The organism is Streptomyces sp. NPDC085900 (assembly GCF_044540925.1).
GTDB classification, from domain to species: domain Bacteria; phylum Actinomycetota; class Actinomycetes; order Streptomycetales; family Streptomycetaceae; genus Streptomyces; species Streptomyces gilvifuscus.
Map to the genome: position 1 here is coordinate 929,524 of NZ_JBITSP010000004.1, position 56,242 is coordinate 985,765.

The 56,242-nt window shown below is 72.5% G+C and carries 50 protein-coding genes (2 of these 50 running past the window's edge); 23 read left to right on the forward strand and 27 right to left on the reverse strand.

Translation table 11 applies throughout. The annotated features are described in order from the left end of the window. The 4 genes from ACIGDI_RS18255 to ACIGDI_RS18270 form a co-directional block, all read right to left on the reverse strand. Positions 1-686, reverse strand: the beginning of a protein-coding gene (locus ACIGDI_RS18255; protein WP_272178812.1) for an NCS2 family permease. Its footprint begins 772 nt before the window's first position; only the first 686 of its 1,458 coding nucleotides appear in the window; the start codon lies at positions 684-686; its stop codon lies beyond the left edge, outside the window. A gap of 171 nt (positions 687-857) precedes the next feature. Continuing rightward, positions 858-3,242, reverse strand: a complete 2,385-nt coding sequence (locus ACIGDI_RS18260) for a xanthine dehydrogenase family protein molybdopterin-binding subunit (RefSeq protein ID WP_399897435.1) — start codon at positions 3,240-3,242, stop codon at positions 858-860. 5 nt (positions 3,243-3,247) lie between these two features. Continuing rightward, positions 3,248-3,817, reverse strand: a complete 570-nt coding sequence (locus tag ACIGDI_RS18265) for a (2Fe-2S)-binding protein (RefSeq protein WP_399897439.1) — start codon at positions 3,815-3,817, stop codon at positions 3,248-3,250. Next, a complete protein-coding gene (locus tag ACIGDI_RS18270; protein WP_200704277.1) occupies positions 3,817-4,707 on the reverse strand; it encodes a xanthine dehydrogenase family protein subunit M in 891 nt (296 codons plus the stop codon). The genes ACIGDI_RS18265 and ACIGDI_RS18270 overlap by 1 nt, the downstream gene beginning before the upstream one ends. 345 nt (positions 4,708-5,052) lie before the next feature. Here ACIGDI_RS18270 and ACIGDI_RS18275 point away from each other — a divergent pair, with 345 nt between their 5' ends. From ACIGDI_RS18275 to ACIGDI_RS18285, 3 genes are all read left to right on the forward strand, one after another. Continuing rightward, positions 5,053-6,726: a PucR family transcriptional regulator gene (locus ACIGDI_RS18275; protein WP_399897442.1), complete on the forward strand. Its 1,674-nt coding sequence runs from the start codon at positions 5,053-5,055 to the stop codon at positions 6,724-6,726. Between the two features lie 152 nt (positions 6,727-6,878). After that, on the forward strand, positions 6,879-7,661 hold the full coding sequence (locus ACIGDI_RS18280) for a hypothetical protein (RefSeq protein WP_399897445.1): 783 nt from the start codon (positions 6,879-6,881) through the stop codon (positions 7,659-7,661). A gap of 97 nt (positions 7,662-7,758) precedes the next feature. Then, positions 7,759-8,262, forward strand: a complete 504-nt coding sequence (locus ACIGDI_RS18285; RefSeq protein ID WP_399897448.1) for a DUF2231 domain-containing protein — start codon at positions 7,759-7,761, stop codon at positions 8,260-8,262. A gap of 71 nt (positions 8,263-8,333) precedes the next feature. Here ACIGDI_RS18285 and ACIGDI_RS18290 read toward each other — a convergent pair whose 3' ends face one another. Further along, entirely contained in the window at positions 8,334-9,143 is an 810-nt protein-coding gene (locus ACIGDI_RS18290) for a GntR family transcriptional regulator (RefSeq protein ID WP_399897450.1), read from the reverse strand. 529 nt (positions 9,144-9,672) lie between these two features. Between ACIGDI_RS18290 and ACIGDI_RS18295 the strand changes: the two genes are divergently transcribed. Then, positions 9,673-10,710, forward strand: coding sequence for a DUF2637 domain-containing protein (locus ACIGDI_RS18295; protein ID WP_200704282.1), 1,038 nt, complete (start codon positions 9,673-9,675; stop codon positions 10,708-10,710). Positions 10,711-10,763: 53 nt separating this feature from the next. Here the strand turns inward: ACIGDI_RS18295 and ACIGDI_RS18300 are convergent, their stop codons facing one another. The 3 genes from ACIGDI_RS18300 to ACIGDI_RS18310 form a co-directional block, all read right to left on the reverse strand. Then, positions 10,764-11,216: an ATP-binding protein gene (locus ACIGDI_RS18300; RefSeq protein WP_399897453.1), complete on the reverse strand. Its 453-nt coding sequence runs from the start codon at positions 11,214-11,216 to the stop codon at positions 10,764-10,766. A 905-nt stretch (positions 11,217-12,121) separates the two neighbouring features. Then, positions 12,122-12,583: a hypothetical protein gene (locus ACIGDI_RS18305; protein ID WP_399897456.1), complete on the reverse strand. Its 462-nt coding sequence runs from the start codon at positions 12,581-12,583 to the stop codon at positions 12,122-12,124. A gap of 97 nt (positions 12,584-12,680) precedes the next feature. Then, complete coding sequence (locus tag ACIGDI_RS18310) at positions 12,681-13,301, reverse strand: hypothetical protein (protein ID WP_399897459.1); 621 nt, start codon at positions 13,299-13,301, stop codon at positions 12,681-12,683. A gap of 220 nt (positions 13,302-13,521) precedes the next feature. On the opposite strand from ACIGDI_RS18310, the gene ACIGDI_RS18315 reads away from it, so the two are divergent. Further along, positions 13,522-14,925, forward strand: a complete 1,404-nt coding sequence (locus ACIGDI_RS18315; protein WP_399897461.1) for a helix-turn-helix domain-containing protein — start codon at positions 13,522-13,524, stop codon at positions 14,923-14,925. Here ACIGDI_RS18315 and ACIGDI_RS18320 read toward each other — a convergent pair. Both ACIGDI_RS18320 and ACIGDI_RS18325 read right to left on the reverse strand, forming a co-directional pair. Next, positions 14,922-16,664 carry a pyruvate dehydrogenase gene (locus ACIGDI_RS18320; RefSeq protein ID WP_399897464.1) on the reverse strand — a complete coding sequence of 581 codons (1,743 nt, stop codon included), beginning with the start codon at positions 16,662-16,664 and terminating at the stop codon, positions 14,922-14,924. The genes ACIGDI_RS18315 and ACIGDI_RS18320 overlap by 4 nt on opposite strands. Positions 16,665-16,730: 66 nt before the next feature. Then, on the reverse strand, positions 16,731-18,122 hold the full coding sequence (locus ACIGDI_RS18325; RefSeq protein WP_399897468.1) for a protein phosphatase 2C domain-containing protein: 1,392 nt from the start codon (positions 18,120-18,122) through the stop codon (positions 16,731-16,733). Positions 18,123-18,602: 480 nt separating this feature from the next. On the opposite strand from ACIGDI_RS18325, the gene ACIGDI_RS18330 reads away from it, so the two are divergent. Next, positions 18,603-19,589 (forward strand): helix-turn-helix domain-containing protein, encoded by a 987-nt coding sequence (locus ACIGDI_RS18330; RefSeq protein WP_399897471.1) that lies wholly within the window; start codon positions 18,603-18,605, stop codon positions 19,587-19,589. A gap of 36 nt (positions 19,590-19,625) precedes the next feature. After that, complete coding sequence (locus tag ACIGDI_RS18335) at positions 19,626-20,108, forward strand: DUF456 domain-containing protein (RefSeq protein WP_399897474.1); 483 nt, start codon at positions 19,626-19,628, stop codon at positions 20,106-20,108. Positions 20,109-20,144: 36 nt separating this feature from the next. On the opposite strand, the gene ACIGDI_RS18340 is transcribed toward ACIGDI_RS18335, so the two are convergent. The 7 genes from ACIGDI_RS18340 to ACIGDI_RS18370 form a co-directional block, all read right to left on the reverse strand. Continuing rightward, complete coding sequence (locus ACIGDI_RS18340; protein ID WP_399897477.1) at positions 20,145-20,627, reverse strand: methylated-DNA--[protein]-cysteine S-methyltransferase; 483 nt, start codon at positions 20,625-20,627, stop codon at positions 20,145-20,147. 6 nt (positions 20,628-20,633) lie between these two features. Beyond that, positions 20,634-22,016, reverse strand: a complete 1,383-nt coding sequence (locus ACIGDI_RS18345) for a bifunctional transcriptional activator/DNA repair enzyme AdaA (RefSeq protein WP_399897480.1) — start codon at positions 22,014-22,016, stop codon at positions 20,634-20,636. A gap of 808 nt (positions 22,017-22,824) precedes the next feature. Then, positions 22,825-23,916: a ribosome small subunit-dependent GTPase A gene (gene rsgA, locus ACIGDI_RS18350; RefSeq protein ID WP_399897483.1), complete on the reverse strand. Its 1,092-nt coding sequence runs from the start codon at positions 23,914-23,916 to the stop codon at positions 22,825-22,827. 195 nt (positions 23,917-24,111) lie between these two features. Continuing rightward, positions 24,112-25,599, reverse strand: coding sequence for a cellulose binding domain-containing protein (locus tag ACIGDI_RS18355; RefSeq protein WP_399897486.1), 1,488 nt, complete (start codon positions 25,597-25,599; stop codon positions 24,112-24,114). Between the two features lie 217 nt (positions 25,600-25,816). Beyond that, on the reverse strand, positions 25,817-27,160 hold the full coding sequence (locus ACIGDI_RS18360; RefSeq protein ID WP_399897489.1) for a radical SAM protein: 1,344 nt from the start codon (positions 27,158-27,160) through the stop codon (positions 25,817-25,819). Positions 27,161-27,215: 55 nt separating this feature from the next. Next, positions 27,216-27,878 carry a pyridoxamine 5'-phosphate oxidase family protein gene (locus ACIGDI_RS18365; protein ID WP_399897492.1) on the reverse strand — a complete coding sequence of 221 codons (663 nt, stop codon included), beginning with the start codon at positions 27,876-27,878 and terminating at the stop codon, positions 27,216-27,218. 97 nt (positions 27,879-27,975) lie between these two features. After that, positions 27,976-28,986, reverse strand: coding sequence for a hydroxyacid dehydrogenase (locus tag ACIGDI_RS18370; RefSeq protein ID WP_399897495.1), 1,011 nt, complete (start codon positions 28,984-28,986; stop codon positions 27,976-27,978). A gap of 110 nt (positions 28,987-29,096) precedes the next feature. Here ACIGDI_RS18370 and ACIGDI_RS18375 point away from each other — a divergent pair, with 110 nt between their 5' ends. From ACIGDI_RS18375 to ACIGDI_RS18410, 8 genes are all read left to right on the forward strand, one after another. Beyond that, the gene (locus tag ACIGDI_RS18375; RefSeq protein WP_399897498.1) at positions 29,097-30,347 is read left to right on the forward strand and encodes a D-arabinono-1,4-lactone oxidase; all 1,251 of its coding nucleotides are present in this window, start codon (positions 29,097-29,099) and stop codon (positions 30,345-30,347) included. A 102-nt stretch (positions 30,348-30,449) separates the two neighbouring features. Then, positions 30,450-31,613 carry an MFS transporter gene (locus ACIGDI_RS18380; RefSeq protein WP_399897501.1) on the forward strand — a complete coding sequence of 388 codons (1,164 nt, stop codon included), beginning with the start codon at positions 30,450-30,452 and terminating at the stop codon, positions 31,611-31,613. Continuing rightward, positions 31,610-32,617, forward strand: coding sequence for an ATP-binding cassette domain-containing protein (locus ACIGDI_RS18385; RefSeq protein WP_399897504.1), 1,008 nt, complete (start codon positions 31,610-31,612; stop codon positions 32,615-32,617). The genes ACIGDI_RS18380 and ACIGDI_RS18385 overlap by 4 nt, the downstream gene beginning before the upstream one ends. 1 nt (position 32,618) lies before the next feature. Next, complete coding sequence (locus ACIGDI_RS18390; RefSeq protein ID WP_399897507.1) at positions 32,619-33,422, forward strand: ABC-2 family transporter protein; 804 nt, start codon at positions 32,619-32,621, stop codon at positions 33,420-33,422. A gap of 4 nt (positions 33,423-33,426) precedes the next feature. Then, entirely contained in the window at positions 33,427-34,227 is an 801-nt protein-coding gene (locus ACIGDI_RS18395; protein WP_399897509.1) for an ABC transporter permease, read from the forward strand. 108 nt (positions 34,228-34,335) lie between these two features. Then, positions 34,336-35,802 carry a phytoene desaturase family protein gene (locus ACIGDI_RS18400; protein ID WP_399897512.1) on the forward strand — a complete coding sequence of 489 codons (1,467 nt, stop codon included), beginning with the start codon at positions 34,336-34,338 and terminating at the stop codon, positions 35,800-35,802. Between the two features lie 68 nt (positions 35,803-35,870). Continuing rightward, positions 35,871-36,458, forward strand: coding sequence for a TetR/AcrR family transcriptional regulator (locus tag ACIGDI_RS18405; protein WP_399897515.1), 588 nt, complete (start codon positions 35,871-35,873; stop codon positions 36,456-36,458). After that, positions 36,451-37,281, forward strand: a complete 831-nt coding sequence (locus tag ACIGDI_RS18410) for an alpha/beta fold hydrolase (RefSeq protein WP_399897518.1) — start codon at positions 36,451-36,453, stop codon at positions 37,279-37,281. Before ACIGDI_RS18405 ends, ACIGDI_RS18410 begins: the two co-directional genes overlap by 8 nt. 4 nt (positions 37,282-37,285) lie before the next feature. Here ACIGDI_RS18410 and ACIGDI_RS18415 read toward each other — a convergent pair whose 3' ends face one another. The 4 genes from ACIGDI_RS18415 to ACIGDI_RS18430 form a co-directional block, all read right to left on the reverse strand. After that, the gene (locus ACIGDI_RS18415) at positions 37,286-38,065 is read right to left on the reverse strand and encodes an isocitrate lyase/phosphoenolpyruvate mutase family protein (RefSeq protein WP_399897521.1); all 780 of its coding nucleotides are present in this window, start codon (positions 38,063-38,065) and stop codon (positions 37,286-37,288) included. Between the two features lie 135 nt (positions 38,066-38,200). Then, a complete protein-coding gene (locus ACIGDI_RS18420; protein ID WP_399897524.1) occupies positions 38,201-38,569 on the reverse strand; it encodes a VOC family protein in 369 nt (122 codons plus the stop codon). A 103-nt stretch (positions 38,570-38,672) separates the two neighbouring features. Next, a complete protein-coding gene (locus ACIGDI_RS18425; protein WP_399897527.1) occupies positions 38,673-40,364 on the reverse strand; it encodes a DUF2264 domain-containing protein in 1,692 nt (563 codons plus the stop codon). A gap of 206 nt (positions 40,365-40,570) precedes the next feature. Next, a complete protein-coding gene (locus ACIGDI_RS18430) occupies positions 40,571-41,617 on the reverse strand; it encodes a rhamnogalacturonan acetylesterase (RefSeq protein ID WP_399897530.1) in 1,047 nt (348 codons plus the stop codon). Positions 41,618-41,820: 203 nt separating this feature from the next. Between ACIGDI_RS18430 and ACIGDI_RS18435 the strand changes: the two genes are divergently transcribed. Continuing rightward, entirely contained in the window at positions 41,821-43,497 is a 1,677-nt protein-coding gene (locus tag ACIGDI_RS18435; protein WP_399897533.1) for a rhamnogalacturonan lyase B N-terminal domain-containing protein, read from the forward strand. Positions 43,498-43,509: 12 nt separating this feature from the next. Here ACIGDI_RS18435 and ACIGDI_RS18440 read toward each other — a convergent pair whose 3' ends face one another. Both ACIGDI_RS18440 and ACIGDI_RS18445 read right to left on the reverse strand, forming a co-directional pair. Then, complete coding sequence (locus ACIGDI_RS18440) at positions 43,510-44,919, reverse strand: RICIN domain-containing protein (RefSeq protein ID WP_399897536.1); 1,410 nt, start codon at positions 44,917-44,919, stop codon at positions 43,510-43,512. A 1-nt stretch (position 44,920) separates the two neighbouring features. Next, complete coding sequence (locus ACIGDI_RS18445; RefSeq protein ID WP_399897539.1) at positions 44,921-46,018, reverse strand: family 43 glycosylhydrolase; 1,098 nt, start codon at positions 46,016-46,018, stop codon at positions 44,921-44,923. Positions 46,019-46,206: 188 nt separating this feature from the next. Here ACIGDI_RS18445 and ACIGDI_RS18450 point away from each other — a divergent pair, with 188 nt between their 5' ends. Together ACIGDI_RS18450 and mmuM are read left to right on the forward strand one after the other, a co-directional pair. After that, positions 46,207-48,318, forward strand: coding sequence for an autotransporter (locus ACIGDI_RS18450; RefSeq protein WP_399897542.1), 2,112 nt, complete (start codon positions 46,207-46,209; stop codon positions 48,316-48,318). Between the two features lie 101 nt (positions 48,319-48,419). After that, on the forward strand, positions 48,420-49,337 hold the full coding sequence (gene mmuM, locus ACIGDI_RS18455; RefSeq protein ID WP_399897545.1) for a homocysteine S-methyltransferase: 918 nt from the start codon (positions 48,420-48,422) through the stop codon (positions 49,335-49,337). Positions 49,338-49,386: 49 nt separating this feature from the next. On the opposite strand, the gene ACIGDI_RS18460 is transcribed toward mmuM, so the two are convergent. Continuing rightward, complete coding sequence (locus tag ACIGDI_RS18460) at positions 49,387-50,970, reverse strand: carboxylesterase/lipase family protein (RefSeq protein ID WP_399897548.1); 1,584 nt, start codon at positions 50,968-50,970, stop codon at positions 49,387-49,389. Positions 50,971-51,337: 367 nt separating this feature from the next. Between ACIGDI_RS18460 and ACIGDI_RS18465 the strand changes: the two genes are divergently transcribed. Together ACIGDI_RS18465 and ACIGDI_RS18470 are read left to right on the forward strand one after the other, a co-directional pair. Continuing rightward, on the forward strand, positions 51,338-52,390 hold the full coding sequence (locus ACIGDI_RS18465) for a LacI family DNA-binding transcriptional regulator (RefSeq protein WP_399897552.1): 1,053 nt from the start codon (positions 51,338-51,340) through the stop codon (positions 52,388-52,390). A gap of 75 nt (positions 52,391-52,465) precedes the next feature. Next, entirely contained in the window at positions 52,466-53,032 is a 567-nt protein-coding gene (locus ACIGDI_RS18470; RefSeq protein WP_399897555.1) for a GNAT family N-acetyltransferase, read from the forward strand. Here the strand turns inward: ACIGDI_RS18470 and ACIGDI_RS18475 are convergent. Next, entirely contained in the window at positions 53,019-53,675 is a 657-nt protein-coding gene (locus ACIGDI_RS18475) for a ThuA domain-containing protein (protein ID WP_399897558.1), read from the reverse strand. The genes ACIGDI_RS18470 and ACIGDI_RS18475 overlap by 14 nt on opposite strands. A gap of 39 nt (positions 53,676-53,714) precedes the next feature. On the opposite strand from ACIGDI_RS18475, the gene ACIGDI_RS18480 reads away from it, so the two are divergent. From ACIGDI_RS18480 to ACIGDI_RS18490, 3 genes are all read left to right on the forward strand, one after another. Next, a complete protein-coding gene (locus ACIGDI_RS18480; RefSeq protein WP_399897561.1) occupies positions 53,715-54,227 on the forward strand; it encodes a hypothetical protein in 513 nt (170 codons plus the stop codon). A gap of 54 nt (positions 54,228-54,281) precedes the next feature. Next, positions 54,282-54,914, forward strand: coding sequence for a VOC family protein (locus ACIGDI_RS18485; protein WP_399897564.1), 633 nt, complete (start codon positions 54,282-54,284; stop codon positions 54,912-54,914). Between the two features lie 64 nt (positions 54,915-54,978). Further along, entirely contained in the window at positions 54,979-55,377 is a 399-nt protein-coding gene (locus ACIGDI_RS18490) for a VOC family protein (protein ID WP_399897567.1), read from the forward strand. On the opposite strand, the gene ACIGDI_RS18495 is transcribed toward ACIGDI_RS18490, so the two are convergent. Beyond that, positions 55,363-56,046: a DUF6597 domain-containing transcriptional factor gene (locus ACIGDI_RS18495; RefSeq protein WP_399897570.1), complete on the reverse strand. Its 684-nt coding sequence runs from the start codon at positions 56,044-56,046 to the stop codon at positions 55,363-55,365. The two genes, ACIGDI_RS18490 and ACIGDI_RS18495, sit on opposite strands and share 15 nt — an antisense overlap. 10 nt (positions 56,047-56,056) lie before the next feature. After that, on the reverse strand, positions 56,057-56,242 hold the end of the coding sequence (locus ACIGDI_RS18500) for an AraC family transcriptional regulator (protein ID WP_399897573.1). 762 nt of this gene lie beyond the right edge of the window; 186 of the gene's 948 nt are visible here — the last part of the coding sequence; its start codon lies off the right edge, out of view — the gene reads right to left on this strand; the stop codon is at positions 56,057-56,059.

A 56,242-nucleotide genomic window follows, 5' to 3' on the forward strand; every position in this document is an offset into this window, starting at 1 on the left:
CCGACGAGGATGGCGCCGGGGAAGTTGCGGGCCTGCAGCATGAAGATCAGCAGCAGGGTGCCGGCGAACAACAGCACCGGCCAGCCCGCGAGTTCGCCCGCCGGGCCGAGGGTGACCGGGGTGGCCTTGCCCTGGTGCACGAAGCCGGACTTGTAGAAGCCGATGAGGGCGATGAACAGGCCGATGCCCATCGTGATGCCGTGCTTGAGCGCGAGCGGGATCGCGTTCATGATCATCTCGCGCAGTCCGGTGACGACCAGCAGCATGATGACGACGCCGTACATCACGCACATGCCCATGGCCTGCGGCCAGGTCATCTGCGGGGCGACCTGCGAGGACAGCACGCCGGAGACGGACAGGCCGGCGGCGAGGGCCAGCGGGACCTTGCCGAAGAAGCCCATCAGCAGCGTGGTGAAGGCCGCCGCGAACGCGGTGGCGGTGATCAGGGCCTTCTGGCCGAGCGTGTCCCCCGCCGCGTCCTTCCCGGACAGGATCAGGGGGTTGAGCAGGAGGATGTACGCCATCGCCATGAAGGTGGTGACGCCGCCGCGGACCTCGCGCGCGACCGTGGATCCTCGCCGGGATATGTGGAAGTACCGGTCGAGCCACGACCGTCCGGCGGGGACGCGGGATCCTGCGCCCGCGTCGTCCGAGACGGTCTGCGGCTCCAGTGACTGCTGGGTCATGTGGGCCTACTCCCAAGGTTCAAAGGGGCACCCGCGAACTGCTTTGAGTGGTGCGGGATTTGGGAAGGTGCTGCGGCCGCACGACCCGGGGGACGGCCCGAGACGAACGAACTGGTTGCTCCGGGCGGCACGTCGGAATGTGACGTTCCCGCACCGCCCGGAGGGACTTGCCTACGCCGTGCCGGTGAGGTGTTCGGGCCGTACCGGCGTCCTGTTCAGCTCCAGCCCCGTCGCGTTCCGGATCGCCGCGAGGACGGCCGGGGTGGACGACAGGGTGGGAGCCTCGCCGATGCCGCGCAGCCCGTACGGGGCGTGGTCGTCGGCGAGTTCGAGCACGTCGACGGGGATCGTCGGCGTGTCGAGGATGGTGGGGATCAGGTAGTCCGTGAAGGAGGGGTTCCTGACCTTCGCCGTCTTCGGGTCGACGATGATCTCCTCCATCACCGCGACTCCGAGACCCTGGGTGGTGCCGCCCTGGATCTGGCCGATGACGGACAGCGGGTTGAGCGCCTTGCCGACGTCCTGGGCGCAGGCCAGCTCGATCACCTTGACGAGCCCGAGCTCGGTGTCGACCTCGACGACGGCGCGGTGCGCGGCGAAGGAGTACTGGACGTGGCCGTTGCCCTGGCCGGTGCGCAGGTCGAAGGGCTCGGTCGGCCGGTGCCGCCACTCCTCCTCCAGCTCGACGGCCTCGTCCTCCAGGACGTCCACCAGGTCGGCGAGGACCTCGCCGCCGTCGGTGACGACCTTGCCGCCCTCCAGCACCAGTTCGGCGGTCGCCCACGCGGGGTGGTACGTGCCGAACTTGCGGCGCCCGATCTCCAGCACCCGCTCGCGCACCAGCTCGCAGGCGTTCTTCACGGCGCCGCCGGTGACGTACGTCTGCCGGGAGGCCGACGTCGAGCCGGCGCTGCCGACCTGGGTGTCCGCCGGGTGGATGGTGACCTGGGCGACGCCCAGCTCGGTGCGGGCGATCTGCGCGTGGACGGTGACCCCGCCCTGGCCGACCTCGGCCATCGCGGTGTGCACGGTGGCGACGGGCTCGCCGCCGACGACCTCCATGCGGACCTTGGCGGTGGAGTAGTCGTCGAAGCCCTCGGAGAAGCCGACGTTCTTGATGCCGACCGCGTAGCCGACCCCGCGTACGACGCCTTCGCCGTGGGTGGTGTTGGACAGGCCGCCGGGCAGCTGCCGTACGTCCGCGCCCTCGCTGGACTCCCACTGGCGCTCCGGCGGCATGGGCATCGCCTTGACGCGGCGCAGGAGTTCGGCGACGGGCGCCGGGGAGTCGACCGGCTGCCCGGTCGGCATGATCGTGCCCTGCTCCATGGCGTTGAGCCGACGGAACTCCACCGGGTCCATGCCCAGTTCCTTCGCCAGCTTGTCCATCTGCGCCTCGTAGGCGAAGCACGCCTGGACCGCGCCGAAGCCGCGCATGGCGCCGCAGGGCGGGTTGTTGGTGTAGAGGGCGATGGCCTCGATGTCGACGTCGTCGACGACGTACGGGCCGACGGAGAGGGAGGAGGCGTTGCCGACGACGGCCGGGGAGGCGGAGGCGTAGGCGCCGCCGTCCAGGACGATCCGGCACTTCAGGTGCGTGAGCTTGCCGTCGCGCGTGGCCCCGTGCTCGTAGTACAGCTTGGCCGGGTGGCGGTGGACGTGCCCGAAGAACGACTCGAAGCGGTTGTAGACGATCTTGACGGGCTTGCCGGTGCGCAGGGCCAGCAGACAGGCGTGGATCTGCATCGACAGGTCCTCGCGGCCGCCGAACGCGCCGCCGACGCCGGCCAGCGTCATCCGCACCTTGTCCTCGGGCAGGCCGAGGACGGGCGCCATCTGGCGCAGGTCGGAGTGGAGCCACTGGGTGGCGATGTAGAGGTGGACGCCGCCGTCCTCCTCCGGTACCGCGAGCCCGGACTCGGGGCCGAGGAAGGCCTGGTCCTGCATGCCGAAGGTGTACTCGCCCTCGACGATCACGTCCGCCCGCCTGCGGGCCGCCTCCACGTCGCCGCGGACGATCGGCTGGCGGTGGACGATGTTCGGGTGCGGGACGTGCCCGGCGTGGTGGTCGTCGCGGCCCTCGTGGACGAGGATCGCGTCGGGCGCGGTCGCCGAGGCCTCGTCGGTGATGACGGGCAGTTCGCGGTACTCGACCCTGATCTTGGCGGCGGCGCGGCGGGCGGTCTCCGGGTGGTCGGCGGCGACGAGCGCGACCGGCTCGCCGTGGTGGCGTACCTTGCCGTGCGCGAGGACCGGGGTGTCCTGGATCTCCAGGCCGTAGTTGCGCACCTCGGTCGGCAGGTCGTCGTAGGTGAGGACCGCGTAGACGCCCGGGGTGGCGAGCGCCTCCGCGGTGTCGATGGAGACGATCTCGGCGTGCGCGACCGTGGAGCGCAGGATCTGGCCCCAGAGCATGTCCTCGTGCCACATGTCGGAGGAGTACGCGAACTCGCCGGTGACCTTGAGGGTGCCGTCCGGGCGGAGCGTGGACTCGCCGACGCCGCCCTTGGTCTGCGAACCCTGGGTGATCTTGGTGGGAGCGCCGTTGGTGGGCATCGGGCTCAGACCGCCTCTCCCTGCCGGGCGGCCGCGAGGCGGACCGCGTCCATGATCTTCTCGTAGCCCGTGCAGCGGCACAGGTTGCCCGACAGCGCCTCGCGGATGTCCGCGTCGGTCGGGTTCGGGTTGTGCTCCAGCATCTCGTCGGCCGCGACCAGCAGGCCCGGCGTGCAGAAGCCGCACTGGACGGCGCCGGCGTCGATGAACGCCTGCTGGATCGGGGAGAGCCCGGCGCCCTCGCCGGTCTGCGAGTCGGTCCCCTTGCCCTGCCAGCCCTTGGCCTCGTCCAGCGAGGTGCCGCACGAGGAACCGCAGGACCTCTGCCGGGCGTAGTCCGCGAGCCCCTCGACGGTCACGACGTCACGGCCCTCGACCTGTCCGGCCGCGACCAGGCACGAGCACACGGGCACGCCGTCCAGGCGGACCGTGCAGGAGCCGCACTCGCCCTGCTCGCAGGCGTTCTTGGAACCGGGAAGGCCCAGACGCTCGCGCAGCACGTACAGCAGGGACTCGCCCTCCCACACGTCGTCGGCCTCCTGCGGGCGTCCGTTGACGGTGAAGTTGACGCGCATCACGCAGCTCCCTCGGTGGTGCGGCGGGCGCCGCGGTACGACTCCCAGGTCCAGGTCAGCGTGCGGCGGGCCATGACGCCCACCGCGTGGCGGCGGTAGCTCGCGGTGCCGCGTACGTCGTCGATCGGGTTGCAGGCGCCGGAGCACAGCTCCGCGAACTGCTTGGCGACCGACGGGGTGATGATCTTCCCGTTGTCCCAGAAGCCGCCCTCTTCGAGCGCCGCGTTCAGGAACTCCTCCGCGGCCTTGGCCCGGACGGGGGTGGGCGCCGCGGAACCGATGCCCGTACGGACGGTGCGCGACGACGGGTGCAGGGCGAGACCGAAGGCGCACACGGCGATCACCATCGCGTTGCGCGTACCGACCTTGGAGTACTGCTGCGGGCCGTCGGCCTTCTTGATGTGCACGCTCTTGATGAGCTCGTCGGCGGCAAGGGCGTTCCGCTTCACGCCGGTGTAGAACTCGTCGATCGGGACGAGACGGGTGCCGCGCACCGACTCGACCTCGACCTCTGCGCCGGCCGCGAGCAGGGCGGGGTGGGCGTCGCCGGCCGGGGAGGCGGTGCCGAGGTTGCCGCCGACGCCGCCGCGGTTGCGGATCTGCGGGGAGGCCACGGTGTGCGAGGCGAGGGCGAGACCCGGCAGCTCGGCGCGCAGGTGCTCCATGATCTTCGTGTACGGGACGGAGGCCCCGAGGCGCACCGTGTCCTCGCCGACCTCCCACTCGGTGAGGTCGGTGACGCGGTTCAGGTCGAGCAGGTACTCGGGCCGCCGATGGTCGAAGTTGATCTCGACCATCACATCGGTGCCGCCCGCAATGGGCACAGCGGTGGGGTGCTCGGCCTTGGCGGCGAGCGCCTCCTCCCAGCTGGCGGGGCGAAGGAAGTCCATGACCGGCTCTCTTCTTCGTCTCGTTGGTGGTACGGATTTGAGCCACTTCCGGTGCGGCGGGACCGGCTCGTTCATGTGCTGTTCACGCGGAGTGGGGTCAGTACACAGCGCCGTACTCCATGGGGGTCAGTCACGGAAACCATGAAGGAGTTGGCTGGCCAGGGCGGGCATCTTGTAGATTCGTATGAACGGAGGCACTCAGTTACCTCCCTGTTTTCCTGTAGAAACGCAGGAGACAGCCCGGCGACCGAAGGGTGCGGCTTCCGCGCCGTCCGGCGGACTTCTCTCCCCGCCCACCCTCTGGATTCATCGTAGATTTCGAGACATAGAACGGCGGCGACGAGAATGCGGCTGCGCGCACTTCTGGACACCGATGCGCTGGGCCTGAGGCTGCTCGGTGGCGAGGACGAGCTGGACCGCACCGTACGGGGCGTCATGACCACCGACCTGCGGGACCCGAGCCGCTATCTGTCGGGCGGCGAGCTGGTGCTCACGGGCCTGGCCTGGCGGCGCGACGCCGACGACTCGGAGCCTTTCGTACGGATCCTGGTGCAGGCCGGTGTGGCCGCCCTGGCGGCCGGTGAGGCGGAGCTGGGGGACGTGCCGGACGACCTGGTGCTGGCCTGCGCCCGCAACCGGCTGCCGCTGTTCGCGGTGCACGAGTCGGTGGCGTTCGCGACGATCACCGAGCACGTGGTGCGGCAGGTCAGCGGTGAGCGCGCCGGGGACCTCGCGGCCGTGGTCGACCGGCACCGCCGGATGATGACCTCCGGTCCGGCCGGCGGCGGCCCGGACGTGGTCCTGGACCTGCTCGGCTCCGACCTGGACCTCAGAGCCTGGGTGCTGTCCCCCACCGGCCGGCTCATCGCGGGCTCCAAGGTGGGCGGGCCCGCCCTGCCCCCCGAGGTCTGCGCCGAGCTGGCCGCCGAGCACCTCGCCGCCACCCGCACCGGCCGCCGCGGACCGCACCGGCTGAGCGTCGGCCAGGCGACGTACTCGCTCTTCCCCATCCGCAGCAGCGGCCGCTCCCCGCAGGCCGCCCGGGACGTGAGGGAGACGGTCCTGTCGGACTGGCTGCTGGCCGTCGAGGCGGACGCGGGCGACTGGCCCGCCGAGCGCCTCGACCTCCTGCAGGGCGTCACCCAGCTGATCTCCGTCGAGCGCGACCGCCGGGACGCCGCCCGCACGGTCCGGCGCCGCCTCGCCCAGGAGGTGCTGGAGCTGGTGCAGACGGGCGCGGCGCCGGCCGAGATCGCCGCCCGCCTCCGGGTGGCCGCCCCGGTCCTGCTGCCCGGTCTCGGGGCCGCCCCGCACTGGCAGGTGGTCGTGGCCCGCGTCGAGTGGCAGGACGCGGGCGTCGAGGCCGGCCCGGTCGCCCAGTCGCTGCTGGAGGAGATCCTGGTCGACCCGCTGGCGACGGGCCCGGAGCCCTCCGACCGGATCGCCGTCGCGCACACCGGCGAGGAGGCCGTCGCCCTCGTACCGCTCCCGGCGGTCTCCGCCGAGCACGACGGCTCGGAGACCGGGATCGTCGCCGACGCGCTCCTGCAGTCCGTACGGGAGCCGCTGTCGGCCGGCCTCGACGACGACGGGCAGGTCACGCTCGGGGTGAGCGCGGCCGTGCACTCGGCGGAGGGACTGCGCGGGGCGCTGGAGGAGGCCCGGCACGCGCGCAGGGTCGCCGCCGCGCGGCCGGGGCGGGTGTGCGCGGCGGGGCACCAGGAGCTGGCCTCGCACGTGCTGCTGCTCCCGTTCGTGCCGGACGACGTGCGGCGGGCCTTCACCGCGCGCCTGCTCGACCCGCTGCGCGACTACGACCGCCGGCACCGCGCCGAGCTGATCCCCACCCTGGAGGCGTTCCTGGACTGCGACGGCTCCTGGACACGGTGTGCGACCCGGCTGCACCTGCACGTCAACACGCTGCGCTACCGGGTCGGGCGGATCGAGCAGTTGACGGGCCGCGACCTGTCCCGACTGGAGGACAAGCTCGATTTCTTCCTGGCGTTGCGGATGAGCTGAGGCCGTCCGAGAGGGGCACCGGATGGCACCAAGTGCCGCGCGGGTCCCACGACTTTGTGAAATCCTTCACCCAGCCCCTTGGCCGAGCGCCCGGATTCGTGCTGAGATGCGGCCACCAACCAAGGCTCGATGGCGTGCTCGGGGAGGGCAACGTGGCGCATACCGCCATGTCTGGTACCGGAACGACCGCAGGTGACGATCCCCTCCAGACCGCGGTATGGCGGCTGCGCTCACGGGCCTGCTGGGTCGACGCGGCCGCACTGCTGGAGCCGGTCACCGCCGACTCCGCGCTGCAGAGAGCCGCGCTCCTCGTGGAGAAGTGCCTGTACACGGAGCAGGGCTGGGAGGCGGCCGAGGACGCGCTGCGCACGGCGGAGGCCCTCGCCCACACCGACGACGAGCGGGGCGCGGCCGCTTGTGAACGCGGGTACTTGGCGTACGCGGCGACCCTGCACTCCGTGCGCGACCGGGCCGACGAGGCGCGGGCCGCGCTCGGGCGGGCGGCGGCGCTGATCGCGCCGGGCGCGGCGGGGCGGCCGTTGCTGGACTTCCGGCGTGGGCTGCTCGCCGAGAACCTGACCGGCTCCCCGCAGGCCGCGCGGGCCGCGTACCGCCGTGCGCACGCGGGCGCCACCGCCCACTCCGACCCCCTGCTGCTGTCCTTCACCTGGCGCCATCTCGCGGGACTGGCCCTGCGGGAGGGGGAGTTGGCGGAGGCTCGGCACGGTTTCGCCGAGTCGCTGCGCATCCGGGAGGAGCTGGGCTATCTCGTCGGCACGGCGCCCGCACTGGCGTCACTGGCGGACGCGGAGGCGGAGCCCGAGGCGTCGCGGCTGCGGGAGGAGGCCCGGCGGCTGTTCCGACTGCTGGGCGGCGTACCGACATGGCTGGCACGCCAGCTGGCGCCACCCGCGGCGGACGCGGCGACGGCCTGAAAGGCGCGCGGCAGCCTTGGCCTAGAGGTCACTGAGAGGAAGCTGAGAAGTTGCTGTGCCAGTGTGGCGCGCCCAACCCCCTCATAGGAGCGCCTCGATGAGCCTCGTCAATGGCTTGCCCGCACATGTCCTTTTGGTGCACTTCGTCGTCGTCCTCGTACCGCTGACCGCGCTGGCGCTCGTGGCGAGCGCCGTGTGGCCCGCGGTCGCGCGCCGCATGGGCGTGGTGCTGCCGGTGCTCGCGCTGGTCACCCTGGCCAGCGTGCCGCTGACCACGAGCGCCGGCGAATGGCTGGAGGAGCACGTCGGCAGCGACGCCCTGGTACGGCGGCACGCGGAACTCGGCGACGGACTGCTGCCCTGGGCACTGGGCCTGTTCGTGCTGGCGGCGGCGGTGTGGTGGACCACCCGGCGGACGCCGTCCGAGCAGACGGGCAACCGGTCGGCGTCGGTGATACGGATCGCGGCCGCGGTGCTGTCGGTCGTCGTGGCGGCGGGCGCGATCGTGGACGTGTACCGCATCGGCGACTCCGGCGCGAAGGCCGCCTGGCACGACGGCTACTCGAAGACGGCCACCGGATCGGGCGACGGGGACGACTGACCCCCGGCCGCGGCGGAACGGGACGTGCGGGGGGTCCGGTCGGTGGGAACTCCCGCACGGACCATGCCGGTTCAGTGCGGGCGGGCCGCCCCCGCGAAGTGCTCCCCCACCAGCCCCCGCACCACGTCCAGGTCCCGGGCGATCAGGGCGTCGAGCAGTGCCGTGTGCTCCGCCGCGTCGGCCACCAGGTCGGCACGCCCGCGCGACGCCGGAGCCCCGACCAGCGGCCACTGCGCGCGGCGGTGCAGGTCGTCGGCGATGCGGACGAGCTGCTCGTTGCCGGACAGGGCCAGCATGGCCCGGTGAAAGGTGCGGTCCGACTCCCCGTACGTCGCCCGGCAGCCCGAGGACGCGGCGCGGACCGTCGCCTCGGCGAGCGGGCGCAGCTCCGCCCAGCGCTCCACCGGGACCGTACGGGCCAGGCGCAGCATCACCGGTACCTCGATCAGCGCCCGCACCTCGGCCAGTTCGGCCAGTTCACGGGTCCCGCGCTCCACCACCCGGAAGCCGCGGTTGGGCACCACCTCGACGGCGCCCTCCAGCGCCAGCTGCTGCATCGCCTCGCGCACCGGTGTCGCGGAGACGCCGAAGCGCTCGCCCAGGGCCGGCGCCGAGTACACCTCGCCGGGCCGCAGCTCGCCCGTCACCAGCGCCGTGCGCAGCGCGGTGAGGATCTGCCCCCGCACCGAGGCCCGCTGGACCGGACGCGGCGCGGTGAGCGGCTGCTCACTGTGCGTGTGCTCGCCGCGTGTGCCCCCGCCCGCGGCGAGGCCCCGTTCCCGGTCGACGTCGGCCGCGGCCGGCTGCGGCGGCACCCTGGGCACGTCCGTGCCGGCCTGCGGGATCCCCGTCCGCGCCGAGCCCTGTGCGCTCTGCCTCACGGGTCCTCCTCCGGACGTGTCGGTACTTGGGGTCATTACGGCGGGTTGTTACTCGTCCGTCAAGCACCATAAGCGCACAAGCCGTCAGTTCAAATCCCGATTGTCTCGAATGAGGCAAGCCTTGCCTTGCTCCGAGCTCGATCCGGAGGGCGCCACCCCGCACAGGGCACGCCGGACCACCTGCCTCGCTCCCGGCGACCAAGCCGTCGGGAGCGGACGCCAGTTGAGGACCCCGGAGGCGCAACCTCCGCGCCGGTCCCGTAAGATCACCGCGACGAGACCGCTCCTTCGGTTACAGGTGATTCACAACTTCCTCACTTGTCGCAGGAACTTTCCGAAGAACCATCCGTACGGGTAGTCTTATTCGAACTCAACTCCCGCCCCTCAAGCGGCAGTTCGAGCAGAACGCCGCCCTGGGCATCCCCTTGCACTTCCTTGGCGGCCTCTTGCCCCGAAACCCCCTGAGGGCCGGTGGGATTGGGCCACTATGGCGGGCGTTACGCCCTATCCCAATGCAAGGGACCCCTAGATGAGACTGACCGACATATCGCTGAACTGGCTGCTTCCGGGCGCCGTACTGCTCCTGGGCATGCTGGCGGCGGTGGCGGTGCTCGCGCGCAGCAAGCGGTCCGGCGGGGAGCACGCGAAGGACGACTCGTGGGAGCGCAGCGAGGAGCGCCGCAGGCGCAAGGAGGCCTTGTACGCCACCGCCTCCTACGTGCTGCTGTTCTGCTGTGCGGCGGTCGCCGCGGCGCTCTCCTTCCACGGCCTGGTCGGCTTCGGCCAGCAGAACCTCGGCCTCACCGACGGCTGGGAGTACCTGGTGCCGTTCGGCCTGGACGGCGCGGCCATGTTCTGTTCCGTGCTCGCGGTGCGCGAGGCCAGCCACGGTGACGCGGCCCTCGGCTCCCGGATACTGGTGTGGACGTTCGCGGGCGCCGCGGCCTGGTTCAACTGGGTGCACGCGCCCAGGGGCATCGACCACGCGGGCGCGCCGCAGTTCTTCTCCGGCATGTCCCTTTCGGCTGCCGTCCTGTTCGACCGCGCGCTGAAGCAGACCCGTCGCGCCGCCCTGCGCGAGCAGGGTCTGGTGCCGCGTCCGCTGCCGCAGATCCGCATCGTCCGCTGGCTGCGGGCCCCCCGTGAGACCTACAGGGCCTGGTCGCTCATGCTCCTGGAGGGTGTGCGCAGCCTGGACGAGGCGGTCGAGGAGGTCCGCGAGGACAAGCGGCAGAAGGAGGAGAACCGCCTGCGCCGCCGCGAGGCGGACCGCCTGGAGCGCGCGCAGCTCAAGGCGATCAGCCGCGGGCACCGCGGGTTCATCGGCCGTGGCGGCCGGCCCGAGCCGCAGGCCCTGGAGCGGGCCTCCGCCCAGGCCACCGCGGAGCCTGCCATATCCGCGCCGGAGCCGCTGCCCGTACGCCACCGTCCCTCGTTGCAGCCCGTCCGCAAGGGCGGTTCTGACCCGGTGACCGTCGACCTCACCGCGGAGGACGACACAATGGCCCTGCCGCGCCTCGACTCCCTGGAGCGCAAGCTCAAGGACCTCGAGCAGCAGTTCGGCTAGAGACGGCCGTCATGGGGAGGGGGCGTGGCCTGCGGGCCACGCCCCCTCCCCGTTCAGGCGGCCTCCGCGTCGAGTTCGAACCACACGGCCTTCCCCACGCCGTGTGACCGCACTCCCCACGCGTCCGCGAGGGACTGCACCAGTACCAGGCCCCTGCCGTGCGTACCGTCGTCGGCCACCGGCACGCGCAGCCGCGGCCTGCGGGCCACGAAGTCCCGTACCTCCACCCGTAGTCCGTGGGATCCCACGGTGGCGGTGAGCACCGCCTCCCGGTCGGTGTGGATGAGCGCGTTGGTGACGAGTTCGCTGGTGAGCAACTCCGCTATCTCCGACCGTCCGGGCCTGCCCCAGTGCCGCAACAGCTCGCGCAGCGCCCTGCGCGCCTCGGGCACCGCCTTCAGGTCCGCCCGTCCGAGTCTCTGCCGTAGCTGCGACGGCTGCTCCGGTGCCGGGACGCCGTCCGTCCTTTCCTCCACCGTCTGAGCCGAGGAGGCCCCGATCGCCATGGGACCGCCCCCTCGTGCCTGCCTCTTCATGACCCCCGCCCGCGTGCCGATGTCGGTTCCCCTCCTTGTCGAACACGTTCACGGGATCCATGCCCCATGCCACACGCGCCAGTCATGTCGAATCCTCGATGACCAGGTGTTCGGCCAAGGTTGAGGCCCTCCCGGCCGGGTGGAGGGGCGCTTGGGAGGAAGCCGGGGGGGGACTGTGCGGGCCACGAGCGGACCGCCGCGCACGGTGACCGCACACGCGGGGAAGCGCGTCCGGAACTTGCCATGAGCCATTTCGCGCGGCCCGTGCACCGCGGCAGGCGCGCGTCGCCGGCCGCCTCGGTGTCCCGGGGAGAGCGGACACCGCCGTGCCGCCCGCGAGTCCTTCGCCAGCGGCACGGCCTGCGGAAAGCCCTGGTCGCACCGTTGGTCCCGAGGTCCTGTTCGACGGGCCGGACGCCCAGGTCCAGGGCCTGCCGTACGACGTCGCGGACGGCCTCCTCAGGGGCGTTCCCCGCGCGATCGACGCCTCGCCGTCCCCTCCACGGCGAGCGGAGACGAACCGTTCCGTCCGTTCCACGAAGGGGCGCCGGTACGTCCTTGTCGTCCGGCTCCGCGACTACGCGCCCGGGCGGCATCCTGACCGCCGAGGATCGCCCCAACTACCGATTCCCGTCTGCCGAGCCCGCCGTACCCGACGAAACCGTGTGGCAGCCGGTTCCGGGCGGTGCGCGCACCGCTTCGGCGGCGCGGCCGTCCTCCCGCGGCTCTTGAAAGTGGCCGGAATCCGCTGGTCCCCGACCCGGTGACCGAGCCGGGACCGGACGGACACGCCGGAACGGCCGCGGTCCGAAGGTCGGTTCGCCTTCGGGCCGCGGCCGATCCGCATCGTCATGTCGCGGTCGCCACCGGAGTGACTACTTCGCTCCCAGGGCCTTCGCACCGATGCGGTAGATCTGGTGGGTGTCGCGGGTCACGTCGACGTACACCTTGGTGGTGCTGTTGCGGCTCCAGGTGAGGGTCACGACGGCCTCCGTGTGGTTCTTCGCGGTGCCGTTGTCGGTGACCTTCCAGGCGAGCGGGACGTTCTGGGCGCGCAGGACGCCGTCGGCGTGCTCCCTTTCCTCCCAGGCGGCCAGCTGCTTCTGGAAGGCGGGCGTGAGGTAGTGGGCGCGCAGGGCCTGGCCGAGGTTGCCGCTGTCCTCGTCGGTCACCGCGTCGATGTAGGCGCCGTAGAAGTCGGCGACGCGGGTGAGGTTGTCCGACGGCTTGCCGCTGACGCTGCGCGGGGCGCCGGCGGAGGCCTGGGCGGTGGCGCCGAGACCGAGGGCGACGGCGAGGACGCCGGCGGACAGGGCGGTGCGGGTCTTGCTGTTCATGTGAGTTCCCCGTTTTTCGAAGTGTGCGTTGCGTGTCGGGTGGTCGGTGGGCCGCCCTCTTGACCCCCGTGGCAGGAGGGCGGCCCCGGTCGTGCGGTCAGTGGAGCTTGTCGACGGCCTTGGTGGCCGTCTTCTTGAAGGCCTTCACCGGGGCGTCCTTGAAGCCGCCCATCCGTCCCCAGTCGACGACCGTCACGGTCCGGCCGTCCCGGCCGACCGCGAGGAGGCGGATGTCGGTCGCACCCCAGGAGCTCTGCGTGTGCAGGCCGTAGAGGTGGGCGCCCTCCTCCACGGGCAGGGTGCCGTAGTCCTTGAACGTGACCTTCAGGTCCGGGTCGGCCTTCTCGGTCCGTGCCGCGCAGGACGCGATGTCCTTGGTCAGCCGCGTGAACCGCCCCTTGGCCGCGCCGGTGGTCGACGACACGACGCCGACCTGGACGGCGTGCGCGTCGAGGTCGGTGTGGAACTCCCGGTACCAGGAGCCCCGGTCGTCGTTCAGCACCAGGCCCAGGCAGCGGTCCACCTCCACCGCCTCCGGCAGGCCGCCGGTGACCTTGCCGGCCGTCCAGGACGACGTGGCGTACGGCGGAAGGTCGGCGGCCGCCAGGAAGCCGGGTGCCTTGGTGGCGGCGCCCGCCGGCTGGGCGAGTGCGGTGCCTGCGGCGAGGCCCGCGGCGGCCAGTGCGACGAGCACACCTGCTCGGGTGCGCTTGGGCATGGGTGTCCCCCGTGAGTGAGTGCATGGGTGTGGGCTGTCGCCGCGACGCCGGAAGGTCGGTCCGGCCCGGTCGGTGCGACACCAAGAGCATCGGCGGTCGGCGCGGTCCGGCGCAACGGCCACCGCCCGTTCGGCGACGGTGGAACCATCCCAGCCCATCTGACGTGCAGGTATATGGAGTGCCTGGGATACGGGGACGCGACGCGACGACGGGGGAACGGTGTCGGCTGGGGACGAGGTCGAGGAGTTCGCGGCGCTGCTGCGCCGGCTGAAGGACCGCACGGACCGGAGCTACGGCTCCCTGGCCCGGCGCCTGCACATGAACACCTCCACGCTGCACCGCTACTGCGCGGGGGAGGCGGTACCGCTGGAGTACGCGCCGGTGGAGCGCCTCGCGGCGTTCTGCGCGGCGACACCGGAGGAACGCCTGGAACTGCACCGCCTGTGGCTGCGGGCCGTGGCGGCGCGCCAGCGCCCGCGGTCGACCGGGCCCGGCGCGCCGGAGGACCCGGCTGCGGCGACCGAGCCGGGAGCGCCGGGGGCGACGCCTGCGGCGGCCGAGCCGACGCCGAGGCCGACGGACGAGGCACCCGCAGCCAGGGACGCCGTTCCGGCTGAGGAGGCGGCTTCGGCGGAGGGCGCACCCGAACCCGCGTCCGAGCCCGCACCCGACCCCGCTCCGGGGCCGCGTTCCTGGTATCGGCGTCGGCGGGTGCTGGTGTCCGTCGGTGTGGCGTGTGCGCTGCTCGCCTCCCTGGGCAGCCTGCGCGCCCTCTCGGACGACCGTGCCCCGCAGGCACGGGCGCCGCACGACAGCACGGCGCCCCGGACCACGGCGCCGGGCGCGCCGTGGCGCCCGTCGAAGCCGTCGGCCGGTTCCTCCCCCACCACCGCCCCGAACTCGTCCTCACCCGAGGCGGGGAAGAAGCCCACCGCCTCGGCATCGCCCGGCGGCGGTTCCGGCGGGACCGGCGGTACTGGCGGGCGGGCCGCCGGACTTCCCCTCGCCTGGACGGTGGACTCCCAGGTGTGGCAGGGAGGCTGCGGTCACGACTACGTCATCGACAAGCCGCCCGCCCAGGTGCCCCCGCCCCCGGTCCAGCAGGACGCCGGGACCTGGGCGGCGACGCAGGGCGCGGTGCACGGGCGGCAGACCCTGGTGCAGGTCTCCGTGCAGGGGCGCTCGTCGACGGCCGTCGTCCTGGAGGCCCTGCGGGTGCGGATCGTCGGCCGGGGGCAGCCCCTGACCGGCAACGCCTACGCCATGGACCAGGGCTGCGGCGGCGAACTCACGCCCCGCAGCTTCACCGTGAACCTCGACGCCGACCGGCCCATCGCCCGGCCGAAGGACGGCGCCGACAGCGAACACACCATCCCTGCCGTGCACTTCCCCTACCGCGTCTCAGCCCAGGACCCCGAGGTGCTGCTCGTGGACGCGACGACACGGGCCCACGACGCCCGCTGGTACCTCGAACTCGACTGGTCCTCCCAGGGCCGCAAGGGCACGATCCGCATCGACGACCACGGCCGCCCGTTCCACACGAGCGGCATCACGGACATGCCGCGCTACTGGTACGGCACGAACGACTCCGGCGACCGCGCCTGGGTCCCCTACGACAGCTAGCGGCGTGGCACGTTGCGAAGGTTGGAGCGGGCCATCTGGAGCATCCGGCCCACACCGCCGTCCAGGACGATCTTCGACGCCGACAGGGCGAAGCCCGTCACCATCTCGGCGCTGATCTTCGGTGGGATGGACAGGGCGTTGGGGTCGGTGACGATGTCGACCAGGGCGGGCCCCTTGTGCTTGAAGGCGGACTTCAGGGCCCCGGCGAGGTCCTTGGGCTTCTCCACCCGCACTCCGTAGGCGCCGCACGCGCGGGCCACGGCCGCGAAGTCGGGGTTCTTGTTGGTGGTGCCGTAGGAGGGCAGCCCGGCGACCAGCATCTCCAACTCGACCATGCCGAGCGAGGAGTTGTTGAACAGGACGACCTTGACCGGCAGGTCGTACTGCACGAGCGTCAGGAAGTCGCCCATCAGCATGGAGAATCCGCCGTCGCCCGACATCGACACCACCTGCCGGCCGCGGTCGGTGAGCTGCGCGCCGATCGCCATCGGCAGGGCGTTCGCCATGGAGCCGTGCGAGAACGAACCGATGACCCGGCGGCGGCCGTTGGGCGAGATGTAGCGGGCGGCCCAGACGTTGCACATGCCGGTGTCGACGGTGAACACCGCGTCGTCGTCGGCGAGTTCGTCGAGGACGGAGGCCACGTACTCCGGGTGGATGGGGACGTGCTTGTCGACCTTGCGGGTGTATGCCTTGACCACGCCCTCCAGGGCGCCGGCGTGCTTCTTCAGCATGCGGTCCAGGAAGCGGCGGTCGGTCTTCTCCTTGACCCGCGGGATCAGGCAGCGCAGGGTCTCGCGCACATCGCCCCAGACGGCCAGGTCGAGTTTCGAGCGGCGGCCCAGGTGCTCGGGCCGGACGTCGACCTGGACGATCGTCACGTCGTCGGGCAGGAAGGCGTTGTAGGGGAAGTCGGTGCCGAGCAGGATCAGCAGGTCGCACTCGTGGGTGGCCTCGTAGGCGGCGCCGTAGCCGAGCAGGCCGCTCATGCCGACGTCGTACGGGTTGTCGTACTGGATCCACTCCTTGCCGCGCAGGGCGTGGCCGACGGGTGACTTGATCTTCCCGGCGAACTCCATGACCTCGGCGTGGGCGCCGGCCGTGCCGCTGCCGCAGAACAGAGTGACCTTCTCGGCGCGGTCGATCATGTCGGCGAGCTTGTCGATCTCGGTGTCGCCCGGCCGGACGGTGGGCCGGGAGGTGACCAGCGCGCTCTCGGCGGCCCGTTCGGGGGCGGGCTGGTCGGCGATGTCACCGGGGAGGGAGACGACGGCGACGCCCGACCGCCCGACGGCGTTCTGGATGGCGGTCTGCAGCAGGCGCGGCATCTGCTTGGGGCTGGAGATGAGCTCGCTGTAGTGGCTGCACTCGCGGAACAGCTGGTCGGGGTGGGTCTCCTGGAAGTAGCCGAGGCCGATCTCGCTGGAGGGGATGTGCGAGGCGAGGGCCAGCACGGGGGCCATGGACCGGTGGGCGTCGTACAGGCCGTTGATGAGGTGCAGGTTGCCAGGGCCGCAGGAGCCGGCGCACGCGGTGAGCTTCCCGGTGATCTGGGCCTCGGCGCCGGCCGCGAAGGCGGCGGTCTCCTCGTGGCGGACGTGCACCCAGTCGATGGCTGCGTTGCGGCGCACGGCGTCCACGACCGGGTTGAGGCTGTCGCCGACGACGCCGTAGAGGCGCTTGACTCCGGCTCGGACGAGGATGTCGACGAACTGTTCGGCGACGTTCTGCTTGGCCATGGCGCTCTCATGCCCCTTCGGTCTCCGGAGTTCCCTACGGGTTACATGAATTCACAACGCGCCGCGTCACGCCTCCCAAACGGCGGCGGCCGTGCGGTCGTCCGCGTATCCCTTGACCCGCACCTGGGTGTCGGCCAGGAACGCGGCGAGCCCCGGCGGGGTGGGGCCGGACCACCGGCCGGTCAGGTGGCGGCACAGGTCCGGCTCGCCGCGCAGCGGTTCCGCGAGGCCGCTGGTGCACATCAGGAGCGTGTCACCCGGGTGGGCGATGGAGGCGCGGAAGCGGAAGGGTTCCCGGGGTGGTTCCGGGGCGGGTTCGTAGGGGCTCGGGGGTGTCGGGATGCCCAGGTCCATCGTCAGGCGGTCGCCCTCGGGGGTCTCGGCCGGCAGTGAGCCGAAGCCGACGACCGGTTCGCCGGTGACGTCGGCGACGCGGGGTTCGATGTCCTGCCAGTCGCCGTCTCTGAGGCGGAACAGTCCGCCGTCCCCGACGCCGAAGAAGACGCGCGTACGGCACTCCGGGTCGGCGGGCAGCAGCAGGCAGCGCAGGGTGGCCGCGTACTCCTCCGGGTCGATGCCCTGCTCGGCGGCGCTGGCGCGCAGTTTGCCGAGGCTGCGGTCGGTGAGGCGGTGCAGGCCGGACTTGAGGTCGCCGCGCCTGCCCGCACGGATGTCCTCGGCGAGCCGTGCGTGGCTGCGGCCCACGGCCCGGCCGATCCAGTGGCAGGCCTCGGCGGCGGCGCGGTGGGCGCCGGGGGTGGCCCGGGCGCCGGTGGCCATCGCGACGAGCACCAGGGCGTGCTCGGCGGTGCCGAAGCGGGCGGTGAGGAGGGAGTCGCGGCGGGGTTCGCCCCGGTAGCGGGCGGAGTCGCCGCGGACGGAGGCGGCGCGCAGGGTGCAGGCGCCGTACCGGGCGCCGTCGAGGACGGTGTCGGCGACGAGGTCGTCCAGGTCGTCGGGGTCGGCGGGCGGGAGGGCGGTGGGTTCGGCGTCGTAGGTCGGGGGGCCGGAGCCGACGTAGTCGACGGGGGGTGGCGGGAAGGCGGGGAGGTCGAGGTGGGTGGCCGTGTGGGGCGTGGGCGATGGCTCGGGGGTCGGTGGCGATGGCGGTGGCGGGGTGTCGTCCGTCCGCGGGACGGACGGCGGCGCGGGGGGCTCGGCCGGAGCCGTGACCGCCGTGCCGGGCGGCTCCGTCGGCGTCCTGCTGGACGGAGGCTGTTCGGGGGGCGGTGTCTCGGTGCTCCTGGAGCGCTGTTGCGGAACCCCCCGTCCCGTCCCGGGATCGGTGTCCTCGCCCCGCTCCCCCGCCCCGGTGTGCACCGCTCCCGCCGCGGAGGCGAACCGGTCGTCCAGAGTGTCGGCCGCGGGGGTGGGCCCCGTGTCCTCGGTGGAGTCGTCGTACAGCTGTCCCCACCAGTCGTCGTCGTGCCCGGTGGGCCTTCCCCCCTGCTGACTCATGCCCCTGATTGTCCACCGCGGGGGCCGGATGAAAACGGGGCATCGGGAAAATCCCGCACGGCACGCCGTGTCGAACGGCGTGTCGAGTGAGTCGTCGAACAGGGGTGCGGAGGAAGTCACCGGGCGGCTCCACCCCCCACGGGAGAGCCGCCCGGCGACCGCCGGGGTGACCCGGGCCCGGATCCCCTGCGTGCCGACGGTGCGCCGACGGCACGCTCACGGGCCCGGATCACGCTGTGGATGACCGGATCACGTCCCGACCCGGTCGGACCGGTCCCGAGTGTGACCCGGTTCCCTGGAGATGAGCTGTGAGACGGCCCGGGATTCCGCCGCAGGCGGGCGGGGCCGACAGGGTCGTGCCGTCACCTTGGCAGAGAGACGGGCGGTACGGCGATGATGTTCCGAGGCGGGTTTGCGCCGTGGCCGGTTTCCGCCACCGCGCGGCCCGGTGGGCTTGGGTCCGGGGAGGGACGACACCGCATGCTGGCAGTGCTGGGGCTGGACGAGACGCACGAGTCGGCGTACCGGGCGCTGGTCTCGGTGGGCGCCGCCGACGTACCGGATCTGGCCCGGCGGCTGACGCTCGGCGAGGACGACACCGAGCTGGCGCTGCGGCGGCTGGAGCGGCACGGGCTGGCCGCCCAGTCGTCGGCGCGGCCGGGACGGTGGGTCGCGGCGCCGCCCGGGGTGGCGCTGGGCGCGCTGCTCACCCAGCAGCGGCACGAGCTGGAGAGGGCGGAACTGGCGGCCGCGCTGCTCGCCGAGGAGTACCGGGCGGCCGCCGCCGAACCGGCCGTGCAGGACCTGGTCGAGGTGGTGGTCGGTGCCGGCGCGGTCGCCCAGCGGTTCCTGCAGTTGCAGCTGGGGGCGGCCGACGAGGTGTGCGCGCTGGTCACCGGCAGCCCCTCCGTCGTCTCCGGCATGGAGAACCACGCCGAGGAGCAGGCCGCCGGCCGCGGAGTGCGCTACCGGGTGGTGGTCGAGCGGTCGGTGCTGGACCTGCCGGACGGGATGACCGAGCTGTCCGCCGCGCTGGGCCGGGGCGAGGAGGTGCGGGTGGTGGACCGGGTGCCGACCAAGCTGGTGGTGGCCGACGGTTCGCTGGCCCTGGTGCCGCTGACCACGCACACCGCGGAGCCGGCCGCGCTGGTGGTGCACGCGAGCGGGCTGCTTCAGCTGCTGTCCGGGCTGTTCGAGTCGGTGTGGCGGGACGCGCTGCCGCTGCGGTTCGGGGCGGCCGGGGTCACCGAGCAGGAGCCGGACGGCCCCGACGCCACGGATCTGGAGGTGCTGTCCCTGCTGCTGGCCGGGCTGACCGACGCGAGCGTGGCAAAACAGCTGGACCTGGGGCTGCGAACGGTGCAGCGCCGCGTCGCGCGGCTGATGGAGCTGACCGGCGCGACGACCCGGCTGCAGCTGGGATGGCATGCGTACGAACGGGGCTGGGTGACTCGGGAGCGACCCTGACCTGCACATTCGGCTCCGCTCGGGCACCCTGGGCTCATGGGAGTGTGGGACCTCGTGCTCGTCGGCCTGGTCCTCCTGCTCGGCCTGTGCGGGGTGCTGGTGCCCGGGGTGCCGGGGTCGTGGCTGGTGTGGGCCGCGATCCTGTGGTGGGCGCTGAAGGACCCTCGGCCGGCCGCCTGGTGGGTGCTGGTCGGCGCGACGGTCGCGCTGTTCCTCTCCCAGGTCGTGCGCTGGGCGCTGCCGCCCCGACGGCTGCGGGGCAGCGGGGCGACCCCACGGATGGGCGTGTACGCGGGTGCCGGGGCGTTCCTCGGCTTCCTGCTGTTTCCCGTCCTGGGCGCGATCCCCGGCTTCATCGGCGGCATCTATCTCAGTGAACGCCTGCGTCTGGGCGGGCACGGCCCGGCGATGGCGGCCCTGCGCACCGCGATGCGCTCGGGCGGCTCCAGCGTGCTGGCGGAGCTGTTCACCTGTCTGCTGATCGCCGGGGCATGGCTGGGCGTGGTGTTCCTGGGCTGACGCCCCGGCGAACCGACGACCCGGCGAACAGGCGGGCTACAGGCAGCCCTCCAGGGTGAGCAGGTGCACCTTCCGTTCCAGGCCGCCCGCGTAGCCCGTCAGCGCGCCGTTCGCGCCGATCACCCGGTGGCAGGGCCGCACGATGAGCAGCGGGTTGGCGCCGATCGCGCCTCCGACGGCCCGTACGGCCGCCCGGGGCGCCCCGATCCGCGCGGCGATCTCGCCATAGGTCGTGGTGGCGCCGTAGGGGACGGAGTCCAGAGCGGCCCACACCCGCTCCCGGAACTCGCTGCCCGCGGTGCTGAACGGCAGCCGGAAGTCCTTCAGTTCACCGGCGAAGTAGGCGTCCAGCTGTTCCTCGGCGGCACGGAAGAGCGCCGGCTCGTACCGCCAACTCGCATCCACCTCACGCCCGTTGCGCTGCCCGGGCACGGAGACCGAGGTCAGGGCGCCGGTGGCGTCGGCGGTGATCAGCAGGGCGCCGACGGGGCTGTCGACACGGGTCCACAGGGTGGTCATCGCGGTTCAGTCCAACTCTCCCGCTGCACGCAGGTGTCGTAGGGCGTACGAGCGCCAGGGGCGCCAGGCGTCGGGGACGTCCAGGCCGGGCGGGGCGACGTCGGGGTCGCCCAGGGCGCGGGTGCGGATCTCGGCGACGGTGCCGGCGTCCATGCCGGGCACCGCGAGCAGTGCGGCCTGCGCCTCGTCGCGGTCGACGCCCGGGTCGAGACGCAGGGCGCCGTCGGCGAGGGCGGCGGTGAGGGCGCCGAGGGTGCCGTCGGGTTCGGCCTCGGCGAGGACCGCCGGTTCGGGGAAGAGGTGGGTGAGGCTGCCGGAGGGCGAGTCCAGCGCCTTGCCGTAGCGCCGCACCAGCCGTTCGCTCGCCCGCGGCCCCAGCAGGGCCCGTACCGCCGCCTCGTCCGCGTCGGCGGCGCCCGGCGAGCGCAGGCCCCGGCGGGCGGCGACGAGGGGTGCGAGCCGTGGGTCCGCGCCGAGCCGCTCGTCCACCGCGTAGGGGTCGGCGTCGAGGTCGAACAGCCTGCGCAGCCGGCCGACGGCGGTGGTGAGGTCGCGCGGGTCGGTCAGCTGCAGCCGGGCCTCCAGCCAGCCGCCGGGATGCGCCGCGGACGCCGCCCCGGACGCGCCCGCCCGTTCGTCGACGGCGACGACACCGGTGCCGTGCGGGAGGCGGAGGGTACGGCGGTAGGTGCGGCGGCCGGGCTCCCCGAGCACCTCCTCCACGCCGGGCACGGCCTCCTCGGCGAGCAGGTCGAAGACGGCACCGGCCTGGTACGGCCCCCGGTACGCGAGCCGCAACGGGATCCCCGCCGCGGGGCGCCGGCCCCGCTGCCGGGGCGCGGCGGCCCGCAGCTCGCTCGGTGTGGAGGCGTACACCTCGCGGACGGTGTCGTTGAACTGGCGGACACTGGCGAACCCGGAGGCGAACGCGATCTCCGTGATCGGCAGATCGGTCGTCTGCACCAGCACCCGCGCGGTGTGCGCCCGCTGGGCCCGGGCCAGGGCCACGGGCCCGGCCCCGAGCTCGGCGGTCAGCTGCCGCTGCACCTGCCGGGCGCTGTAGCCGAGCCGCCCGGCGAGCCCGGCGACGCCCTCGCGGTCGACGACGCCGTCCGCGATCAGCCGCATGGCGCGCCCCACCACGTCGGCGCGAGCGTTCCACTCGGCCGACCCCGGCACGGCGTCCGGACGGCAGCGGCGGCACGCCCGGAAGCCCGCGCCCTGGGCCGCGGCGGCCGTAGCGAAGAAGCGGACGTTACGGCGCCTCGGGGTCACGGCCGGACAGCTGGGCCGGCAGTAGATGCCGGTGGTCTCGACGGCGAAGAAGAACTCCCCGTCGAAACGAGCGTCCCGACTCCGCACGGCCTCATACCTGGTGTCCTCGTCCATCACCCCTCCAGTCTGCGCCGCGCGCCGACCCGGGGCTGGCGGAAATCGGACACGGCGGCCGGGGGTGCCTCTCTGGAGCGACGGCCCCGGCCGACCGGCGGGCGCAAACGGCACCCCCGGCTGGCCGTCGACCCGTCGACGGGCCCGCCCGGGAACGGCACCCCCCACCCGCCGACCATCGGCCCATCGGCGGGCGGAAACGGCATCCCCGGGCCGGCCGTCGGCCGTCGGCAGGCCCGGGAACGGCACCCCGACCGACCATCGGCCCTTCGGCGGGCCTGCCCGGGAACGGCACCCCGACCGACCATCGGCCCTTCCGCGGGCCTGCCCGGGAACAGCACCCCGACCGACCATCGGCCCTTCGGGAGGCGGAAACGGCACCCCCGACCAGTCATCGGCCCGTCGGCGGCCCCGCACGGGAACGGCACTCCCGCCACCATCGGCCCGTCGGCTTGGCCCGCGGGCGCCGCGCCTCCGAAGGCCACTGGTCCGCCTACGCGCGCCTCGGGGGCAGCCCCCGAACAGCCCACCGACCGACCGGTGGTGCCTTTCAGGAGCGGCGCGCCCCCGACCGGCCATCGGCCCATCGGGAGAACCCCTACGTGCGGCGACACCGACCCCCGCCGACTCCCCAGAGCGCGATCCCGGGAGAGGCACCCTGGGCCTCCCAGAAGCGCCGCGCCCCCCCGACCGGCCACCGGCCCATCGGGGGACCCCGACGCGCGGCGCCGCCGGCTACCTGCCGGCGTCGCCCAGACCCGTCTCAGGAGCCGGGCCCTGGGCCCCCGCCCACCGCCCCCGGGGGCTCTCAGCCGCGGCGCCCCCTCTTCAGTTCCATTGCCGCCCTGCCCTCCGCGCCCTTGCGCTTCCAGTCGCGGCGTAGTTCTGCGCGGGCGCGGGCGTCGGTCTTGGCGACGATCCACTGGTTCTCGCGGACCAGTTTGCGGTAGCTCTCCAGTCGTCGTACCTGGAGTTCTCCGGCGTCCACGGCGGCCAGGACCGCGCAGCCCGGTTCGGCGTTGTGGGCGCAGTCGTGGAAGCGGCAGCGTTGCGCCAGTTCCTCGATCTCGGAGAAGACCTGTCCGACACCGCTCTCGGCGTCCCACAGGCCGACGCCGCGCAGTCCGGGCGTGTCGATGAGGACTCCCCCGCCGGGCAGGGCGAGCAGGTTGCGGGTGGTGGTCGTGTGACGTCCCTTGCCGTCGACGTCCCGGGTGGCCCGTACGTCCATCACGTCGGCGCCGACGAGCGCGTTCGCGAGGGTCGACTTGCCCGCGCCGGACTGGCCGAGGAGCACGGAGGTGCCGTCGCCGACGGCGGCGCGCAGGACGTCGAGGCCGCCACCGTCCACGGCGCTGACGGGCAGCACGGCGACGCCGGGCGCCGACAGTTCCACGTCCTGGACCAGGTAGGCCCGCGTCACGGGGTCCGGCACGAGGTCGGCCTTGGTGAGGACGACGAGCGGCTGGGCGCCGGACTCCCAGGCCAGGGCGAGGAACCGCTCGATGCGGCCGAGGTCGAGTTCGGCCGCCAGCGACACCGCGACGATGGCGTGGTCGACGTTGGCGGCGAGGATCTGCCCCTCGGACCGCTTGGAGGAGGTGGAGCGCACGAAGGCGGTGCGGCGCGGCAGATACGCGCGCACATAGCGGGGGTTGCCGCCGGGTTCGACGGCGACCCAGTCGCCGGTGCACACGACCCGCAACGGGTCGTTAGGGGTGACGAACGCGGTGTCGGCCCGCAGCACCCCGCCGGCGGTGACCACGTCGCACTGACCGCGGTCGACCCGGAGCACGCGCCCGGGCAGCAGGCCTTCGGTGTCGTACGGGGCGAACGTGTCCGCCCATGCCTCGTCCCAGCCGTAGGGAGCGAGCGCGGTGAAGACAGAACTGGAAGTCAAGGGTGACCCTTCACAAGGGCGGCCCCGGCGACGGGTTCGGTGTGGTCAGCCGGCGGCCACGGAGGTGGACTTGATGATCTGGATGCGGGCAGCGCTCGTCGCAAAGACAGCCATCGGTCGACACCTCCTTCTTTCCTCTGCTCGGGACTTCCTTGTGGACCCGGCGCAACAGTAGCCCGCCGCGCCGGTGTTCCGTCAACCGGTTTTCTCGCAGGGCTGCCCGTTGAGCGTGAAGTCGTAGGGCGGCGAGTTCTTGGTCTTCCAGGAGGCGAGGAAACCGAAGGAGAGAGTGCCGTGCGCGGGGACGGCCTTGTTGTAGTCGGCGGCGGTGGCGGTGACGCGGGAGCCGCTCTGGGCGACGGTCGCGTCCCACATCTGACCGACCTGCTGGCCGTCCTTGAAGGACCAGCCGACGCTCCAGTTGGTCAGGGCCCGGGTCGTGGTGACGGAGACGGTGGCCTGGAAGCCGTCGGGCCACTCGTTGACCAGGTCGTAGCCGACCGTGCAGGTGGCCGCTTCCTTCACCGTGGCACCACTGCCGCCGCCGGCGGCGGACGACGAGGTGCCCTGGGGTTCGGGGTCGGGTTTCTTCTCGTCGCCGGTCCGTGTCCTGGAGACGGTCGTGGTCGGGGACGGGGAGGTGCCGCGCGGGGACGAGGTGACGGGCGGCGGGGAGGGGCGGGGGGCGGCCACGGGACTGCTGTCGGACGGGGTGTCGCCCGCCGTGATGTCGCCGTCCGCGCCGCCGAACGGCATCAGGGACACGGCCAGCGCGAGGAGCGAGACCAGGACGGCGGCGACGAGGAGGCCGTTGCGCACCGTCCGCGCCCGGTCCGCGCCGGACTTGGGCTCGCCGTGCTCGCCCTCGGCCGGGTCGGGGCGCCCGGCGCCGAGCCGCACCTCGGCGGCCCGCCTGCGGCGCTCCAGGTAGGCGAGGCCGCCCCAGCCGATCACGCCGCCGGCGAGGGCCGTGGGGAGTCCGCCGCCGTGCGGGCGCAGACAGGCGGCGGCCTCGGCGCACTCCACGCAGGTGGCGAGGTGGCGCGAGAGGTCGGCGGGGATGTCGGCGCCGGGCGAGCGGGTGACGGCGTCGAGGAGGCGGGCGTAGCTGCGGCAGTTCGCGTCCAGCGGCATGTCGAGGTGGGCGCGGTGGCAGCGGTCGCGGAACAGGCGGCGCACCTCGGTGAGTTCCTCGCCGACGAGCGCCGGGTCGAGGCCGAGCCTGCGGGCCACCACGGAGTACGGCAGCGCCTCCACCTCGGCGAGCCACAGCAGTGTCGCGTCCGCGTCCTGCAGGTCGCGCAGGGCACGCAGGGCGAGCGGGCGTTGCAGCGGCGGGCCGGTGTAGCGCGTGGCCTTCTCGGAGTTGAGCCACAGGCGCAGGTCGGGGTCGAGGTCGTCGCCCTGTCCGCCCTCCTCCCAGTCGGCCGCCGTGCTGCGCACGGCGGTCAACAGCAGCGGGATCATGGGCAGTCGGGGTGAGCGGCGGCCGGTGCCTCGGGCGGCGGGTCCGGTCTCGGTGGCGCGGACCTCGCGTATTCCGAGCGCGAACGCCTCGGAGGCGAGTTGCGTGGCCGCGGTGGCGCCGGCGGTGCACAGGTCGGCGTAGGAAAGCACCGCGTCCCAGCACTCGGAGAACAGCGCGGCCTCGGCGGCGTCCTTCGGGGTCGGCAGGTCGGGCATGGGTCTCCTGCATTGAAAGCGAGGTCAACTCACCATGACGGCAAAGGAGTTGGGGGGAACCTCGCGGCAGGGCAGGAGCCTTTCACGTTTTTCTCACAACTGACAAGCGCTGTGTTCAGTTGTCCTGACAGACCCCTGTGGAACCGCCGCCGGGCAACAACTCCGGCCTCATGTACGCAAGGAGACCACGCTTCGACTCACCGTGCACAGAGGTCGCTCACACCTCCGCCGTCTCCTCCGCGTTCTCGTCCTCCGTCTCCCGCGCCGGAAGGCTGTCCATGAAGGAGCTGACGGAGAAGACGGCGCGGCCGGGGCCGGGCGGGCCGTAACCGGGGGGCGAGGACAGGCCGAAGTCGTCCATCGTCTGCCGGTAGGCCTGCAGCAGCCGGATGTGGTACTCCAACGGGGCGCCGTGCGGGTTGGCCTTGCCGAGCGGGGTCGTGGGCTCGGGGCACCAGGTGGTGAAGCGGGGCGTGATGCCGTTCGACATGAAGAAGCGCAGGCCCTCGGTGGTCGAGGCGATGGCCTCGTCGACCGTCTTGAAGCCGAAGGGCTCGGCCATCTCCACGCCCGCGACGAAGTTGGGGATGACGTTGCGCGCGCCGAAGACGTCCGCCGAGTCCAGGATGCGCTTGTGCCACTCGTCCCGGCCGACGTACCGCTCCTTGCCCGGGCAGTACATCTTGAACAGGTACTCGTCCCACACCTCGTAGTTGGGGTGGTAGATCTGCACGCCGTAGTCCTTGAACCGCTGCACGTCGTCCTTGGGCAGCGCCTGCGCGACGACCTTGCCGATCCAGCGGCCCGGGAAGCGCTCCTCGATGGCCTTGGCGTAGTGGCCGTAGAAGTCGGCCTCGTCCCGCCCGGAGACCGTCTTGGTGATCGCGCCGCCGGTGAGCGTGTAGGCGGTGGAGGCCTTGGCGGTGTCGTACCGGTCGATGATCTCGAGGGCTTCCAGCACCTCCTCGACGTCCTTCACACCCGTGTACGGGCGCCCGGCCGCCTTGTGCTGGCGCCAGTTGTGGTTGATGTCGCAGTACTGGCACTCCTCCTTGGCGCCGAAGTACTGGCAGACGCGGAAGACGGTGAGGTAGATCAGGTAGCCCCACTGGATGGTCGGGGCGACCTCCATGACCGACTTCCCGTTGGACAGGGTGTGCCGGTAGTACTCGGGCATGGGCGGCACGCCGACGTCGGCGATGCGCCTGCCGTCGAGGTAGAGGCCGAGCACCCCTTCGTCGTTCGCGGCGACGCGGTACGGCGAGGCCGGGTTCACGCGCACGGAGACGACGGTGCGGCGCAGGTCGTAGGGGCCGCCGGTGAGGATGATCTCCTCCGGGGGCCGGCGCAGGGCGGCCTCGCCGAGCTCGGGCAGGGTCCCGTGGTCGAAGGAGAAGATGAAGTACGACTTCGGCTTGACCTCGCCGCCCTCGTTGTCGCTCAGCGCGGAGGGGTCGAAGGCCACACCACCACGCAGCAGGTCCTCTTTGAAGACGGCCTCCCGCGGTACCTGCGGAAAGCGCTCCATCAAATCCTCGACCAGTGCGGTACGGCTGCCCATCCCGACTCTCCTCCCGGCTGCGTTCGACTCCCCACCGTATGCCTCCGCCCGGCGCTCAGCCGTGCCGGGTCCCCTCACGGCGCGCGATGTGTCCTGGTATCGGCAGGCCGGGCGGCAGCAGCGGGTCGGGCTCGGGGGTGCCCCAGGACCAGGTCAGCGGCAGGGTCCCGGCCCACAGGCCCAGCTCGGCGTCAGGGCCGTCACCGTCGTCGGGGGCCCCGGTGCGGATCTTCACGGAGGCCTGTTCGAGGGAGAGGGCGAGCAGGGTGGTGGCGGCGAGCTCCCTGCGGTTGGGGCCGCGGGCGTAGGACCACTGGCCGGGTGCCGCGTGCTCGGTGAGCAGGCGCAGCCCGGCCAGCTTCTCCTCGGGGTCGGTGATCTTCCGGGCCTCGCCGTGAATCATGGCGCTGCGGTAGTTGACGCCGTGCTCGAAAACGGAGCGGGCGAGGACCAGTCCGTCCACGTGCGTGACGGTGACGCACACCGGGGTGGAGCCCGCGAGACTGCGGCTGGCCACCGAACCGTGCAGGTAGAGCTGCCGCTCGTCGCGCCCGTAGACCGTCGGCACGACCAGTGGCCGGCCGTCGACCACCACGCCCAGGTGACACACGAATCCGGCGTCGAGGACGGCGTCGAGGTCGGCGCGGTCGAGGCTGCCCTGTTCGCGCAGGCGGCGGTGGCGGGTGAGGTCGTTCTCCGGGAGCGGTTCGAGCGTCATACGGCAGGACGCTACCGATATCGCACCTATGACGCCAGATATTTGCGGATTGCTCTGGCCAGCGACTCATTCACCGCGAAATCCGCAGCCGATCCGCTCAGGCTTCCCGCTCCAGCACCGCCGGATCCACCGGATGGGCGAGTTCTTCGCCCGCCAGCAGACGGGCGGCTTCCTCGGCGACCGTCGCGCCGAGGCGGGCGAGCTCGTTGCCCTGGGAACCGGCGAGGTGCGGGGTGACGAAGGCGCCCGGGAGGTCGTAGAGGGGCGAGTCCGCCGGGAGCGGCTCGGGATCGGTGACGTCGAGGACGGCGTTCAGCCGCCCGGCGCGCACTTCCTCGACGAGGGCGTCGTGGTCGACCAGAGCGCCGCGGGCGGTGTTGATCAGGGTCGCCCCGTCGGGCATCAGGGCGAGTTCCCGGCGGCCGACGAGGTGGCGGGTGCTCGGGGTGTCGGGGGCGTGGACCGTGACGATGTCCGAGGTGCGCAGCAGATCGTCCAGCGGCAGCAGCGGCACGCCGAGTTCGGCCGCCCGGCGTTCGGTGACGTACGGGTCGGTGAGGCTCACGCGCAGGTCGAAGGGAGCGAGCAGGGCGATCACGCGGCGGCCGATGCGGGAGGCGCCGATCACGCCGACGCGGCGGCCGTGGTTGCCGATGCCGGGGACAACGCCCCATCCGCCGGGGTGGACCCGTTCGGCGCGCAGGCGTTCCCGGGCGGCGAGGACGTCCTTCCCGGCCAGCAGGATCATCGCGAGGGTGTACTCGGCGACCGGGACGGCGTTGGCGTCGGCCGCCGACGAGACCACGATGCCCCGCCGCCACACCTCGGGCGTGGTGAAGCCCTTGACCGAGCCGGCCGAGTGCATGACGGCACGCAGCCGGGGCGCCGCGTCGAGGACGGCCGCGTCCAGCCGGGGGCAGCCCCAGCCGGTGAGCAGGATCTCGGTGCGGGCGAGCGCTTCGCGCACGCGTGCCTCGGTGAAGTCCTCGGCGATCAGCTCCGGGTCGACGTCCACCGCCTCGCGCAGCCGGGCCAGCACCTCCGGAGGGAAGACGAGCGGCAGGTTGCCGGCGGTCATGGCGAACAGAGCCCGGGGACGCTCGGACAAGGGAGTGGCCCTCCGGCTTCGCGAGAAAGTTGTAGAAAACGCTCTCCACGGTAGGCGGCGGCGAGTGAGAGGGTCAACGTGCACACACTTCCTCGAAGGGGACGGCAGGGATGACGGAGACGGTCACCAACTGGGCGGGCAACATCACCTACACCGCGAAGGAGCTGCACCGCCCCCACTCGCTCGACGCGCTCGGCGCGCTCGTGGCCGGCAGTCCGAAGGTGCGCGTGCTGGGCAGCGGGCACTCCTTCAACGAGATCGCCGAGCCGGGCGCGGAGGGCGTCCTGCTGTCGATCGCCGCCCTGCCGCCGGTGATCGACGTGGACACCGCGGCGCGTACGGTACGGGTCTCCGGCGGCGTCCGGTACGCGGAGTTGGCGCGCGAGGTGGACGCGCACGGGCTCGCGCTGCCCAACATGGCGTCCCTGCCGCACATCTCGGTGGCCGGCTCGGTGGTGACCGGCACGCACGGCTCGGGGGTCGGCAACGGCTCGCTGGCGTCGGCCGTGCGGGAGGTCGAACTGGTCACGGCCGACGGGTCGGCGGTCACCGTCGGGCGGGGCGACGAACGGTTCGACGGCGCCGTGACCTCACTGGGCGCCCTGGGCGTCGTCACCGCCCTGACCCTGGACCTGGAACCGTCGTACGAGGTCGAGCAGCACGTGTTCACCGAACTGCCCCTCACCGGGCTGGACTTCGAGAAGGTCGCGGCGGCCGCGTACAGCGTGAGCCTGTTCACCGACTGGCGGGAGCCGGGCTTCCGCCAGGTGTGGCTGAAGCGGCGCACCGACCAGCCGCTGCCGGAGTTCCCGTGGGCTGCGCCGGCGACCGAGAAGCTGCATCCCGTGCCGGGGATGCCGGCCGTGAACTGCACCGAGCAGTTCGGGGTGCCGGGGCCGTGGCACGAGCGGCTGCCGCACTTCCGGGCGGAGTTCGTGCCGAGCAGCGGGGCCGAGCTGCAGTCGGAGTACCTGCTGCCCAGGCAGTACGCCCTCGACGCGCTGCACGCGCTGGACGCGATCCGCGGGACGGTCGCGCCCGTGCTGCAGACCTGCGAGGTGCGGACGGTGGCCGCCGACACGCAGTGGCTGAGCCCCGCGTACGGACGGGACACCGTGGCGCTGCACTTCACCTGGTTCGAGGACACGGCGGCCGTGCTCCCGGTGGTGCGGCGGGTGGAGGAGGCCCTGGACGGCTTCGACGCGCGACCGCACTGGGGGAAGGTGTTCGCCGTGCCGGCGGCCGTGCTGCGGGGCCGGTATCCGCGGCTCGGTGACTTCCGGGCGCTGGCGCGGGAGCTGGATCCGGCGGGGAAGTTCACCAACGCGTTCGTGCGGGGCGTACTGGAGGAGGCTTCGTAAGGCCCATTTTTTAACCCCTTGTCGAATGCCCGCGCGGGTCATAGCCTGGCGCGGCGCCGGTGGCCGTCGGGGTCCGGCCGGAAGTTCTTCGGGGGAGATCGGGTGGCGGACACGGAGGTGCGGCCCGGCACGGCCGGCCGGCTGTTCAGCCGGGCGGCCGCGGTCGCGTCCTGTGCCGGATTCGTCCTCATCGGCATGCTCCAGGCGCTCTACGGGCCCGCCGTCCCGGGTCTGCGCGAGGAGTTCGGCCTGTCCCCGTCGGGCGCGGGTCTCGGTCTGAGCCTGCACTTCGCGGGCGGCGTGGCCGGCGTCCTGGCCTTCAACGCGATCCACTCCCGGATCAGCAACAGGGCTCTGCTGGCCGCGAGTTACGCGCTGATGGCGTTGGGCAGCGCGGGCTTCGCGCTCGCCCCGGCCTGGCCGCTCGCGCTGGCCGCCGCCTTCCTCGGCGGCCTCGGCTTCGGCGGCATCGACTACGGCCTCAACCAGTTGTTCGCGGTGGGCTTCGGCGACCGGTCCACGGCCATGCTGAACGTCCTCAACGCCCATTTCGGCATCGGCGCGGTCCTGGGGCCGGCGGTGGTGGCGTGGGCCGGACCCGGGAACTACGCCTACGCCTTCGGCGGTTGTGCCGTCCTCGCGGCGGCGCTGGCGCTGTGCACGAGCGGCGTGCGCACGGCCTCCGTCGAGCCCGTGGAGTCGAGGCCGGGCTCGCTGGGCCTGTCCCGTGTCCTGCTCGGCTTCCTCGTCCTGTACGTCCTCAACGTCGCCGTCGAGGCGGGCGTCGGCGGCTGGGAGCCCACCCATCTGGAGACCGTCGGCTACAGCGCGACCGTGGCCGCCTCGGCGACGTCCGTGTACTGGCTGATGCTGACCGCGGGCCGGTTCCTCATCGTCCCGATCGCCCTGCGGCACTCCCCCGAGCGCATCCTCGCCCTGTGCGCGGCCGGCATGACCGCGTGTCTGCTGCTGTCGCTGGTGGAGGGAGTGGCGCCGGTGGCGTACGCGGGTGTCGGGTTGTTCATCGCGCCGGTCTTCCCGACCGGACTGCCCTGGCTGAACAGGGCGCTTCCCCAGGCGAGGCGCGCCGGTGCCTGGGTCATCGCCGCGTCGATGGTCGGCGGAGTGGCGGCTCCCCCACTGCTGGGAGCGGGCATCGAGGCCTCGGGCATCCACGCGGTCCCCTGGGTGCTCGCCCTGCTCTCCGCCGCCTCGCTCGTGGCGACCGTGTGGTTGATCCAGCTCACCCGGAGGTCCGTCGAGTGATCGGCAGCATCGAGGTCCGCTCCCTCTCCCGCTCGTTCCACACCACCGTCCGCCGGCCCGGTTTCGCCGGCGCCCTCAGATCCCTCGTCAACCCGGAGCGGGCCGTCAAGCACGCCGTCTCCGACATCTCCTTCGACGTGGCGCCCGGCGAACTCCTCGCCCTGCTCGGCCCGAACGGCGCCGGCAAGTCCACCACCATCAAGATGCTCACCGGCATCCTCACCCCGACCTCCGGCGAGGCCCGGGTGGCGGGCGTGGTGCCGTACCAGGACCGGGAGCGCAACGCCCGTAACATCGGCGCGGTGTTCGGGCAGCGCACCCAGCTGTGGTGGGACCTGCCGGTGCGGGAGTCGTTCGCGATCCTGCGGGACATCTACGAGGTGCCGAAGGCCGAACACGCCACACGCCTCAAGGAGTTCGACGACATCCTCGAACTGTCGTCCTTCTGGGACACCCGGGTGCGCCATCTATCCCTGGGCCAGCGGGTGCGCTGCGACCTGGCGGCCGCGCTGCTGCACGACCCGCCGGTCGTCTTCCTGGACGAGCCGACCATCGGCATGGACGTGGTCGTCAAGGAGCAGGTGCGGGAGTTCCTGCGGCACCAGGTCGAACAGCGCGGCCGTACGGTCCTGTTGACCACGCACGACATGACGGAGGTGGAGCGGCTCGCCGAGCGGGTCGTGCTCGTCAACCACGGGCGGCTGGTCCTGGACGGCACGCTCGACGAGATCCGCCGCAAGTACGGCTCGACCTGGCAGGTGCGGGCCACCCTCGCCGACGCGCACACCGACGTCGTGCCGCCGCCGGGCATCGCGCTGCTGCGGCAGGAGGGGCCGCAGGTCGTGTTCGGCCCGGACGGACCCGACGCGCCCACCGTCCACCAGGCGCTCAAGGCGGTCATCGAACGGTACGAGGTGACGGGCATCGCCATCGACGAGGCGGACCTGGAGGACGTGATGCGGGCCGCGTACGTGCACGCCGGTCCCGGCGCGGAAGGGGCCTGAGGTGGCCGTCCTGCACGCCTGGCGCGCCGCCCGCGTCACCCCGCTCGGCGAACTGCACGCCCCGCCCCGGATGTCGGCCGTGCTGGTCCGGCTGACCGTCCAGGTGGTGCTGGTCGCCTCCCTGTGGAACGGCCTGTACGACCGGACCCAGGTCTCGGCCGGGATGAGCCGAGAGCAGGCCGTCACGTACGCCGTGCTGGCCGTACTCGCCTCCCGGCTGCGGGAGTTGGACCAGTACGCGGGCCGGGACACGGTCATCCAGCACATGCACTTCGGCACCATCGTCTACTGGTACCTGCGCCCGCTGTCGCCCGCCCGCTACCACGCCCTGCGCGCCCTCGGCGAGCAGGTCTACGGGGCCGCGTGGGCGCTGGCCGGATACGCGGTGTGCCTCGCCGCCGGGGTGGTCGAGCCGCCCGGATCGGCCGCCGTGGCCGGGGTGTTCGTGCTCAGCCTGCTGCTCGGGCAGCTCGTGCTGTACCACGTGATGCTCCTGCTGGACCAGATGTGCTTCTGGACCGTGCGCAACAGCGCCGCCATGCTCATCCTGATCTTCGCGCAGAACCTGATGTCCGGGGTGTACGCCCCGCTGTGGTTCTTCCCCGCGTGGTTCCGGACCCTGAGCACCTTCCTGCCCTTCCAGGCCACGCTCAACGTGCCGCTGTCGCTGTACGTCGGCCGCATCGAACTGTCCGACGCGCCACTGCAGTTGACGATCCAGGTCGGCTGGGTCGTGCTGCTCCACCTGTTCACCCGGTTCCTGTGGCGGCGGGCCGCCCGCCGGGTCATCTCCCAGGGAGGCTGAGGTCATGAACGCCGTCCGGATCGCCTGGCGCGTCACGCGCCTCAACTTCCGCTCCCAGCTGGAGTACCGCACCGAGTTCCTGCTGATGGTCGCGATCGGCGCGATCTGGCAGGTGTCGGTGATCGTGTTCGCGACCGTGCTGCTGACCCGGTTCACCGGGATGGGCGGCTGGGACAGCTCCGACGTGCTGCTGATCCCGGCGACCCGGATGCTGGCGCACGGGCTGTTCGTCCTGGTCCTGGGCCGGATGCACGGCATCGGCCGGTTCATCCAGGAGGGACAGATCGACGTCTATCTGCTGCGGCCCATGCCGGTCCACCGGCAGGTCCAGCTGCAGTACTTCCCCACCAACGCGATCGGTGACCTGACCGTGGCCACGGGGCTGATGGCCGGCGCCCTGTCCCGCAGCCACCTCGACTGGAACGCCGGGCGGATCACGTATCTCACCGTCTGCCTCATCGGCGGCATGCTGCTGGAGGCCGCCCTGTTCACGGCGGTGGCCGCCGCGTCCCTGCGCTTCCCGACCGCCGACTACTGGAGCCGCTGGCTGGAGGAGCTGCTGGGCACCTTCGGCAGCTACCCGCTCAACGTCCTGCCCAAGGCCGTGGGCGGCTTCCTCACCTTCGGCCTCCCACTCGCCTTCGTCGCCTACTTCCCGGCCGCCGTCCTCACCGGCCACGGCCACGACACAGGCGTCCCCTACTGGCTGGCGGCCGCCTCCCCCGTACTCGGAGTACTCGCCTACCTCGCCGCGAGACTGCTGTGGCGCTGGAGCCTGGACCACTACACGGGGGTGAACGGCTGACCCGCGTCCGGCGACCGCACGGCCGCGGATGACCGGCGGGACACGCCCCGGCGCCTACGATCCCTGTGCGGTGTCTTCGGTCTGTCCGGTCCCGGCGAGGAGCGTTCCATGAGTACTGCCGTCGTGGTGGGCAGCGGTCCCAACGGACTCGCGGCGGCCGTCCTCCTGGCCCGGGAGGGCGTGGACGTCACCGTCCTGGAGGCGGCCGCGACGATCGGCGGCGGTACGCGGACCAGCGAGCTGACTCCGGGCCTGCTGCACGACCACTGCTCCGCCATCCACCCCATGACGGCCGGCTCGCCCTTCCTGCGCGAGCTCGGTCTCGACCGGCACGGTCTGCGCTGGCGGCTGCCGGAGATCGACTGCGTGCATCCGCTGGACTCCGGCGAGGCAGGGGTGCTGCGACGGTCCGTGCACGAGACGGCGGAGGGGCTGGGCCCGGTCGACGGGCCCCGGTGGCGGCGGCTGTTCGACCCGCTGGCCGACGGCTTCGACGCGCTGGCCGACGGCATCATGGGGCCGCCGGCCCGCGTGCCCCGCCATCCGCTCCTGCTGGCCCGGTTCGGGATCCCGGCCCTGCTGCCCGCCACGGCCGTGGCCGGGCTGTGGCGCACCGAGGCGGCCCGGGCCCTGTACGGCGGCGTGGCCGCCCACGCCTTCCGGCCGCTGAACCGGCCCGCGACCGCGGCGATCGGTCTGTCGATCGTCGCCTCCGGGCACCGGTACGGCTGGGTGGTGGCCGAGGGAGGCTCGCGGGCGATCACGGACGCGCTGGCCTCGCTCCTGACCGAGCTGGGCGGCCGGGTCGAGACGGGCGTCCACGTGCGCTCGCACACTCAACTCCCTCCGGCGGACGTGGTGTTGTTCGACACCGCTCCGCGCGCGGTCGCGGACATCCTGGGGGACCGGCTGCCGGCCCGGGTGGCCCGCGCCTATCGCCGCTACCGGCACGGCCCCGGCGCCTTCAAGGTGGACTTCGCGGTCGAGGGCGGGGTGCCGTGGACCCACGAGGCGGCACGCCGCGCGGGGACGGTCCATCTGGGCGGCACCTTCGAGGAAGTCGCCGAGGCGGAACGGCAGGTCTGCGCCGGGCGGATGCCGGAGCGGCCGTTCGTGCTGGTGGGCCAGCAGTACCTGGCGGACCCGAGCCGGTCCGACGGCGACGTGCATCCCGTGTGGACGTACGCCCATGTGCCGCACGGCTACGCCGGTGACGCCACGGAGGCGGTCGTGGGGCAGATCGAGCGGTTCGCACCGGGCTTCCGGGACCGAATCGTCGGCACGGCGACCCGCTCACCCGCTCAATTCGAGGAGTACAACCCGAACTTCGTCGGCGGGGACATCGTCACGGGCGCCAACACCGCGCCGCAGCTCCTGCTCCGGCCCCGCCTCAGCCTCGACCCGTACAGCACGGGCGTATCGGGCATGTTCATCTGCTCGGCGGCCACACCCCCCGGCGCCGGCGCCCACGGCATGTGCGGAGCCAACGCGGCCCGATCGGCACTGCGGTACCTGGAGAGGGGTTCCGGACGGCGGACCGCTTCGGGCCACGGGCCCTCGCGCGGCCGCGGTTAATCGGTGGCCGGCGCCAACCTCGGACAGCTAGGCTCTTTCCTAGGACCTCTAGGAAAGGGGGGTGTGTCATGGTCAGGGCCGGTCTCAGTCCCGAGCGCATCACAGCGGCCGCCGCCGATCTCGCCGACGAGGTGGGGTTCGAGAACGTCACGCTCTCCGCTCTGGCCCGGCACTTCGGCGTCAAGGACGCGAGTCTGTACTCGCACGTCAGAAGCCTCCAGGACCTGCGTACGCGGATGGCGTTCCTGGCCGGCGGCGAGCTGATCGACCGCATCGCGACGGCCGTGGCCGGCCGGGCCGGGAAGGACGCGCTGGCCGCCTTCGCGGGCGCCTACCGGGAGTTCGCGCTGGAACACCCCGGACGGTACGCGGCCACCCAGATCCGTATCGACCAGTCCCTCGTCGCCGACTCCCCCGAGCTGCGCCGCACCGCCGAGATCACCTACGGCATGCTCCGCGCCTACGGCCTGGAGGAACCCGATCTCACCGACGCCGTACGCCTGTTGCGCAGCACCTTCCACGGCTACTGCGCCCTGGAGGCGAGCGGCGGCTTCGGTGCCCCGCGCGATGTGCGCAGGTCCTGGGACAAGGCGGTCGACGCCCTGCACATCGCCCTCGAACACTGGCCCCGGGAAGGAACGCACGACGATGACTGAACCGCACCACGACCGACGAGGCGCCGGGCCCGTCCTGCTGGTCGTCCCCGGAGGTGCCGGACACCCGATGGGACTCGGCCCGCTGACGGACGTACTCGCCGAGCGGTTCACCGTGGTGACGTACGACCCGCTCGGGCTGGCGCACGGCCGGCTCGGCGAGCCGGTCGCCGACCAGCGGGTGGAGCAGTGGAGCGACGGCGCCTCCCGGTTGCTCGAAGCGGTCCTGGACGACGGGGAGTCGGCGTACGTCCTCGGCCTCAGCTCCGGCGGGATCGCCGCGCTCGACCTGCTCACCCGCCGTCCGGAGCGGCTGCGGCACGTCGTCGCGCACGAGCCGCCCTGCGTGGGGATGCTGCCCGACGGGGCGCGGCAGCGGGCCATGTTCCGGGAGGTGTACGACACCTACCGCGCCGCCGGACCGCAGGCCGCCGCCGCACGGCTCGGCGCCGGGCTGACGGGACAGGAGCCGGGCGAGACCGTCTCGGGTCGACCACTGTCCAGGGAGGCGGAGTTGGCCGACCCGATGGCGCTCTTCCTCGCCCATGTCGTACGTGGCTTCACCTCGTACGCTCCCGACCTGGGCGCCCTGGCCACCCTCTCGGACCGGCTCACTCTCGCCGCCGGGTCCGACTCCCGCGGCCAACTCCTGCACCGGACGGCCGAGTTCGTCGCCGGGCGCACCGGAGCCCGCTTCGTCGAGTTCCCCGGAGGGCACGTCGGGGCCAGCGAGCACCCCGTCGCGTTCGCCGAGCGGCTCGTGGAGACGCTGGCTGAGCACGACGAGCCGCGCGTTTCGCCCGGCCGGCCGAGTGCGAGCCGCTGACCGCCTAGCCCGGCGTCCGCACGGGCGTCCCGTGCCGCCCGAGGCCGTCGACCTCGGCGTACGACGGTGCCGCGCCCAGCGGTCGGCGGCCGGTTCCGATGTCCGCCACCGTCTCCAGGGCCGCTCCCAGCGCGCGCCGGTACAGCAGTGAGCCGAGGCTGACGCGGCGCACTCCGAGGTCGGCGAGGTGGGGGACGCCGGGGCCGGTGGGTGAGTAGAGGACGTTGAGGGGGACCCGTACGCGCCGCACCAGGGCGGCGATGGTCCCGGGATCGGTGAGGCCGGGGACGAACACGCCGTCGGCGCCCGCCTGTTGGTAGGCGTCGAGTCGTCGTAGCGTCTCGGGCTCGCCGCCCTCCCCCAGCCAGTACGTGTCGGTGCGGGCGTTCACGAAGAGGCCGGGAGCCGCGGCCTTGACCGCTGCGATCTTGGCGGCGTGCCGCTGGACCGGCCCGAGAGCGTCCTCCAGGTTGATCCCCACGGCGCCGGCGGCGGCCAGCTCGCGCGCGAACTCCCCCACCGCGTCCGGATCTTCACTGAAGCCGTCCTCCGCGTCGACGGACAGCAGAAAGGGCCCGGAGCCCAGGATGCGGGCCAGTGCGAGGGTCTCGTCACGGGTGGCGGAGGCGCCGTCGGGCAGACCGGCGGCCGCGGCGACACCGAGGCTGGTCGTGCCGATCGCGCGGAAGCCGCGCGCGGCGAGGGCTGTCGCCGAGGCATGGTCCCAGGCGTTGGGCAGGAACAGAGGCTGATCGGCGTGGTGGAGCTCGGCGAAGGCGGTCATGGGAGCTCGACCACCGCATCGACGTCGGCGGCGCTCACCCGCGGGCTGTCGGTCATACCGGAACGGTAGGCGCCGATCGGTTCGGTGCCCGCCGAAGTGTGGGGGTCCGGCCGCTCACCCCGGCGGTACGGCGTTTCAGGCGGCGCGCTCCGCCGCGCTGCGCTCCACGCAGAACTCGTTGCCCTCAGGATCGGTGAGCACGGCCCAGCCCGTGCCGTCCGGATTGCGGCGGTCGTCCACGAGGGTGGCGCCGAGCGCGAGCAGGCGGTCGACCTCCTCGTCGCGGGTGCGGTCCTGCGGCTGCAGGTCGAGGTGCACACGGTTCTTGACGGCCTTGGCCTCCGGCACGGTGACGAACAGCAGGCTCGCCGGCTCGATGAGTACCTCGGGATCGCCGGGCTCGTCCTCCGGGCGCAAGGAGTGGCCGAGAACCCGGGACCAGAACCCGGCGAGGGCGTAGGCGTCGGCGCAGTCGACGGTGGTGTGGCGGATGGCAGAGGTCATGGGAGGGATTCTCGAACGCCCGGCCCGACGCGGGCAACGGAGATTCGGGCGGAGACCGTGCGTGGCCGCACGGTCGGACACAGGCCTCATCCGCCCGACGGGCTCACCCTGCGACGACGTCGACCCCCGCCGCGCCGAACACCACCCGCAGCTCGGGCCCCTCGCTCCAGCGCACCGTCAACTCCCGCTCCCCGTCCGCCCGTACGTCGACCGTCTCGGTCAGCGGCACCGGATCCGCCTCACCGGTGAGCCGGGCCAGCGCGACGAAGAGCGTGTCGCCGTCGCCGGTGACGCCGGTCATCGCCTCCGACAGGCCGACGGCGGGCGCCAGTTCGGCCCGCGGACCCCGCTCCGCCGTCGGCCACCCGGTCACCCGCACCGCCGTACCCGGCTCGGCCCCGGAGACCAGATGCGCCCGTACCTCCACCGCCCCGCGCGCCAGCACCGCACTGGTCACCCGCGCTCCCGCGCCGGCCGTGTGCCGGGAGGCCGCCCAGCCCTCGCCGACGCCCAACGGCTCGATCCCCGTCCGGCTCGGGTCGTCCCCGACGAACACGCTGTTGTCGTACGAGGAGGAGGGCGCCGTCGCGGTCGAGTACGCGAGCCGCGTGTAGTACGGGTCGTAGCGGACGTCCTCGCTGCCGTGGTTGTGCAGGCGCACCAGCCCGTCCGAACTCGTCGACTGCAGGAGCCAGTTGGGCGGGCCGACCGGTGTGACCGCGTCGGACCGCTCGGCCGGTCCCGGCTCCTCGGGGGCCGTCCACACCGGGTGGTCCGGGGGCAGGAGCAGGCCGACGAAGCCCTTGCTCGCCCAGTAGGGCGAGGCGGGGCCCGAATAGCCCTGCAGGACCGCCGGGTCGGGGCCGTGCCAGCCGAGGGTGAGCAGGCCCCGCTCGTCCACCGCGCCCCGCTCCAGGAAGTACTTCAGCGCGCCGGACGCCAGCCGCCGGGTCTCGCCCGGCGACAGCGGCGTACGGCCGCACAGGGCGCCCAGCCACAGCGGGGCCGTCGTCGCGAAGCGGTAGGTGAGCGAACGGCCCTGGTGCATCGGCGCGCCGTCGCCGCCGAACAGGCGGGCGTAGTCCTCCAGATGGCGCGAGAGCCGGCCGCCGTACAGCTCCAGCAGCCGGGGGTCGTCCGCGAGCCAGGCGTGCAGCACCGGGTACAGGTGCATCGCCCAGCCGTTGTAGTAGTCGAACTTGCGGCCGTCTCCGTCGGTGTACCAGCCGTCGCCGAGGTACCAGTCCTCGATACGGGCGAGCCCGTGGTCGATCGCCTTGCGGGAGGCCTCCGTCTCGTAACCGATCTCGTCGAGGAATCCGCCCACCGTGACGGGGAACAACTCCCAGTTGCAGGGCCAGGCCTCGGCGGTCAGCGCGTCGCCCAGCCAGGCCGCCGCCCGCTGCCGTACCCCGTCGTCCAGGCGGTCCCACAGCAGCGGGCGGGTCAGGCGCAGGGCGAGGGCGACGGACGCGGCCTCGACGAGGGGCTGGCCGCGGTCCTCGACGCGGGGCCACACGCCCGCGGTACCGGCCGCGAGGCCCTCGGCGTAGCGCTCCAGCGCGGTCTCGTCCCGGCGGAAGGCCGCGAGCAGCAACGTACGGGCGTATCCCTCCAGGCCGTCGGAGAGGCGGCCGGACCAGCTCTGGCGGTCGCCGGGGAGGTGGTAGAGCGCGCCGCCCTCGGTGGCGTACGGCTCGACCGCGGCGAGCAGGGCGTCGGCGGCCGCCTCCCAGTGGGCGCGGGTGTAACCGGTGTACGGGCTGCGGGCGTCGTCGGCGGGGGGCAGGTGCATCGGCTCTCTCTCACGACTCACGACATCACGGCTCACGAATCACGACATCACGGCTCACGACATGGCTCACGACATGGCTCACGACAATCGTGTCCCACGACACCGGTGGCCCACGACTGTCACACGGCGCTCACTGGGCTCACGGCAGCAGCGCCGGAGAAGGGAGGCCTGGGGCGCCCCGGTTCCGGTCGAGACGCCCCAGGGGCTCATCCCACCCGCACCGTGCCCCCGGGCACCAGATGCTGGGCGAGAAGTTCGTCGCGGACAAGGCCCGCGTACACGGTGGCGCCGTGCACGGAAGTGTGGGTGTTGTCCTTCTTCTCGTTGTAGAGGTAGATCGCCTTGGAGCCTTCGACGCCGAGGGATTCCACCAGTGCCTTCGTCTTCGCCGTCAGGTCGATGAGCGGTACGTGCTCCGCCGCCGCGACCGACCGGATGACAGCGGGATGGTCCACACCGAGACCATTGACGAGCAGTGCGGTGTTGTTGTTCAAGGTGCCGTCGGCATTGAACCACCGTCGCACGATCGGCGTCACCAGGACGGGCCGTCCGCCCTTGTCCCTCACCCCGGTCACGAGCGTTTCCAGGTTGGCACTGTAGGTGGCCTCGTCCGTGGTCTTGTCGTTGTGCGCGAGTTGGATGAGCACCAGGTCGCCGGGGCGGATCAGTGGCTGGACGGTGCCCCACAACCGCGGGTTCCCCAGATAGGTGACCGTACTCTCGCCGGAGTCGGCGTAGTTGGCGACGGACACGCCCTTGCGCAGGAACTGCGGGAGCTGTTGGCCCCAGCCGGAGTAGGGGTCGGCGGGCTGGTCGCAGACCGTGGAGTCGCCGATCAGGAGGATCTGGCGGGTGTGCCGGTCGGCCGGGGTGACGCGGATGTCCGCGAGGGCCGGCGCCGAGCCGCCGATTGCCAGGTCCAGGCCGGGAGTTCCGTCGGGGCCGGTCGGCTCGCCCTCCGGGGTGCGGACGTCGACGGTGAAGCTGCGGGCGACGCGCTCGCCGGCCGCGACGGACGTCTCGGGGAGCAGGGAGCGCCGGGTCTCGCCGCTGATGGCGGTGCTGGAGTCGGCGTCGCCGCCGAGCAGGACCCGTATGTCGTAGGTGCCCGGCGGGACGTCGAAGTGGCAGGCGTTGGCGGTGCAGTCGTCGATGCCGAGGGGCCCGGGGCCGTCGTGCGCCTGGGCGGGTACGGCGGTCAGACAGGCGCTCAGGATCAGCGCGGCGGACACGGCGAGGCTGAAACGTCTCATTCGCGAATCCCTCCGACGGGACGGACTGGGCGACAGGGCTGGCGGCTGGACCGTACCCCCATCGGCAAGCGCTTTCTAGCCTTTCGACTATTTTCACAAGATAGCCAACCTCCGCCGCGTGAAAGCCCTTTCGCGAAATCGATTCAACTGTCACCCTCACACTCACCCGCAACCCCCACGCGCCCCCCGAAGGAGGCACCCCCATGTCCGACACCGCGAACAGACCGGTCGGCCGCCGCACCTTCGTCCTCGGCTCCGCGGCCGCCGCCGGCACCGCCGCCCTCGCCGGACCCCTCGCCCCGTCCGCGTCCGCCGCGGGCTTCGGCTACAGCGACGACGGCTCCAACTACGTCGTCGACACCGGCGCGAGCCTCGTCTTCAAGGTCAGCAAGACCAACGGCGACCTGACCTCGCTGGTCTACAAGGGCACGGAGTACCAGGGCTACGGCGGCAAGAACTCCCACGTCGAATCCGGCCTGGGCACTTCCACCGTGACCGTGAAGCAGTCCGGCTCGACGATCCTGATCTCCGTGGCGTACGGCACGCTCAAGCACTATTACGCGGCCCGCAGCGGCGAGAACAACGTGTATCTGTGGACGAACAAGGCCGACGACTCGGTCTCCGCGACCCGTTACATCGTGCGCGTCAAGGCGGGCATGTTCCTCAACGACGAGCCCGACTCCTACACGTACACGACCAGCACCATCGAGGCCTCGGACGTCTTCGCCAAGTCCGACGGGCAGACCCGCTCCAAGCACTACTCGAAGCTCAGGGTCATCGACTACGACTGCATCGGCTGGACCACGGGCAGCGTCGGACTGTACGTCGTCCGCTCCAACCACGAGAAGGCCTCCGGCGGCCCCTTCTACCGCTCGCTGCTGCGCCACCAGAGCGCCGACGGCGGCGGCCTGTACGAGATCCTCTACTACGGCGAGAACCAGACGGAGTCTCAGCGCTTCGGCCTCCAGGGCCCGTACGTCATCGCCTTCACCGACGGCGGCGCGCCCTCCTCCTCGCTCTACCACGCCAACCTCACCACTTCCTGGGCGGATTCGCTCGGCATCTCCGGATACGTGGCGGCGAGCGGGCGCGGCAAGGTCGCCGGTGTCGGCATCACCGGCCGCAACACGGCGTTCCCGTACACCGTGGGGATCGCCAACTCGGCCGCCCAGTACTGGGGTTCGGCCAGGTCGTCGGACGGATACTTCTCCATCGCGGGCGTCCTGCCGGGGACGTACACGCTGACCGTCTTCAAGGGCGAACTCGGCGTCTACACCGGCTCGGTGACGGTCACGGCCGGTGGCACGACCACCCTGAACACCATCGCGATCCCGTCCTCCAACGACCCGGGCAACGCGAGCGCGATCTGGCGCATCGGCGACTGGAACGGCACGCCGAGCGGCTTCAAGAACGCGGACCTGATGACGTACGCGCATCCGTCCGACGTCCGGGCCGCGTCCTGGACCGGGAACGTCGTCGTCGGCAGCGGCACCGAGACCTCCGCCTTCCCCTGCTACCTCTGGAAGGACGTCAACAGCGGTCTCCTCGTCTACTTCAAGCTGACGGCCGCCCAGGCCGCCGCCGCGCACACCCTGCGGATCGGCGTGACGACGGCCTACGCCAACGGGCGGCCGCAGATCTCGGTCAACGACTGGACGTCGTCGATCCCCTCACCGCCCTCCCAGCCGAGCACCCGGTCGCTGACCGTGGGCTCCTACCGGGGCAACAACTACACGTTCACCTACAGCGTTCCGGCGAGCGCCTGGCTCACCGATACCAGCCAGTACAACGTGCTGAAGATCAACGTGGTGAGCGGTTCGGGGACGACGTCCTTCCTCAGCGCCGGCACGTCGATCGACGCGATCGACCTGCTGGCCTGACCCGACGGGACATCAGGTCCCGCGCGTCCACTGCTGGTTGGTGGCTCCGTTGCAGGTGTAGGTGATGATCGCGGCGGAGTTGGCGGTGGACGCGCCGGACACGTCCAGGCACTCGCCGGTGGCGCGGGCCTTGATGTTCACGTAGGAGCCGGAGGCGACCACCGACCACTGCTGGGCGGTGGCGCCGGTGCAGTTCTCCTGGGTGACGCCGGAGGCGTTCTCCTGCAGGCACAGGGAGCTGCCCCGGCCCATCAGCTCGTAGTAGCCGGTTCCGAGGTCCTTGAACCACCACTTCTGGTTGGTGCCGCTGTTGCAGGTGTACTGGCTGATTGCGACGCCCTGCCACAGGGACTGGTTCGGCACGTCCGCGCACTTGCCGCTGTTCCGGGCGACGAGTGTGTTGTACGTGGCACCGGTCCCGGCGACCGTGCCCGCGGTGGTGTCGACGGTGACCTCCGGGTACCAGGACATGGACATGGAGGTCGAGCTGGGGAAGGTCAGCGGCAGCCAGACGTAGCGCGAGTCGTTGACCGTGCCGCCGAAGGAGTTGCCCCAGCGGTCGCCCATGTAGAGGTACGAGGTGCCCGATGTGCCGGTGACCGGGAGCACGTAGGCGGTCTGGGAGTTGTAGGCCGTCGAGTCGCCGACGTTCGTCCATGACGTCCACGGGCCCGAGAGGGAGGTCGCGGTGGCGTACTGCTGCTGGTTGGCGCTCCAGCCCGTGGCTCCCGAGGTGAGCATGAAGTAGACGCCGCCCCGCTTGAACAGCGCCGGAGCCTCGCGGTGGCCGCCCGGCCAGGGGTTGGCGACCAGGCTGTCGATCGCCGTGTAGTCGGAGGTGAGCCGGTAGATGTGCAGGTCGTAGTTCTCGTTGGCCGCCGAGACCATGTACGCCGTGCCGTCGGTGTCGACGAAGGTGGTGATGTCCCGGGACATGTACTGCCCGAGCGGCTGGAAGCTGCCCCGGTAGGTGTAGGTGCCGTCGACGGTGTCGGAGACGGCGACGGCCGCGCGCGCCTGGCTGTAGTCGACGCCGTTCTCCTTGTGCATCCACATCACGAACTTGCCGGTGGAGGCGTTGTAGACGACCTTCGGGCGCTCGATGTAGGCGGTGGCCAGTTCGGAGGCGGACGACTGGGTCAGGACGTGGTTCCTGAACTCCCAGTTCTTCAGGTCGGTGGAGCGGTAGGCGTCCACGTACCGGAAGGTGTTGTCGGAGTTGCGGTCCTCCCCGAACCAGTAGTAGTACGAGCCGACCTTGATGACCCCGCCGCCGTGGGCGTGCACGGCGTTGCCCGAAGTGTCGGTGAACTGCGTGCCGTTGGTGATCGCCTGGGTGGCCGCCTGGGCCGGGCCCGCGGTCGCGAGGGCGCCGAGCAGGCCCAGGCAGAGGGCGAGCAGCACCGCGTGGACACGTCTCATCTCACACACTCTCCTTGCTTCGGTCGGCGGCCGTGTCGGCCACGGGGATGCCGAAGTCGGGGGTGCCGTCCGGGTTCCAGCCGAGCTTCTGGATCCGGGTGTGGCGGTTGGGGTCGTTCAGGGGATCGCCGGTGATCTCCTTGTACTGGCGGGCGTGGTAGACGAGGACGTCGCTGCGGCCGTCCTCGGCGACCGTGAAGCAGTTGTGGCCGGGGCCGTACTGCTTGGTGGTGTCGTTGCTGGTGAAGACGGGGGCCGGGGACTTGGACCAGTTGGCGGGGTCCATCAGGTCGGCGTCCGCGTCGACCGTGAGCAGGCCCATGCAGTAGTGGTGGTCGGTGGCGGACGCCGAGTAGGACAGGAAGAGGCGGCCGTTGCGGGCGAGGACGGCGGGGCCCTCGTTGACCTTGTAGCCGACGCACTCCCAGTCGAACTCCGGTGTGGAAAGGCGGATCTGAGGTCCCGTCAGGGTCCATGGGTTGGCCATCTTCGACAGCCACAGGGCCGTGTTGTTGTCCATGCCGGGCTCGTGCTGGGCCCAGACGAGGTAGCGGGTACCGCGGTGGCTGAAGGTGGTGGCGTCCAGGGAGAAGGTCTCCCAGGCGGTCTTCACCTGCCCCTTCTCCACCCAGGTCCCCTTGAACGGGTCGGGGTTCGCGTTCTCCAGGACCCAGATGCGGATGTCCCAGACGCTCTCCGCGGGGGCGGAGGCGAAGTAGACGTACCACTTGCCGCCGATGCGGTGGATCTCCGGCGCCCAGATGTGCGCGCCCATGGCCCCGGTGGCGTGCTTGTGCCAGACGACCGCCTCCGCGGCGGTCGCGAGGCCGTTCAGGGTGCGGGAGCGGCGCAGGACGATGCGGTCGTACTCGGGGACGGTGGCGGTGAAGTAGTAGAAGCCGTCGGCGTGGCGGTGGATGTAGGGGTCGGCGCGCTGCCTCACGAGCGGGTTCACGAAGGGGGCGGCCTTCGGCCTCGCCGAGGCGCCGGCAGTGCCGGGAGTCGCTGCCAGGGCGCCCGCGGCCAGCGCGGCTCCCTTCAGCATCAGGCGGCGTGTGGGGGGCGAGGTGCTTGCGGGCAGGTCGTCATCGCGGCTCATACGGCTTGCCTCTCGGGGGGAATGTTCGAGATGCCAAACGACATCTGTCATTACGAACGCCGAAAAGGTAAGGGTGTGGAACCTGGAGGTCAACGGGTCTGACGCGACTTGCAGGAAGCGCTTTCCAAGTTTCTGCCGCGGCGCCGTTTTTCTGTTATCGAAGGCAACCTCGGAACGTCTCCACCCGTGTGCGCAGCCATATCCACAAGACAGCAGCCGCTGCGGGCGCCCTCGCGGCGGTGGCCGCCCTGCTCGCCACCGGCGGGCCGGCCGCGGCGGCCGGAGTCCGTGACGCGACCGCCGACGTCCTCGCCGACCGGGACGTGACGCTCACCGGCGACACGGTGGTCACCGTGCCGTCCGGGACGACGACGTACGACGGCGTCTTCCGCGGCGAGGGCACCCTCACCGTGCGCGGCGGCGGAACCCTGGTCCTCACCAGGGACAGCGACTTCACCCTGCCGCGCTCCCGGCAGCGGCAGACCGTGCGGACGCTGGGGGGCAACCACCCGTACACCACGGTCGCCGACCCCGACCCACCCGCGATCACGGTCGAGCGCGGGACGACCCTGCAATACGGCACCGGCGGCGGCACCGGCCTGATCGGCCACTTCCCGTACGACACCCCCGGTTTCCGGCTGAACCAGCTCAACATCCGGGTCGACGGCACCCTGCGCCTGTCGCTCACCCGCACCTTCGACATCGGCACGATCAGCGGTTCCGGTCTGGTGAGCCAGCCGCGCGGCATGTGGGGCACCCTCGACCTGGCCGGCACCCAGCCCTTCTCCGGCGTCATCGACAACGGCACCGGCATGGCCGTCGGGCGCCCCGAGTTCCCGGTGGCGCTCCCCCGCGCCCGGGCGATCCTCAACCAGGGCTCCTGGATCATCGACACCCCGCTGTACCGGACGATCACTCTGCGGCAGAACTTCTACGAGCGCGCGTACGGCAGCGACGTCAACGTCCACACCCGTCCCGGCAGCAAGGTCGTGCTCACCGGCCAGTACAGCTACAGCGACGAGGGCGGTGACACCACGCCCTCCCTGAGCGACCCGGGCCTCAACTGGCGTCCCGTCGCTCACCAGTTGAACAAGCGGGGCACCAACATCGAGGGCGCGGACGTGCGGTGGGGCGACGGCACGACCCACCGGATCTTCATGCCGGGCACGAAGGACACCGTCTACATCAACCTGCACGAGGCGAGCGGCCGCCGCTCGAAGCTGACCTTCGACTACGACGGGCCGGTCACCCTGGGCGCTCCGATCGGTGGCGGCCGGTACCACGACACGCTCGCCGCCCCCGGCGCCGGGGACGTCGTCATCGCGGGGACCCCCGGGAACGACGTGACCTTCGCGGCGAAGCAGTACTACGACGGCTCCACGACCGTGGAGAAGGGCGCGGTGCTGCGGATCGGACTCGGCTCAAAAAGCGGCGGTGACGGCTCACTGCTGACGGGCTCGGCGCGCCGCCGAGTGGTGGACGACGGCACGCTCGTCGTGCGGAACGCGTCGACTCCCGTGTCCCTCTCGCGGATCGGCGGCTCCGGCTCCCTGGTGCAGTCGGGCGCGGCGACGACCACGCTGACCGGCGGCGAGGTGACGTACACCGGCGACACGACCGTCGGCAAGGGCACGCTGGCGCTGCGCGGAGGGGCGACTCTGCTGCACAGCAAGGCGATTCGGCTCACCTCGGCGTCGGCGCGGCTTGACGCGGGGCGGGCGGGGCTGCGGGTGGCGACCTCGCTGAGCGGTGAGGGCACCGTGCGAGGCGCGGTGACCAATGACGGGGTGGTCGCGGGCGGGCTGCGGATCGCCGGTGACTTCACACAGCGCCCGAAGGGCGAACTGGTCGTGGGGAAGCAGCCGTTGACGGTGTCCGGTGCCGTCCGGCTGGCGGGCGGCCTCGACTTCTCGGCCGCGGCGGCCGGATCCGCGCGCGCGATCACCGTCCTCGACCACGGCGGCGGGGCGAGGACGGAGGGCGCGTTCGTCGGCCTGGAGGAAGGCGCCCGGCTGAAGCTCGCCGGCACCACCTACCGGATCAGCTACCGGGGCGGCGACGGCAACGACGTGACCCTGAGCGCGACCGAACGGTCCCCCGCGCCGACGGCCCGGCACTCCGGACCGTCCGGCAAGGCCGCGGCGGCCGGTCCGCACGCCGCCGACACCGCGAGCAGCGGCCTGGGCTCGTGGCCGTACGTGCTCGCGCTGGGGATGCTCTTCGGGCTCGTGGTGCCGGCGGTCCGGAGGCGGGGGCACGGAGGCCGGCGGAGCGGCGGCCGGCATGCGGCACAGGACTGACCTCCAGGGGTGACCGTGAACCACCGTCCCAGATGCTGGTCGAGGTGTTCACGGGCTGGACACGGGCGGACTACCGACGTCCCTTCGCCTAGCCTCGTGGCATGACCAGCGACACCTCCCTCGCCACAGCTCTCGCCACCGGAACCGTCGTGCTCGACGGCGGTATGTCCAACCAGCTCGAGTCGGCCGGGCACGACCTGAGCGACGAGCTGTGGTCGGCGCGGCTGCTCGCCGAGCGGCCCGAGGCGATCACCGAGGCCCACCTCGCGTACTTCGAGGCCGGCGCGGACGTGGCGATCACCGCCAGCTACCAGGCCACGTTCGAGGGCTTCGCCAGGCGCGGGATCGGCCGTGAGAAGGCGGCCGAACTCCTCGCGCTGAGCGTGGAGTCGGCGCGTGAGGCGGCGCGTCAGGCGGCGGCGAAGGGGGTCACCCGGCCGCTGTGGGTGGCGGCCTCGGTCGGCCCGTACGGGGCGATGCTCGCGGACGGCTCCGAGTACCGGGGGCGGTACGGGCTGAGCGTGGACGAGCTCGCCGGCTTCCACCGGCCGCGCCTGGAGGTACTGGCCTCGGCCCGTCCCGACGTGTTCGCCCTGGAGACGGTCCCGGACGCCGACGAGGCGCGGGCGCTGCTGCGGGTGGTGCGGGGGCTGGGGGTGCCGGCCTGGCTGTCGTACACCGTGGAGGGCGATCGCACCCGTGCCGGGCAGCCGCTGGAGGAGGCGTTCGCGCTGGCCGCCGACGTGGACGAGGTGATCGCGGTGGGTGTGAACTGCTGCGCCCCGCAGGACGTCGACGGCGCGGTCCGGACCGCCGCGCGCGTCACCGGCAAGCCGGTGGTCGTCTACCCCAACAGCGGGGAGGCCTGGGACGCCGGGGCCCGCGCCTGGGCCGGGCGCTCCAGCTTCACCCCCGAGGAGGTCACGGGGTGGCGTGCGTCCGGGGCGCGACTGATCGGCGGGTGCTGCCGGGTGGGGCCGGAAGCGATCGCCGGGATCGCGGCGGCGCTGACGCCGTGACGCCCCGTCGCTCCCCCGGCGGCACCTCGTAGGGGGACGTGGGCAGGTCTCAGCTGCGGCGCGCTCCGGTGGAGCGCCGTAGCCGTCGTACCGTCGCGCGCAGATCCGCAGTCCGCGCGGGCGTCGGCTCCGGCACGCCGGTGTCGTCCGGCTCACGGGGCGCGGTTTCGGCCGCCGTCCACAGCGCCAGCTCGGCGTCGCGGGGGCCGTACGCCGTGCGGGGCTCCTCGGCGTCGAAGATCCGTACCGGATGCCGCGGGTCCCATGCCTCCCAGCCGGGGTCCCCGTCGGCCGCGAACCGCACCCACGCGCCGTGCATCGCGTCGGCCAGTTCCTGCGGCGCTCCGTCGCCGGCCAGCTTGCGCGACTCCGGCAGGTCGCCGCTGTCGAAGACGAAGCCGAGCTCCAGGGCGTGGCAGGAGCCGAGGTCGGGCAGGCCCGAGGGCCAGCCGAACTCGTAGACCCAGGAGCCGCCGGGGCGGGCGTCGGCCAGGCGGTGCAGGGGGCGGCGCAGCAGGTGGTCGGTGACCATCTGGCCGACGATCTCGGCGGTACCGGCCTGCGGGTGCAGGGCGCGGTAGCCGCGGGGCACCTCGGTGCCGCAGTGGCAGCGGGCCATGGCGCCGGCGAGGGCGACGGCCCCGAGCCGGTCGACGCGTTCCAGGAGGCCGCCGGGGACGAGCCAGAGGCGGTACTCGTCGCTGGTCCAGCCCATCATCAGGTCGACACCCGGGGCCGCACCGCCGTCGACGAGGGCCTCCATGGGGTCGCGCGGGACGAGGTCGTCGTCGATGACGACGCCGAAGGAGGGGCCGCCGAGCACCGGGCTGCTGAGTCTGCCCACCTCGCCCTGGGTGCGCAGCAGCAGCTCGCGGTCGACCTCGGCGAAGGCGGCCGCGGTGGCGGGGATCTTCAACCGGGTGGCCATACGGCGCACCATGCGCCGCACCTTGTCCCGTTCGAACGCCTCGGGCGGCCCGCTCTGCAGGACCGCCCGCCGCACCAGCCCCTGCGCCTGCGGGGCCGCCAGCAGGGCGCCCGCGCTGATCGCCCCCGCGGACTGTCCGGCGAGTGTGACGCGGTCCGGGTCGCCGCCGAAGGCCGCGATCGAGTCGTGGACCCACCGCAGGGCGGCGAGCTGGTCGCGCAGGCCGGGGTTGGCGGGGGCGTCCGGGAACAGCCCGTAACCCTCGACTCCCAGCCGGTAGTTCACGGAGACGAAGACGACGCCGTCGCGGGCGAAGGTCCGCCCGTCGTACACGGGCACGGCGGACGAACCCCTGGTCAGAGCGCCGCCGTGCAGCCACACCAGGACCGGCAGCCCGGCCCCGGGGCCCGGGTCCGGGGTCCAGACGTTCAGGTTCAGGCAGTCGTCGCCCGGCACGACGGGGTCGGACAGGTACTTGTCGAAGGCTTCGGAGTACGGCGGTTTCGGCGGTGTCGGCCCGAAGGCACCCGCGTCGCGCACGCCGTCCCAGGGCTCGGGCGGGACGGGCGGCCTGAAGCGTCGGGGACCGAGGGGAGGGGCGGCGTACGGGATGCCCCGGAACACCGCGATGCCCTGCTCGAACCGGCCGCGTACCGCCCCGTACGGGGTGCTGGCCACGGGGTCCGTCTGGATTGCTGCCGTCATGTGCCCACCAGCCTCCTCACCGCGCAACTGCATCGGTAACACCAGAGCATCACAGATCGCCGCGATATTCCGGCGCAGAGCGCGAGACGGGGGCTACTCGGCGTAGGCCGGGGGCCGAGGCCGAGCGGGTCGCAGCCGCTGCCGGTGGAGCCGTGGTCACCCCCTCCGCCCTCGGGGCGACGAGGTCGCGGTAACAGCCGCACACCGCCCCCTCGTTCGAAGTATCGAAAGCCAAGGCCTGTGAAGACCTGGCGAAGCCCGACCTCTTCCCCGCCCCAGCCCGCGAACCTAGGGTAGGAAGCGCTTACTGCCGCGCACCTGTCGAAACTTTTCATGGCCCTCGGGCGGGCCGGAGAGGTGGTTCCCTATGGTCCGTACGGGGAGTGCCGGCGTGGCCGCCGGTCCGACGCTGGCTGTGGTGGCCCGCGAGGCGGGGGTCTCCGTGCCGACCGCGTCCAAGGTGGTCAACGGCCGGGAGGACGTGGCTCCGGAGACCCGCCGGCGGGTGACGGAGGCGCTCGACCGGCTCGGTTACGTCCGCAGACCCCGGTTCGACGCGGCGAAGGTGCCCGGTCTGGTCGACCTGGTCGTGCACTCGCTCGACAGTTCCTGGTCGGGCGCGATCCTGCAGGGAGTCGAGGGGGCGGCGCACGACGCCGGGCTGGAGGTCGTGGTCTCGGCGGGGCTGACCCGGACCCGGGGTGCGCGGCCCGAGCGCGGCTGGCTGGACAAGCTGATCGCGCGCGGCTCCTCCGGGGTGCTGTTCAACCTGTCCGAGCTGACGCCGTCGCAGTACGCCTGGCTGGACCAGCACCGCATTCCGTACGTCCTGATCGACCCGGTGCTGGAGCCGCCGCCGGGTGTCGTGTCCGTGGGCGCGGCGAACTGGCAGGGCGGTGTGACGGCGACCGAGCACCTTCTGGCGCTCGGTCACCAGCGCATCGCGGTGATCGCCGGTCATCAGCGCAAGATGTGCAGCAGCGCGCGGGTCGCCGGCTATCGCTCGGCCCTCGCGTCGGCGGGCATCCGGCACCGTCCCGAGTACGTCCGCCACGCCGGCTTCGACGAGTCGGTCGCCCATCGCCGCATGCTGGACCTGTTGGACCTGCGCGAGCCCCCGACGGCCGTCTTCGTCTGTTCGGACCGCATGGCCCTCGGGGTCTACGAGGCGCTGGCCGAACGGGGGTTGAGGGTGCCCGAGGACGTCAGCGTCGTGGGCTTCGACGATCTGCCCGAGTCCCGCTGGGCCAGTCCCGCGCTCACCACCGTCCGCCAGCCCCTGTCGGAGATGGCGGCGACGGCCCTGCATCTGCTGGTCCGCATGATGGAGGGTGACCGCCCCGAGGGCACGCGCACGGAGTTGTCGACGCGACTCGTGCAGCGGGCCAGCACGGCACGCGCGCCGGTGAGGTGGCAGTGATCGCCGAAGCGGCCCGCGGGGCCCGTCTCCGCACCCCGTTGCGGTGGCGCGTGCCGCGAACCGATCATGGCTGTCATGGAGCGACCGAGTCAGTTCATCGAATGCGGCGGCCTGGTGCTGCGACGCTGGCGGCCGCAGGACGACTTCGCCCCGGCGTTCCGGCTGATCGAGGAGTCCGTGGACCATCTGCGCCCGTGGATGGGCTGGGTCGCCCGGCACGGCGAGGAGAGCACCCGGGACTTCCTCGCGAAGGCCGACTCGAAGTGGGCGGCCGACGAGGCGTACAACTACGCCATCGCGGAGGGCGGCACGCTCGTCGGCATGTGCCAGACCTACCGCGTGGACGCCCCCGTCCGATGGCGGATGGGGTACTGGCTGCACCCGGCCGCCACCGGCCGGGGCATCGCCACGAGAGCGACGGCGGCGCTGGTCGAGGCGATGTTCGCCCTGCCGGGCGTGGAGTACGTGGAGATCACCCACGACCTGGCCAACACGGCGAGCGGCGCGGTCCCGCGCCGTCTGGGGTTCACCGAGATCGGCCACGAGCGGGCCACGCCGGAGACGCCCTCGCTCGTCGGCATCGACGTGGTCTGGCGCCTGAACCGCCCCGAGCGGCCGGCCGACGGCGCTACGGCTCGGTGAGCGTCCGCCCCGCCCAGCCGATGCCGCCGCGCAGATGCTCCCGGAACTCCGGCAACTCGTAGGCCTCTGCGGCGTGTCCGAGCGCCGTGTAGAACACCCGGCCCGCGCCCTGCTCCCGGCACCACGCCAGAGGATGGTCGGCGCCCATGCCGCCGCCTTCGTACGACGACTCGTCGGCGCTCACCAACACCCGCACCCGGTCACGGGGGTTGGTGCGGAAGTCGTACCACTCGTCGGTGAAGTCCCAGACGGCGGGCAGGTGGCGGGTGGCCGGATGCGCGCGGTCCTCCACGACGGCCCGTCCCGGCTGGTGGGCCGGGTGCCGGTCGAAGCGGGCGCCCAACAGGTCGCAGTAGTACGGCCAGTCGTACTCCGTGCAGGCCGCCGCGTGCACCCCGGCGAACCCTCCGCCGCCCTCCACGTAGGCGGCCAGCCGTTCCCGTCCGGCCGGGGTGAGCACCTCGCCGCTGGTGGAGAGGAAGACGACGGCGGCATAGCCGTGCAGGGGGCTCTCGAAGACGGCGGGATCCTCGCTATGGTCCACGTCGACACCATCGAGCGCGCGTACCGCGGCGACGGCGGCCGGGATGGAGTCGTGGCGGTAGTCGGTGGTGCGCGTGTAGACGAGGAGTCGGGGGGCCATGGGCGCGAGCCTAACCGGGGACCGGAGGTGTTCCCGCCGTTGAACGAGTACCGCAGGAGACCTGTGTGGCCCTTCGTGCTGATGGGGTCGGCGATCCTCGTCGTCGTGCTCGGCGCCGTGGGCGCCTTCGAGTTCATGGTGCACCGGATGTCCGATCCGGCGACGACCATCCCGGTGGGCCTGCGCATCGACGGCTCACTCGTCTCCTTCAAGGCGCCCGTCTGCGCCGGTGAGACGGTGCGGACGGTCGCGGTGTACGACAGCGATTCCGAGGACCTGCTGTGGCGGGCGCAGGAGCCGAGGACGGCCGAGGGCAGGAGTGGGGCGGTGACGCTCTGGACGGCGGACGGCTTCCGTACGGCGCATCCGAAGGAGCCGCCCGGGACCTTGCCGAAGTGGCTCGACGTCTCCGTCACCTACGCGGACGGCGACGGCACCGGAGACGTGTTCGAGGTCCGGAAGGTCAGAGCCGCCAGGATTCCCGCCGGGCGGTACTGGACGCGGGAAGGGCCCATGACGGCCGCCGAGATCGACGCCCGACTCTCCTGCTGAGGCCACCGCACAGGTGTTCCATCGCAGGCGCCTCGCCCTCTAGCCTCGACTGCGATGAACGCCATCCCCGCGCATCTGGACCACCTCGTCCTCGCCACCCCCGATCTGGCGGCGACGGTCGCCGACTTCACGCGGCGCACCGGCGTCCCGCCCGCCCCCGGCGGCGCCCATGTGGGCCTCGGTACGCGCAACTTCCTCGTGTCGCTGGGCGGTTCGAGCTATCTGGAGATCATCGGGCCGGACCCGGAGCAGGCGGAGCCGGACGGCCCGCGCCCCTTCACGGTCGACGAGCTGGCGGCCGCACGGACGGTGACCTGGGCCGTCAGCCCGCCCGACCTGGACGCCGCGGTCATGTCCGCCCGGGCCCGCGGCTACGATCCGGGCGACATCCGCCCGATGAGCCGCCGCCGCCCCGGCGGCACCCTCCTGCGGTGGCGGCTGACCGACGGCGACACCCAGCACCCCTCCGGTCTGGTGCCCTTCCTCATCGACTGGGGGTCCGCCGTCCACCCCTCCGCCTCCGGGCTGCCCGTCACCCCGCTGCTCCGGCTGTCGGCGAGCGCCCCCGACCCGGCCGAGCTCCGCCCGCTGCTGGCCGCCGTGGGTGCCGAACTCCCGCTGACCGAGGGCCCGGTGGCCCTCACCTTCACCGTGGACACCCCGCGCGGCCCCGTCACCTTCTCCTGACCCCCGGCCCGCCCTGTCCGATTCCTTCAAGACCACCGTCCGGTCCGCTGCCTACGGTGGCCGCATGACTCCACGATTCGCCGTGATCGGCGTGGTCGCCTCCGACATGGCGGCCTCACTCGCCTTCTACCGCCGCCTCGGCCTCGTCTTCCCCGACGGCGCCGAGGACCAGCCGCACGTCGAGGCCGAACTGCCCGGCGGCCTGACCCTCGCCCTGGACACCGAGGAGACGATCCGTTCCTTCCACCCCGGGTGGCGGCCGCCGAGCGGCGGCGGCCGGATCGCGCTCGCCTTCCGGTGCGCGTCACCCGCCGAGGTCGACACGGTGTACACGGGCCTCGTCGCCGCCGGCCACCACGGCGAGCTCAAGCCGTGGGACGCCTTCTGGGGCCAGCGGTACGCGGTCGTGCACGACCCCGACGGCAACGGCGTCGACCTGTTCGCGCAGCTACCCCAGCAGTAGCCGGCCGAGCGGCACCCCCGCCAACTCCTTGACGTCACGGGCCAGATGGGCCTGGTCGGCGAACCCGGCCCGGGCGGCCGTCTCCGCGAACGGCACCCCCTGCCGGGCCATCCCCACGGCCCGCTGCAACCGCAGCACCCGGGCCAGCGTCTTGGGCCCGTACCCGAAGGCCACCAGCGACCGCCGGTGCAACTGCCGGGCCGTGAGCCCCAGTTCGTCGGCGGCCCGGCCGACGGGGCGCCCCGCGTCGAGGGCCGCGACGAGGTGACGTAGCACCGGGTCGGGGGATGCGCCGGCCGCGGCCAGCCGCAACGCCGACTCCTCCAGGCCCAGGGCCGGTTCGGGGGCCGCGGCGACCAGCGCGGTGAGCCGGCGGACCTCCGCGGCGGGCCGCAGTGCGGCGAGTTCGACGCGCCGGTCGCGCAGTTCGTGCGCGGGCACGCCGAGGATCGAGGGCGCGGTCCCGGGGAAGAACCGGACGCCCGTCCACAGTCCGGGGGCGCCGTCGGTGACGTACGCGTGTGTGTCGGGTCCGGCGACGAGCAGCCGGCCGTCGTGCCAGAGCAGGTCCATGCACCCGTCGGGCAGTACCCGCCCCACGCCGGCCTCGGCCGGGGTGTTGCGCCACACGACCGCTCCGGTCAGCCGGGAGGGCCTCTCCTCGTACACGCCCGCCAGCCTACGCGCGCGACCGCTCCGGCCGCCCACGATGCTCCTGCGGGCTGACCCCGTAGACCCGCTTGAACGCGCTGGACAGGGCGAACGCGCTGCCGTAGCCGACGCGGCGGGCGATCGCCTCCAGGGTGTCGCCGGTGTCGCGCAGCGCGTCCGCGGCCAGGGCCAGGCGCCAGCCGGTGAGGTACGT

Excerpts from the sequence above, each read along its gene's own strand:
- ACIGDI_RS18405 (WP_399897515.1), top strand. The coding sequence starts at position 35,871 with ATGGTCAGGGCCGGTCTCAGTCCCGAGCGCATCACAGCGGCCGCCGCC.
- ACIGDI_RS18460 (WP_399897548.1), bottom strand. The coding sequence starts at position 50,970 with ATGACGGCAGCAATCCAGACGGACCCCGTGGCCAGCACCCCGTACGGG.
- ACIGDI_RS18365 (WP_399897492.1), bottom strand. The coding sequence starts at position 27,878 with ATGACGCTCGAACCGCTCCCGGAGAACGACCTCACCCGCCACCGCCGC.
- ACIGDI_RS18435 (WP_399897533.1), top strand. The coding sequence starts at position 41,821 with ATGTCCGACACCGCGAACAGACCGGTCGGCCGCCGCACCTTCGTCCTC.
- ACIGDI_RS18310 (WP_399897459.1), bottom strand. The coding sequence starts at position 13,301 with ATGCCCAAGCGCACCCGAGCAGGTGTGCTCGTCGCACTGGCCGCCGCG.
- ACIGDI_RS18305 (WP_399897456.1), bottom strand. The coding sequence starts at position 12,583 with ATGAACAGCAAGACCCGCACCGCCCTGTCCGCCGGCGTCCTCGCCGTC.
- ACIGDI_RS18415 (WP_399897521.1), bottom strand. The coding sequence starts at position 38,065 with ATGACCGCCTTCGCCGAGCTCCACCACGCCGATCAGCCTCTGTTCCTG.
- ACIGDI_RS18445 (WP_399897539.1), bottom strand. The coding sequence starts at position 46,018 with ATGAGCCGCGATGACGACCTGCCCGCAAGCACCTCGCCCCCCACACGC.
- ACIGDI_RS18265 (WP_399897439.1), bottom strand. The coding sequence starts at position 3,817 with ATGCGCGTCAACTTCACCGTCAACGGACGCCCGCAGGAGGCCGACGAC.
- ACIGDI_RS18425 (WP_399897527.1), bottom strand. The coding sequence starts at position 40,364 with ATGCACCTGCCCCCCGCCGACGACGCCCGCAGCCCGTACACCGGTTAC.
- ACIGDI_RS18490 (WP_399897567.1), top strand. The coding sequence starts at position 54,979 with ATGACTCCACGATTCGCCGTGATCGGCGTGGTCGCCTCCGACATGGCG.
- mmuM (WP_399897545.1), top strand. The coding sequence starts at position 48,420 with ATGACCAGCGACACCTCCCTCGCCACAGCTCTCGCCACCGGAACCGTC.
- ACIGDI_RS18320 (WP_399897464.1), bottom strand. The coding sequence starts at position 16,664 with ATGGCCAAGCAGAACGTCGCCGAACAGTTCGTCGACATCCTCGTCCGA.
- ACIGDI_RS18420 (WP_399897524.1), bottom strand. The coding sequence starts at position 38,569 with ATGACCTCTGCCATCCGCCACACCACCGTCGACTGCGCCGACGCCTAC.
- ACIGDI_RS18330 (WP_399897471.1), top strand. The coding sequence starts at position 18,603 with ATGCTGGCAGTGCTGGGGCTGGACGAGACGCACGAGTCGGCGTACCGG.
- ACIGDI_RS18340 (WP_399897477.1), bottom strand. The coding sequence starts at position 20,627 with ATGACCACCCTGTGGACCCGTGTCGACAGCCCCGTCGGCGCCCTGCTG.
- ACIGDI_RS18400 (WP_399897512.1), top strand. The coding sequence starts at position 34,336 with ATGAGTACTGCCGTCGTGGTGGGCAGCGGTCCCAACGGACTCGCGGCG.
- ACIGDI_RS18335 (WP_399897474.1), top strand. The coding sequence starts at position 19,626 with ATGGGAGTGTGGGACCTCGTGCTCGTCGGCCTGGTCCTCCTGCTCGGC.
- ACIGDI_RS18345 (WP_399897480.1), bottom strand. The coding sequence starts at position 22,016 with ATGGACGAGGACACCAGGTATGAGGCCGTGCGGAGTCGGGACGCTCGT.
- ACIGDI_RS18275 (WP_399897442.1), top strand. The coding sequence starts at position 5,053 with ATGCGGCTGCGCGCACTTCTGGACACCGATGCGCTGGGCCTGAGGCTG.
- ACIGDI_RS18300 (WP_399897453.1), bottom strand. The coding sequence starts at position 11,216 with ATGGCGATCGGGGCCTCCTCGGCTCAGACGGTGGAGGAAAGGACGGAC.
- ACIGDI_RS18465 (WP_399897552.1), top strand. The coding sequence starts at position 51,338 with ATGGTCCGTACGGGGAGTGCCGGCGTGGCCGCCGGTCCGACGCTGGCT.
- ACIGDI_RS18410 (WP_399897518.1), top strand. The coding sequence starts at position 36,451 with ATGACTGAACCGCACCACGACCGACGAGGCGCCGGGCCCGTCCTGCTG.
- ACIGDI_RS18355 (WP_399897486.1), bottom strand. The coding sequence starts at position 25,599 with ATGCCCGACCTGCCGACCCCGAAGGACGCCGCCGAGGCCGCGCTGTTC.
- ACIGDI_RS18270 (WP_200704277.1), bottom strand. The coding sequence starts at position 4,707 with ATGGACTTCCTTCGCCCCGCCAGCTGGGAGGAGGCGCTCGCCGCCAAG.
- ACIGDI_RS18325 (WP_399897468.1), bottom strand. The coding sequence starts at position 18,122 with ATGAGTCAGCAGGGGGGAAGGCCCACCGGGCACGACGACGACTGGTGG.
- ACIGDI_RS18360 (WP_399897489.1), bottom strand. The coding sequence starts at position 27,160 with ATGGGCAGCCGTACCGCACTGGTCGAGGATTTGATGGAGCGCTTTCCG.
- ACIGDI_RS18375 (WP_399897498.1), top strand. The coding sequence starts at position 29,097 with ATGACGGAGACGGTCACCAACTGGGCGGGCAACATCACCTACACCGCG.
- ACIGDI_RS18470 (WP_399897555.1), top strand. The coding sequence starts at position 52,466 with ATGGAGCGACCGAGTCAGTTCATCGAATGCGGCGGCCTGGTGCTGCGA.
- ACIGDI_RS18395 (WP_399897509.1), top strand. The coding sequence starts at position 33,427 with ATGAACGCCGTCCGGATCGCCTGGCGCGTCACGCGCCTCAACTTCCGC.
- ACIGDI_RS18475 (WP_399897558.1), bottom strand. The coding sequence starts at position 53,675 with ATGGCCCCCCGACTCCTCGTCTACACGCGCACCACCGACTACCGCCAC.
- ACIGDI_RS18485 (WP_399897564.1), top strand. The coding sequence starts at position 54,282 with ATGAACGCCATCCCCGCGCATCTGGACCACCTCGTCCTCGCCACCCCC.
- ACIGDI_RS18285 (WP_399897448.1), top strand. The coding sequence starts at position 7,759 with ATGAGCCTCGTCAATGGCTTGCCCGCACATGTCCTTTTGGTGCACTTC.
- ACIGDI_RS18295 (WP_200704282.1), top strand. The coding sequence starts at position 9,673 with ATGAGACTGACCGACATATCGCTGAACTGGCTGCTTCCGGGCGCCGTA.
- ACIGDI_RS18260 (WP_399897435.1), bottom strand. The coding sequence starts at position 3,242 with ATGCCCACCAACGGCGCTCCCACCAAGATCACCCAGGGTTCGCAGACC.
- ACIGDI_RS18430 (WP_399897530.1), bottom strand. The coding sequence starts at position 41,617 with ATGAGACGTTTCAGCCTCGCCGTGTCCGCCGCGCTGATCCTGAGCGCC.
- ACIGDI_RS18440 (WP_399897536.1), bottom strand. The coding sequence starts at position 44,919 with ATGAGACGTGTCCACGCGGTGCTGCTCGCCCTCTGCCTGGGCCTGCTC.